This window comes from Methanobrevibacter sp. (genome assembly GCF_045220775.1).
GTDB lineage: Archaea > Methanobacteriota > Methanobacteria > Methanobacteriales > Methanobacteriaceae > Methanocatella.
Genome location: NZ_JBGUWC010000169.1, coordinates 1 through 48,361, shown reverse-complemented (window position 1 = coordinate 48,361; position 48,361 = coordinate 1). Strand labels below are relative to the sequence as shown.

The following is a 48,361-nucleotide window of genomic DNA, read 5'->3' as shown; positions in this document are numbered from 1 at the left end:
AATGGGTGTGCTTCCATGTTGTTTGATCCAATACAGAAGATGTAGTCAGCTTCTTTAATACTGTCGAATCCGTTGGTCATAGCACCTGATCCGAAAGTGGTAGCTAAACCTGCTACAGTAGGACCGTGACAAATACGTGCACAGTGGTCTACGTTTTGGGTACCACAAGCTACTCTTGCTAATTTTTGAGTAATATAAATGTTTTCGTTAGGTGAACGAGCACATGCGTAGAATCCAACTTTGTTTGGATCTTCGTCAGATACTTCTTTGAGCTTGTTAGCAACTAAATCTAATGCTTCATCCCAGGAAGCTTCTCTAAATTCACCATTTTCTTTTATTAAAGGAGTAGTTAATCTGTCTTCCCTATTAATAAATTGGTATCCAAAGTTTCCTTTTGGACATACTTTACCCTCGTTTACAGGGTGTCTTTTTAAAGGTTCTACACCAACAATTTTTCCGTCTTTTACAACGAAGTTGAGACCACAACCAGTACCACAGTACGGACAGATTGTTGGTACATATTTAATTTCAACCATTTTATAATCTCCAAAATATATTTTATAAGATAATATAAAAAAAAGAAGCTTAAAGAAGCTTCTTTAAGTTTTTTGTTTACTAGTCTATCCTTTGAGGAAAGTGTACCAGTATATACATGCTACGAAGAGTCCACCACCGATGATGTTACCGATAGTTACTGGGATTAAGTTATTAATAATGATAGTTGCCCAGTTTACACCTTCAGCACCTAAGAACATACCTAATGGTATGAAGAACATGTTTGCGACACTGTGCTCAAATCCAATACATACAAACGCCATGATTGGGAACCAAATACCAAGGATTTTACCGATGACGTCATCAGATGCATTAGCTAACCATACAGCTAAACATACCAACCAGTTACAACCGATACCTCTAATCATTGCAGATAAGAAGTCAAGTTTAACTTTTCCTTCGGATACCGCAATAGCTTTTGCAGCGATAGCGTTGGTAGGGTCAGCAGGAACAATTCCGCTCATGAAAGCGAGAACGTATGCAACGAATAATGCACCTACAAAGTTGAAAATCCAACTGATTACCCAGTTTTTAGCAAGACCGCCAATAGAAGCGGATCCGTCTAATACACCGAGAGTCATGAACATGACATTTCCAGTAAACAATTCAGATCCAGCAATTACAACAATGATCAAACCGACAGGGAACACTGCACCGAATACGAATTTTTCTAATCCCACAGGTGCACCTGCATCTGCCATTCCTGCACTTGCCACTACAGCTAATAAACCTCCAAATGCAATATATGCTCCTGCTAAGAAGGAGAGTAATATTACATTGTCGATTTTTGCAGAGTCTTTTGCTCCAGCAGTTCCAGAAATTGCTTTCGCAGTTTCTACTGGACTTTTAAATGAACTCATTTTATCAACCTCTTTTATTCCCTTTTTTAATTAATTTTTATAATACTAATGAATTCCACATATAAGATATTTCAAAGTATTATGATAATATATTAGTATTTATTATATAAAAAGGATTTGTCATTAGAGCGTAAAAGAAATATTTAAATATTAAAAGCAAATAAATTTAAACATAATGATAAATCATGATGAATAATAGTAATATCGTGAAATATCTCTTTTTTTAACCATACCTCCTTCATTTAGATTGTATATTTTAAATTAACTATTAAAATCGAACAATCATATGAATAACTTGCTTAAAAATCTTTAATTAAAGATTATTCAATTTTAAACCCATGAATAAAAGTTATAAAAGTAAGTTAAATTAACATCAAAAAATTAAAAATAATAAGAAATGCAATTCAAATAACATGAAATTGGCAAAAAAATCGAATAGTTAAAATATGCAATATATAATAATTAATTATTGGACATAATCTAATGAGGCGCAAATATGAAAATAGAAGAAATTGATGCAATTCAATATAAAAACGATGAGGCTAAAGAAACAATTGAAAAAGTTGTAAAAGATGAAACAATTACATTAACAATCAATGGGGAGATTTCCCGTAGTTTATCAGCGATTGAAGACTCATTGAAAGAATTTGCAGTAGGATACCTGTTTAATGAAAACATGGTAAAATCATTAGATGAAATTAAGAAAATAGAAATCAACGGCCCGCAAATCAATGCGGAAATTGATGACACATTACTCAGAACAAATGAAACCGTCCTTTGTTCTGATTCGGCGGGTGGATGGAGAAGCAAAATAAAAGAAGTGAATCCCGTTGAATCTGATTTTCAGGTTAACGTTAAAGAATTAATTGATCGCATCGAAGAGCTAAAGAACAATGCTGAAATTTGGCAGGCTACAGGCGGAACACACGTGGCTGGAATCGTCCATGACGGCCAATTTGTAGTGAAAGAAGACGTAAGCCGTCATGTTGCGGTTGACAAGGTAATCGGATATGGGATATTGAACGGCTTTGACCTGAATCATTCTTACGTGATTTATAGTGGAAGAATGCCCGCAGATATGGTCATAAAGATGACAAGAGCCGGCGTTCCAATTTTGGCATCAAATGCGGCTCCGGCCAATTCAGGATATAACATTGCAAAAAAAGGAAATATTACATTGGTTGGATTTTTAAGAGGCCAACGCTGTAATATCTATAATAATCAAAATAGAATAATTTTTGATTGAAATTATTCTAAAACTGTATGCCTTGCTTTTAAATCGCTTTCGGTTTGATGCATTTTTTCCATCAACTCGGAAACAATAGCATCCAGGAATACCAAAGTGGTTAATTCAAATGCAGTGCCCAATGGTGTCAAAGAAGTGTAATTACCATAAATTTGACGTTTCATATAATTTTCATCGTCCACTTCTTTTTTTGTTCTTCCTTTAACAAGAACATAACAATCGGCCAGTTGGCCTAATGTAGATTCAGGATATGATGTTAAAGCTAAAACTTTTGAACCTCTCTTTTTTGCTATTTTAGCTGCAGACACGATAGTGTTAGTTTCGCCAGAACCTGAAATGGCAATTATGCAATCATCAGCATAAATTGCCGGTGATATGGTTTCGCCTACAACATAAGCGCTTAACCCTAAATGCATCAATCTCATAGCAAATGCCTTCGCAGCAAGTCCGGATCTCCCCGCCCCAGTTACAAAGATATTTTTGGACTCAATAATAATATCTTCAAATTTATCAATTGATTCTTCGTCTAAAAAGTCTTGAGCACTTTCAATATTATCTAATATAGCCTTAATAGAAGTTTTCATTATTTCCATTTTATCTAAATCCCAAAATCAATATTATTATTTATGATTACAATTTTATATATAATTGATGGAATTTCAAAGCAAAGGATTGATTAGTCTAGACATAGATGGTACAATTTATGACTATAAATTATACGAAAGCTTGGAGTCACTTTCAAAAACAAAATCTCAAAGGCAATCCGCAAAAGAACTGAACATATCCCATACAGTATTCAATAGAAGACTGCTTAAAGCGGAAGCCAAATTAGGGTTTAAGATTACAAGAAAAGTGGGTAACGGAACCGTTCTTACCCAAGAGGGATTGGAGCTGCTTGATGAATTCAGAAAATATGCAATTCAAATTGAAAAGACATCCAATATCAATATTGTTGGAGGCCACATCAGCACAGGGCTTTTGGAAAGTATCTACCTGCCATTCAGCACAAACATTTACAGCAGCAGCGACGAAGATGCATTTGAGCTTGCAAAAAGAGGCGCTGTTGATATATTGACATTAGACGATCCGTTGATAGCTTTTGAAAGAGATTTGAACTTTATTCCAATAGCTTACGATTATTTGGTACTGATTTCAAGTCCCCAATCTAAAGAAATTGAAAGCATCTCTGATTTGGAAGGCCTTGACTTTGTTAATGTAAATGGTTCAGCTCAAAGGCTTGCATGGAACAGCCTGCAACATTATGACATTGAATACAATATCAAGAAAACAGTAAGCTCACAATTCGATGCATTTAAGCTGGTGAGAAATTCCGAAAACCTGCATACCTTTTTAAATGCCAGCTATTTTAAAGGAAATGAACTTTTAAAATTTGATACCCGGCATGTCATCAGTTTGGTTAAAGTCAATGAAGATAAGGCCGAAGTTGATGAATTGATTAATTATCTAACCAATACCGCTCAAAAAGACATTGAAAAAGAAGGCTTCGCGCCTATGGATTAATACTTTTCAAATGCTCTCACCAAATTAAGATTATTATATAATGATATACATTCCTATGAAAAAGTGTTAATGTGATTTTTCATAAAGTTGAACTTTCAAAACATTAAATAATGATAAAATACAATATAAAATTGAAGAATTAAAAGGCGATATTATGGCAAAAAACAGAGATTTACTAGCAATTGGCCACTCTGCTCATGATTACATTATTAGAGTGCCTGAATTTCCAAAAGCAAATTTTTCAGCCCCTATAACTAACATGAAAACATTTAATGGTGGAGCAGCTGCAAATGTTGCTTGCGTTGGGGCGAAACTAGGATTAAAAACCTCCCTCGTTTCTGCTGTTGGAGGAGATTTCAAAAAAACAGAATACTATGAACACATGCAAAATTTAGGCATCGACACAGATTCATTAATCATCGTACCCGGTGAAGCAACCCCTACTGCATTCGTCTTAACAAATGACAATGAAGATCAAATCAGTTATTTCTATTGGGGCGCTGCTCGCGAATTTGCAGAAAGCAAAGTGCCTACAGCCACAATTAAAAATGCTGAAGCAATACACTTGGCGACCGGAGATCCTAATTTCAATTGGAAATGTTCAGAAGAAGCAAAAAATGAAGAATTACTCGTTTCATTTGACCCTGGCCAAGACCTTGGAATGTATGATACCAAAAAATTAAAAGAAGTCATTGAAAACACCACCATACTCTTTGGAAATCATCATGAAATTGAAAGGATTTTAAATGCTTTGGAAGTGGATTTGGATGGACTTAGGCAAATGGGTCCTAAAATAATCGTCAAAACTTGTGGGGCAGAAGGCAGTGAAATATATTCAAATGAAGAGAAAATAAAAATTGATGCGGTAACCAGAGAAGCCATCGACCCAACAGGCGCTGGAGATTCCTACAGAGCAGGATTCTTATCAAGATTCTTGAATGGAGAATCATTAGAACAATCTGCCAAGTTTGCATCAACAGTATCATCCTTTATTGTCGAACACCAAGGATGTCAAACCAATATGCCTACTTTTGACGAAGCATTTGAAAGAATGAATGAATTCTATTAATTTCATTCACTTTTTTACTTTTTTTTAAATTTAACTTTATTTTTATCAAAACAGCTTTATTTTATTAATATCGACTTAAAATTACTGATTTTTCAAAAATATTTTAAATTTATCAAGGATATTTGAATTAAAATAAATGCTACTAATTTAAATACTATTAACTAAAGATAAGAGATTATCAAATTAAAATGAGAAACTTGTAAAGTAAATTTGACTGTTTTAAATCTTATTTGAGGGGATAATATGACACAAATCAGTGACGCAAAAAAAGGCATTTTGACAGATGAAATGAAGCATGTTGCAGAAATAGAGAATGTTTCCGAAGATTTCATCTTAAAATCAGTAGCTCAAGGTACAATCGTAATACCAAGCAACGTACACAGGGACATTGAAGCATCAGGTATCGGTGCAGGACTTAGAACAAAGGTAAACGCAACAGTTGGAACTTCAACCGATATTGTAAACTTCGACGAAGAAGTCCTAAAAGCGCAGATTGCAATCGACAATGGTGCAGACTGTTTGATGGAGTTGAGTATCGGCGGGGACTTGGATGTAATTAGAAGAAGAGTATTGGACATGTCCCCATTACCTGTAGGGTCAGTGCCAGTTTATCAGGCTGCAATTGAAGCTATCAGAAGAGACGGTTCTGTAATCTACATGGATGAAGATGATTTATTTAACACAATCGAAAAGCAAGCCAAGGATGGTATTGACTTTATGGCAATTCACAGCAGCATTAACATTGAAACTTTAACCAGACTCAAAAGGCAGGGCCGTGTAACAGGTTTGGTCTCTAGAGGAGGTTCATTCATGTCCGGATGGATTGTTGAAAACGAAAAGGAAAATCCATTATACGAAAACTTCGATTACGTTTTAGAAATTGCAAAAGAACATGACGTAGTTCTTTCACTTGCAAACGGCATGAGAGCAGGATCCATTGCCGATTCAACCGACAGGGCCCAAATACAAGAATTGATCATTTTAGGAGAATTAATCGATAGGTCACGTGAAGCCGGAGTGCAATGTATGATTGAAGGGCCTGGACACATTCCAATCAATGAAATCCCAACTAACGTAATGATTCAAAAGAAAATGTGTTCCAACGCTCCTTTCTACATGCTAGGACCAATCGTATGTGACGTGGCACCTGGCTATGACCACATCGTATCTGCAATTGGTGCGGCATCTTCCGCAAAAGCTGGAGCGGACTTCATCTGTTATGTAACTCCTGCAGAACACCTTGCTCTTCCAAACCCTGATGATGTAAGGGAAGGTGTTATTGCAACTAAAATCGGAGCTTATGCAGGAGACTTGGCAACCGGTCAAATCGACGGGTCTCAAGACTTGGCTATGGCGGAAGCCCGTAAAAGACTTGACTGGGAAGCCCAATATGCCTGTGCAATGTTTCCGGAAGCTGCACGTGCAAAAAGGGACCAAAGGCCTCCTGAAGAAGAGGATACCTGCACAATGTGCGGTAACTTCTGTGCAGTAAAAATCGTTAACGAATGGTTGGACCAATCCGATTCTGACTTAATTAAATAGATATTTTTTATCTATTTTTTCTTTTTTTATATGAAGTTTAAAAAACAGTATTCAAAAAAATTATTAATCTTTTTATATTAATAGCAACAAAGATTAACTTAGTATATAACTTATTTTATGATAATTTTTTTATTAAATGGTGAATTCAGATGACACATTGGATAGAAAACATAGCTAATGAATTAAGTAAAATGGATGTAGAAGAACATGTCATCGCAAGCGGAACCTCCATTTCAGGTTCAATACACATTGGAAACTCTTGCGACATATTTGTAGCCAATGGGATTGGAAAGAAATTAAGAGAAAAAGGAAAGAAAGCTAAAACAATCTGGATTGCAGATGACCATGACCCGCTCAGAAAAGTTCCATATCCTTTACCTGAATCTTATGACAAATACTTAGGAATGCCATACTCCATGATTCCATGTCCTGACGGTTGCTGTGCTAACTTTGTAGAGCACTTTGAAAAGCCTTTACTTTCAGTAATGGACGATTATGGAATCGAAATGGAAACAAAATCCGGTTTTGAAATGTACAAAAACGGAGACTATAATGATTACATCAGAACTTCTCTTGAAAAAGTTGAAGAAATAAAAGAAATCTTTAACCAATACAGAAGAGAACCTTTAGCTGATGACTGGTTACCTTACAACCCAATTTGTGATGAATGTGGTCGTGTAAACACAACTTATGCTTACGATTATGATGGAGACATCATCAAATACAGATGTGAATGCGGTCATGAAGGTGAAATGGACATCAAATCCGGAAACGGTAAGCTCACCTGGAGAGTGGAATGGGCAGCAAGATGGAAAATATTCGGAACCACATGCGAACCATTCGGAAAAGACCATGCGGCCAGTGGAGGATCATATGATGTAAGTAGCGTAATTTCTGAAAAAATCTTTGATTACCCTGCACCATACCCAGTGCCATACGAATGGATTACCCTTGACGGTGAAGCAATGAGTAAATCCCACGGAGTATTCTTCGCTCCTGAAGAATGGTTGAAAATCGGGCCTGCTGAAAGTCTTCATTACTACTTATTCAGATCAAAACCAATGAAAGCAAAAGACTTCTCACCAAGAATGCCTTTCTTGGATTTCATTGACCAATTCGATACTGTTGAAAAGGTATTCTACGATGAAGTGGAAGCTCCATCCGAAAAAGAAGGCAAAAAATTCAAGGAAATCTATGAAATCGTCCAAATGCACGAAGGCAGTCCTTTACCGTTCAGACCTCCTTTCAGATTCCTGGTCAACGCTTATCAAATTGCAGGAGATGACCTTGAAAAACTCTTTGCAATCCTCAAGAAAAACTCACAATTAACTAAAAGCTTTAAAGATAAGGAATTTGGTGATTTAACAGAATTAGAATTAGCCCAATTCAGGGAAAGGGTTGACAATGTGATTTACTGGTTAGATACTTACGCACCTAACTTCGTAAAATTCACAGTGCAAGAGAAAAACATTCCTAACTTGCCTTTAACTGATGAACAAACCAAATTCTTGAGTGATTTAGCTGACTTAATGGAAAATAACGAGTTTGAAGATGCAACCGCATTGCACGATGCAATGTATGAAATCTTAGAAACTCAAGGATTAAAACCACAAAAAGGATTCCAAGCTATCTACAAAATGATTCTCGGTCAAAAACAAGGCCCAAGAGCAGCATCATTCTTGTTAAGCTTAGATAAAGACTTTGTTGTAAAAAGATTAAGACAAGAAGCTTAATCTTTTAAATTTTCTTTTTTTAAAAATCAGATCAAACTTTTAAACTCTTTTTTTAATAAGATTCCATCTGAATCGACGAAATGATAATCCAATTTTTCAAATATTTCAATTAGAATATCCTCTTTGCTATCAAAACTAACAACGACACACTTGAATTCATAGTCAATGGCTATTTTTTCAAGCTGCCTGATCAATTTATAAGCTATTTTTTCACGGTCATCATAAGAATTTAAAAACAAGGTTGTAATTTCGGCACAATTTTCATCATAGACCTTAAAACTTGTACATCCAACGGTTTTACCAAAATTCATTAAAAGTAGAACAACCTGCGGTTCATCTATAAAACAACCGAATGAATCACAAAACTTAATAAATCTTTCATCTCTCTCATCTGTTACTACGATTTCCATTATTTGACCTCAGTTGTATTTCCTACCTTTGCAAGTTCACTGTCCCAAATTTCAGAGTTATTGCACACAAACTTTAAAAATAAATCCCTGCATCTCATATCATTCAATACGACCACTTCAACATCATTGCACTTAAGCAAATTTTCAGCACCCATCAATGTAGTGTTTTCACCAATTACAACACGGGGAATGTTATACAATATTACTGCTCCAGAACACATTGGACACGGTGATAATGTGGTATAGAGCGTGCATTTGATATAATCTTCATAATCAAGACGTCCCGCATTTTCAATTGCATCCATTTCAGCATGCAAAACTGCTGAATCGTTTTGAATCAATTTATTATGCCCTCTAGATATAACCTCTGAATCTTTAACAAGGACGGCACCAATTGGGATTCCACCTTCTTTAAAAGCTTTTTCAGCTTCCTTAAGGGCCTCCCCCATAAAATAAGTATCTTGTGTCATATTAAAAAAAAAGAATTAAAGATGAAATTAATCATCTATTTAAATCTATTGAACAATCCTTTATTGGATTCTTTTTCTAATGCATCTTCAAGTTTTCTGATTTGGTTATTCAAATCAGAAATGGTCTTCTTAGAGTCATTAGACAATTTATCATAACTACTTTCTTTAATTTTAAGTTGAGTGCTAAGACTGGAAATTTCGGATTTGTATCCTTCAATTTCTTTTTTGTTTTTGCTGTCAACCTCATCCTTGTAGTTACCGAGGTCAATAAGTTCTGATCTTAACTTATCAACTTCTTCAGAAAGACCTATGTTTTCTTTTCTAGTATTTGCTAGTTTGTCTTTTAAATCATTTACCTCAGCAGTTAATTGTTTATTTTCATCTTTTACATCATCAACATTCAAGGAAGCTAATTTTTCTTTATATTGATTGATTTTAGATTCAAGTTCTTCTTTAATAGAATCTAACTCGTTCTCTAATTTATCAGCTCTAACCTTATTAACTGCACCTTCGGCACCTAATTTTCCAATTTGATTACTTAAATCTGCATTGATGTCTAATTGATCGAAGTATTTTCTAGTACTTTTCTCAAGTGCATCAGTCAATTCTCTTTTAAGTCTGTTCAACTCAGCATTCTCTTTTTTGAGTTTTGGAATTACTTTATTTGTCAAGTAATTTAATTCGCTGGACTGATTAGATAATTTCTTTTCTCTTTCGCTTAACTTAGCTTTTAAATTATCCACAGTTTTTGAATCAACATCAGCTGATTTCTCTTCGACAGGTTCAGATTCGACCTCATCAGCGACATCATCAACAGGCTCTTCAGCAACCTCTTCGACAACATCTTCTGCAATAGGCTCCTCAACAGGTTCGGAATCTACCTCTTCTTCAACAGATTCAGTTTCAACAGTTTCTTCTGTAGGTTCCTCAACAACCTCTTCAGCAGCTTCCTCAACCGCTGGTTCCTCAACAACAGGTTCCTCAACAACCTCTTCAACAGTATTTTCAACTGCTTGTTCTTCAACAACCTCTTCTACAGGTTCAGATTCAACTACTTCTTCGTTTTTAGAACGATTCTTAATTTTATCTAAGTCTAATTTAACTTTTTGCCCATACATGGCATTTATTGGTTTATCATTGGACATTAATATCACCAAAATAGCAATAATAATTTAAAAAGTTCAACTACAATATACAACATAAAATTTGAATTTAACAATATTTAAGTATTATCAAATTGTGTTCCATTATTACATATCTGAAAATTACAAACATTATTAAATTATGAAAATCAATAGATTATATGTGAAATTAATTTTGTAACTTGTGGCGATACCATGGATTATTTTGATAGATTAGAAGCTGAAACCCATCACCTATACGATATAGCTAATGAGGCAAGGTCTAAAGGGTTAGATGTTGAAACAACAACTGAAGTGCCTCTTGCAAAGGACTTGGCTGAAAGAGTAGAAGGGCTTGTTGGTCCTGAAGGTGTGGCACAAAGAATTAAGGAATTAGAACAAGACATCTCAAGAGAAGAAGTTGCTTTTGAAATTGCTGCCGAGATTGCATCAGGCGAGTTTGAACTTACCGGCGAAAAGGCAGATTATGACCGGGAACAAAGATGCGACCAGGCTTTGAGAACCGCACTGGCTATCCTAACAGAAGGGGTAGTGGCAGCACCTCTTGAAGGGATTTCTGCTGTAAAAATCAAGAAAAACTTTGATGGAACAGAATATATCGGAGTTTATTTTGCAGGACCAATCAGAAGTGCTGGAGGTACAGCTGCAGCTTTAGCCGTGCTTTTAGGAGATAAAATCAGACAGGCAATTGGTATAGACGCATTCAAACCGATTGACGAGGAAATTGAAAGATACGTGGAAGAAGTCGAATTATACGAATCAGAAGTTACAAATCTGCAATACTCACCAACACCAGAAGAAGTGAGATTTGCTGCAAAAAACATTCCAGTAGAAGTATCAGGGGAACAGACCGACCAAGTGGAAGTATCACACAGAGACTTGGAACGTGTTGAAACCAATAACATTCGTGGTGGAGCTCTGCTTGCGATGGTTGAAGGAGTTATTCAAAAATCCAAAAAGATTCATAAAATCTCCAAAACCTTAGGACTTGACTGGGAATGGCTTAGCGAATTTTCAAAACCTAAAAAAGATGATTCCTCAAGCGATGACGGAGGGGACTCTGATATAATTAGTGAACCTAAATATATTCAGGATATTATTGGCGGAAGGCCGATTTTAGGCTATCCTTCTGAAAAAGGAGGATTCAGGCTAAGATATGGAAGATCAAGGAATACAGGTCTTGCCACTATGGGAGTTCACCCGGCTACAATGGCCTTGCTTGAATTTTTGGCTGTTGGAACACAGCTTAAAATCGAATATCCAGGTAAAGGTAACTGTGTGGTGCCTGTCGATTCGATTGAAGGGCCTACAGTCAAGCTTAAAAATGGTGATGTTGTAGTTATCGACTCAATCAAGCAAGCGCGTGAGCTTAAAAAGGATGTTGTAGAAATTTTGTTCCTAGGTGATATGCTTGTTGCATTTGGAGAATTCTTAAGGAACAACCAGCCATTATATCCATCTGGATGGTGTGAAGAATGGTGGATTCAGCTGTTGATGAGAAGCGAAAACTTTGATAAAGACAATAACGATTTAGACTTGCATAAACTTGAATATGAATACCTCTCCTCAATTGAAGCATTTACATTATCTAAAAACTATAACATTCCGCTTCATCCAAAATACACTTACTGCTACAATGACGTTACAATTCAAGATATGAATGAGTTGATTGACCTAATCGAGAAATGCAAATCAACATACAAACAGGATGAGGGAATAACACTAGATTTGTCCTATCAAAAAAGAACATTGGAAGTGATTGGCGTTCCTCATATCGTTAGAGACAATAAAATCATTATTGATAAAGATCATGCTTATGCCCTTTTAGTGACATTATCCAAAAAACTGCCCCAAAAAGAGACTACATTGGAAGCAATCAATGAAGTTTCTCCAGTGGAAATTAAAAATAAGGCACCTGCATATATCGGCACTCGTGTAGGCAGACCTGAAAAATCAAAAGAAAGATTGATGAAACCTGCCCCTCATGGATTGATACCTATCGGTAACAATGGAGGCTCTAGAAGGTTAGTTGCAACAGCGGCTAAAAAAGGCAGCATAAAAGTGGAGATTTCCAGAAGAAAATGTACAAATCCGGAATGCGGAATCAGTTCATTCGGCTCACTTTGTCCAAAATGCGGCAGTCCGACTGAAATGGGAAAACCTTCTTTGAAGACCGTTCCTCTTTCAAGCATGCTTAAAAAGGCATCAGATAATGTAAAAGTCAGGCGTGTTGATGACGTGAAAGGCGTAATAGGTATGATTTCAGAGTCTAAATTGCCAGAACCTATGGAAAAAGGAATACTCAGAGCGAAACATGAAGTGTTTACATTCAAAGATGGAACTATCAGACATGACTCTACAGATTTGCCATTGACCCATTTTGTTCCAAGGGAAATTGGAGTTACTGTTAAAAAACTAAAAGAGATGGGTTATGAAAACGACTGTTACGGAAATCCAATTGAAAATGAAGACCAAATTATAGAGCTTAAGGTTCAGGATATTGTAATTTCAGACAATTGTGGAGATTACCTGCTTAGAACCGCACAATTTATTGATGATGAACTTACAAGATATTATGAAATGGAACCATTCTATAATGTATCCGAAAAAAGTGATTTGATTGGACACCTGGTTGCAGGACTTGCGCCACACACATCCGCCGGAGTGCTTGGAAGAATTGTTGGATTTACAAAAGCATTGGGCTGTTATGCGCACCCTTATTTCCACTCCGCTAAACGTAGAAACTGTGACAGTGATGAAGATGCGATAATGCTGCTTTTAGATGCGTTAATTAACTTTTCAAAATCATACTTACCAAATACTAGAGGAGGAAGTATGGATGCTCCTTTAGTTTTATCTTCAAGAATTGACCCAGAAGAGATAGATGATGAATCTCACAACCTGGATATCTTTGAAAGGTTCCCTGTGGAATTTTATGAAGAAACATATACTCCTCATAAACCTGCTGATGTTTTAGAATACATTGACAATGTTTCTATGCATCTAGGAACACCTGAACAGTATGAAGGACTAATGTTCTCACACCACACATCAAATATACATGCAGGTCCTACCGTTTGTCTTTACAAAAGATTGCCTTCAATGAGGGAAAAGGTAGAAGCTCAAATCAGCCTTGCCGAATCAATCAGGGCAGTCGACCAAAGAGGGGTTGTGGAAAAAGTATTGTCCTCTCACTTCTTGCCAGATATTATGGGCAATTCAAGGGCATTTTCCAAGCAAAAGGTAAGATGCACTAAGTGCGGCGCCAAATACAGAAGGATGCCGCTTACTGGAAAATGCAGATGCGGCGGCAACCTAATCCTTTCGGTTTCAAAAGGATCCGTTACAAAATATCTGGAAATATCACAAGAGTTGGTTAATAGATATCCTGTTTCCCATTACCTAAAACAACGTTTAGAAATACAGGAATACGGTATTAATTCTCTGTTTGAAAGTGATAAATCAAAACAAAGTTCTTTAGATGTTTTCTTCTGAAGAATTCTTATTACTTTTCAAATGCTCTTGGACTTTTAATTTTTATTAGTAAATCAATAATACATATCATAGTATCCAAACATTGTTCGGTTCAAGACGAACATTTTAAATACTATAAAGAACTACCTATTAAATAGATGTTCGTATCAATACGAACAATTATTATACATGTGGAAACATATAGTATAAGCAGCTGAGAGCGTGCTCTCGATTTTTAATAAACTAGGAAAATGGTGTGAATTAAATGGAAAGATTATCAGAAGTAGGAAATAATTTAGAAAAATCCGTTAAAATTAATGTAGAAAAGAATAACGGAATTAAAGAAAGATTCAGTTATGAAAAGCTAGTAAAATCATTAGTAATGGTAGAAACTCCATTTTTTGAATCCGATAAGATTGTGGCAACAGTAGTATCTCAACTATATGATGGAATCAAAACCAAAGAAATCAAAAAGATTGTTTACGAATGTTTAGAAGACATCGACCCTGAAATCGCTAACAAATACTTAGCAAGTACCCAATTAAAAGTACGTACTTCAAGAGATACTATTGAAGCATTCGACTTATCCAAAATTGCAAATACCTTAATTGAAGAAACTGGAGCAAGCCAAGAAACTGCTTTTGAAATTGCAACTGAAACTTGGAAAGAACTCAAAAAATTAAATGTTGAATATTTGACCGCTCCAATGATCAGGGAAATGGTTAACACTAAATTGATTGAATACGGTTTAGAAGATTTAAGAAGCCGTTACACCCGTTTAGGTATTCCTGTATATAACATTACCTCTTTAATTGAAAACGGTAACAGAGATAATGCAAACATGATTCATAACCCTGAAAGTATTCACAAACATGTAGCGGATGAAGCATTAAAACAATACGCTCTTTTAAAAATGCTTCCGGCACACTTGGCTGATGCACACATGTCCGGTGACATTCACATTCACGATTTAGAATTCTTCGCAGGAAGACCGCTAAATTGTCTTCAGCACGACATAAGAACTTTCATCAAATACGGCCTTAAAGTGGACGGTACCGGTGACCACACCTCCATTGCAGGTGCACCAAACCATATGGAAACCTTAATGAACCATACCGGTGAAATCATGCTTGCAGCACAACAAAACATGTCCGGTGGACAATCAATGTCCTTATGGAACGTGTTCGTTGCACCATTTGCAAGAGGAAGAACCTATGAAGAAATTAAACAAGCTGTTCAAATGCTCATCTATAACTTAAACATGGCTTATGCAGCAAGAGGATCCCAAGTTCCATTTACAAGTATGGCATTGGAATTCGGAGTTCCTGATTTCTTAAAAGATGAAACCGCATACGGACCAAAAGGTAAAGTAGTCGGAACCTACGAAGAATATGAAGAAGAAACCAGATTAATCCAAAGAGCATTCACTGAAACATTGCTTGAAGGAGACAATGAAGGAAAACCTCACCTATTCCCAAATACCATCTATACTCTCCGTGAAGAAACAATGACCAGTGAATACGAAGAAGACCTCCGTTTAGTTCACGAATTATCTGCAAAATACGGTTCATCCTACTTTGTAAACATGTTCCCTAAATACAGAGGAAAAATGGCAAACTATATGGGTTGCAGAACCTGTTTACAAGACACCTGGACTGGTGACTGGGATACAGATTGTTTAAGAACCGGTAACCTTGCATATGTTACATTAAACTTACCTAGAATCGGATACCAATCAAAAGACGAATCACAAGTATTCGAATACCTAGACGAATACATGGATTTAGCTGTTGAAACCTTAATGCTTAGAAGAGAACAAGGATTAAAATGTTTAAATGATTTCCACATTTTACCATTCTTAAAACAAGACGTTGGTGGAGAATCATACTACAGAATCGAAAATTCAACATTATCCTTCGGTTTTGTCGGACTTAACGAAATGCTATCCTCATTATTCGGCGAAGGTATTGAAAACCCTGATTCAAATAAGTTTGGTATTAAATGTATTGAATACATCAATGAAAGAGCTAACCAATTAAAAGATGAAACTGGACTTAGATGGTCTGTTATTCAAACTCCTGCTGAATCTACCGCTTACAGATTCGCAACTCTCGATAAAAAACAATATGGAGACCAAGCTATTGTACAAGGAGACGGCAACGCAAACTACTACACCAACTCCTCACACGTACCGGTAGACACAGGATTATCATTGATTGAAAAAATCAAAATTGAAGAACAGTACCATGGTTTAACTCCTGGTGGACACATCTTCCATGCATTCATGGGAGAATCCTACTCAGATCCAGATTCATTAATGAGCTTAACCAACAAAATTGCAAGAAAATCCGATATCGGATTCTGGGCTTACAGCTCAGCATTAAGTTTCTGTCTTAAATGTAAAACTTTAATGAAAGGACTAAACAATGTTTGTCCTACCTGTGGTGAACAAGAAGATGTAGAATGGTATGACAGAATTACCGGATACGTACAACAAGTTGGACGTGCAAAATCTGCATCTGGTGGTTGGAACCCAGGTAAACGTCAAGAATTAATTGACAGAAGAAGATTTGAAGATAACTAAACAGTTATCTTCTTCACACCATTTTTTTTAAACCCTAAAACCACACCCATTAATATTTCAAAAAAATATAATTTTTTTCAAAATTCACCCAAAAACTAAAAGTATATTAATACCATTAAACTAAAATTATAATATTATCATATCACTGATGATAATTGTTATTTTCACATTCTATGTTACTAGTATTTATGGGCTTTTTTAATACTAGGTAGCTGATAACATAGATTTATTATAATAACCCAGACGAGAACTGATTAAGAGGTTATACAATGCAAAGATCAAGAGGATTAAAAAGTAGATCAAGAAAAAAATTGACTAAAGTACAAAGACCGGGCAGAACTAACCCGATTACTAACAGAATGCAAAGATTTGAAGAAGGTGACTTAGTTCACATTACTATTAACCCATCCATCCAAAAAGGACAACCTGCTCCTAGATTCCACGGTAAAACCGGAAAAGTTATCGGTCAAAAAGGTAAAGCATACATCATATCCTTAAAAGATGGAAACAAAGCAAAAGAGTTAATAGTAAGACCTGATCACTTAAAATTACAAAAATGATTTCTATGATTGGAAAAGAAATTATCGAAAGCGAACCAATTCCTGGTGCAAAAGTTAAAAAAGTTCTTGAAGACTTTTCAGACGATAACGAATTAAATTATGAACAGAACATTACCTTAAATCATCTTGCAAGATTTAAAAAATATTCCTGTGAAGATTCAGAAGAAATCGTTGAAAAGCTCCAAGACGAATTTGGCTTAAGGCCAAGAGTCGCAGTTCATATTGTTGATTTAGTTCCTAAAGATTTGGCTGATATGAGGTTAATCTTCGCTAAAGAGCCAATGAAAGCCGACACAGAAGACATGGAAAAAATCCTTGAATTCTTAGAACAATATGATGTTGAAGAATAGTTTCATAACTATTCACTTTTTTTATTATTATTTGAAAAATTATTATCAAACCCTGCTTTTTTTAGATATCTTTATTATACTTAAAAACTAAATTTATAAATAAGTTTATATTATATAGCTAATTTTAGTTATAAAAAACAATAGTGAGTGATAAAGATGGTTGATAATAGAAGAAGAAACGAAAAAAAACCAACAGTAAAAAAAGAACAATATGCTGTTGTGCTTGATTATCTAAGTCGAGGCTATGTTAAATCCGATATGTCAAAATTCGGAGGAAAACCTATTGCTCAAGCTATTGGTACAGAACAATTCACTTTACTTGAATTAGCTCCAAAAAATGGTGTTGATCTAGAAATACAGGACACCGTATATATTGGAAAAGGAAAAAGAGAAAAAATATCTAGAGTACTTGGAAGATTAGATTTTGAAAATTTAACAGCAACAAGCAGAATCGAGCTAGACTATGCGATTCGTGACATAGTTGAAGCAAATGAAGAAAAATACGTTAACTTTTTCAACACTACTGAATCTGTAAGTACAAGACTTCATTCACTTGAGTTAATTCCAGGAATCGGCAAAAAATATATGTGGGACATCATTAATGCTAGAGATGAAAAACCATTTGAAAGCTTCCAAGATATTACAGAAAGACTTCCTACATTGACTGATCCTGCAGGTATGATTGTAAACAGAGTTAAACAGGAATTAGATACAAATACTACTAGAAGAGGTAAGAACAAATATTATATATTTACTCAAGCCCCAAGAAGACCTAAAAATAGATAAAGTGATAAATTGACTAGTGAAACATCCCTATCCTTATCTAAAATTACTAAAAACATTTTAAATCAATATGGGATAAAGTTAAATAAAAATCTTGGTCAGAATTATTTAATCGATAAAAATAAAAGAGACCAGATAATTAACTTTGGAAACATTGATAAAGATGATGTAATTTTAGAAATCGGGACTGGAATCGGTACACTAACAATTGAACTTGCCAAAAAAGCTAAAAAAGTAATAGCTATCGAACAAGACAAAAAGATTTGTGAGATTTTAGCTAAAAGACTTAAAGACGAAAAAATAGATAATGTAGAGTTAATAAATGATGATGCGCTAAACGTTGAATTTCCAAAATTCAACAAAATCATCTCAAACCTACCTTATCAAATCTCATCACCGATTACGTTTAAATTCCTAGATTATGATTTTGATTTGGCCATTCTAATGTATCAAAAAGAATTTGCTGAACGCATGAATGGCGAAGTTGGAACAAAAAACTATTCAAGACTTTCTGCAATGCTCTATTTTAAGTGCAATGTTGAAAAATTGACTGATGTAAGTTCGGAAAGTTTTATTCCAAAACCGGAAATTGACTCAACTGTTGTTGGCCTTACACCAAAAGAAAACAAGATCCCACCTGAAGATTTTAAAATCTATTCTAATTTTACAAAAGCATTGTTCCAGCATAGAAACAAAAAAATCAGGAACGCTTTAATCGATTCAAGACACATCATAACAAATTTAGATAAAAAAGAAATGAAAAAACGTATGAATGAAATTGAATCGGACGAATTAAATGAATATCTTAAAAAAAGAGTTGTTGTTGTTTCTCCTGAAGAAATATTGACCTTATCCAAACAATTAAATTCAATTTTAAATGATTAGATTAACATGCCAGACTTTATAATCAATACTGACGATAATGTATATATCCCCGCTGAAGACAGCTATCTGTTAGCTGATAATCTGCAGATTAAAAAGGGACAAAGTGTTTTGGAAATTGGAACAGGTTCTGGAATTGTAGCAATGTATGCCTCAAGGCTGACTGACAACATTACCGTGACGGACATCAACTTCGATGCCTGTGAGCTTGCACGAAAAAATTTTGAAGCTAACAGCATTGAAAACATTGAGATTTTATTTGGAAACCTATTCGAACCTGTGGAAAATAGAAAGTTTGACGTGATTTTATTTAATACTCCATATCTACCGACCGAAGATGGGGAAGTTCTTGAAGACACTATAAATTATGCATTCGATGGTGGATTAAATGGAAGGAAAGTTATTGATCTTTTTTTAAATGAAGTGGGAAATCATTTAAATGATGGTGGAATTGTGCAGATGATTCAGTCTTCACTCTCAGGCAATGAAGAAACCTTGGAAAAATTAGATAATTTAGGTTTTATAGCAGAAATTGCCGCATCAGAACACTTCTTTTTTGAAGATATAACATTAATAAATGCATATAAGATTTAAGGGTGAAAATATGGAACAATGGAAACAATCAGTACTCATAGGAGTAATACTTGCAATACTTGCAGGAATGTTTGCAGCAATCAGAAAAGAGATTAGCATTTGGATAGTGTTGATAATTATCCTTGCGGTAATCGATATTGTATTTGGACTATACAGAAAGAAAAAAGAAGGAAAATAGGAGAATTAGAATTCTCCATCATAAACGAGCTCTGCTGGGCCTTCCATGAAAGCTCCGAGAGCATCATCTTTTTTATAGACTTGGAATTTTAAGTCTCCACCAGGCAAGTGAAGTAAAATATTCTCATCAAATAAGCCTAGCTTATAGCCGGAAATAGCTGTGGATGTTGCACCGGTACCGCATGCTAATGTTACGCCAGCACCTCTCTCCCAAGTAATCATTTTACCTTCGTTTTTAGAAATAACTTCAACAAAGTGCACGTTGATTTTTTCAGGGAAAACTTCATGTGCTTCAATAGCTGGTCCGTATTTGTTAATGTCAACTTCATCCACATTATCGACAAAGATTATTGCATGAGGATTGCCGACGCTTATGGCTGTTAGATTAAAAGTGGTATCTAAAACTTCCAATTCGCCGTCTAAAAATTCTTCCGCATCACAAGTCATTGGAATTTCAGGAGTTTTAAATGTTGATAAACCCATATCTACTTTAAATAAAACCGGTTCATCATTTTCTAATGTAATTTCAATTGTTTTAATTCCAGCTCTTGTTTCAACAGTCATTTTTTCCTGTTTTAAAATACCTTTCCTGTAAACAAAGTCACCAAAGCACCTGATACCATTGCCGCACATTTCAGCTTCGCTTCCATCTGGGTTAAACATCCTATACCCGATGTCAGCCACGTCAGACGGTTCTACAAACAATACGCCATCCCCACCTACTCCGAAGTTTCTGTGGCATAGCATCCTGCATGCTTCCGGTTTATCCGCTTCTGGAATGACTTCACCAGCTGATTCGTCAATTATTGGAAAGTCATTGCCTATTCCATGCATTTTTGAAAATTTTAATCCTTTTAAATCTACCATAGTATCAACTTATTTTAAATGTGGTGGAATGCATTGTTTTGCATATAAATCTTCAAAGGTTTCCCTTTCACGTACAAGATTGCATTTTCCGTCAGTTACTAACACTTCTGAAGTCAGTGGCCTTGAGTTGTAATTTGAAGACATGGTAAATCCATATGCTCCTGCATTCATGATACCTAAAAGATCACCCTCTTCAACTTCAGGCATAGGTCTGTCACGTGCAAACAAGTCTCCGGATTCGCAAACGTTTCCTGCAATGTCCACTTCCTGAGTATTTTCAGCATCCATCTTATTTGCAACGACAATGTGGTGGTATGAATCATACATAGCAGGCCTTAGGAGTGTGTGGAAACCTGCATCTACACCTATGAATTTTCTGTAACTTTGTTTTACGCTGTTTACGGTTACGAGAAGTACGCTTGCATCCCCAACTATGTATCTGCCCGGTTCCAAATACATTGTAGGGTTGCCCATATCATATTGTTCAATCTTTTCTTTAAACAAGCCGACATTGACTTCTGCGAATTTGTCCAAATCCACAATATTCTCTTCAGGAGTGTATGGAATTCCTACGCCACCACCAAAGTCAACGAATTCAAAGTCAATTCCAGCTTCCTGATGGACTTTTCCTGCAATGTCCATTGTTGATTCAATAGCTAATTTGAATGGTTCAGGGTCCAAGATGCCTGATCCGATGTGAGAGTGCATACCTATTGGATTGAATCCCAATTCTTTTGCCATTTCATAAACTTCAACAGCCTCATTATCCATGATGCCGAATTTACTCATTACTCCACCGGTGATGCAGTGGTCGTGGTGTCCTGCTCCAACCATCGGGTTTACCCTGAATGAAATTTTCAATCCTTCAGGATCGACCATTTTAGCCAACCTTTTCAAAGCTGAAACGGAATCGATGTTTAAGACTGCACCTTCATCGTGCACGAATTTTAACTCTTCATTGGTGATATTGTTACCTGTGAAAAGTATCCTGTCTCCTGAAAATCCTACCATTTTTGAGATGTGAACTTCCCCAGGGGAAACTGCGTCAATGCAGCAGCCTTCAGACTCCAAAATTTTCATAACCGCAAGGTTGGTATTGGCTTTACATGCATAAAACACTTTGAAATCTGGATAATATTTTGAAAAAGCAGAGTAAAATCTGTTATAATTGTCTCTTATTCTCGCCTCATCAATTACATATGTTGGAGTTCCGAATTCTGCTGCAATGTCGCATGCATCGGCCCCTCCAATATCCAAGTGGTTTTTGTCGTTTATTTTAATATTTAAATCCATGATTAAAACTCCTAAAAAAGTTACATTATGTTTTTACATTTGAAATCAATTTTATTTAAAATTTGTGAAGGAAGAAATTTTGCCGATTAAAATTTAAATCAGAAAAATAAAACTAGAATTAGTGATTAAAATGGATATGCCATATGGACTTACAGTAAGAGGAATCATCAAAAATGAAAAAGATGAGATTTTAATTTTAAAAAGACATCCAAAATCAAGAACCGATCCCGAAAAGTGGGAATTGCCAGGGGGCAAAGTAGAAAAGGGTGAAGATTTTGATGTTGCATTGGTAAGAGAAATCAAAGAAGAAACTAATTTGGACGGGACCATTGGAGACTTTTGTGAAGCCGTTCAAAATGATTATGTGCACAAAAGAACCGTGCAAATCATGATGTATCTTAAGGACTTGACCGGAGAAGTTAAAATAAGCGATGAGCATATTGACTGGATGTGGGCCGATACAGAAAAAATGAAAACACTGGAATTATCAACATCACTGAAAAAAGTATTGGAAAAAAAGAAATGGGAGATTTAATCAACATTTCGAATTTCCACACTCATCAGATGACCTTCCTTACATCTTGGACATAAGGAATTTTCTTTTAAAGAGTGGAGTTCGCCGCCGCAATGTTGACAATTGCTCCTATAATCAAACAACAATACTGTCAAATCGGTTGTATGCTGTTTAAGGATGTATCTTATTGTATCTTCATCTGTATTTGATAAATTCTGCATTACGACAAATTTATTGATTTGCTTTTTACATCTATCGCAATAATATCCGTAGTAATAACCCCAGAAGTCATATTTATCATTATCCTTAAAATCATGGATAAATGACTCTTCAATAACAAAATTGTCCTCATTATCAACCGCAAATGCTTTTTCGGATTTAACTTCTAAGCTTCTTGAGCAACTCAAACAATTCTGGAATTTATCATCAAATTTGATGATTTTAAAAGTGTGGTCATAATCCTCAATCAGATGAATTATTTCTTCACTGCTCATTTTTGAAGGATTTTCAGTGATAATGAATTCTTTAACAATACTATCGCAATCATAACAATAATATTCCTGATAATAACCGCTGACTAAAGATTTTGACACTTCAGTGGATGTTAAAAACAATAACATGCCCACATTAATTTCATAATTTTCATCGATCCAGAAAATTTCCAAATCGTGAAAATGCTCATGTCCGCAAAAATCGCATTTATATTTAATGAATTGACCCATAGAAATTACCTATAATATTTCATCTAAAGCTTTGACAAATTCGTCAATCTCTTCTTTTGTAATTATTAATGGAGGTACAAATCTTAAAACCTTATCTGCAGTGCAGTTGATTAAAAATCCTGCTTCTCTGAGTTTGTCCACATACTCAGCACCAGGTTTAGTCAACTCCAAACCAACCATTAATCCAGCACCTCTTACATCAGCAATAATGTCTTTATCTAACTTTTTAAGCTCGGAGATAAAGTATTCACCGACTTCATTAACATTATCCAAGATATTTTCCTCTTCGAATGCATCGAGAACGGCATTTGCTGCTGCACATACCAATGGACCTCCGCCAAAAGTGGTTCCATGGTCTCCCGGAACGAATGCACCGGCCACCTTTTCAGTTGCAAGGATTCCGCCCATAGGGACTCCTCCGCCAATACCTTTAGCCATTGTCATGATATCAGGCTTAACATCAAACAATTCATGAGCAAATAATGTTCCGCATCTTCCAAATCCTGTTTGAACCTCATCAACAATGAATACTATGTTATTTTCATGACAGATTTCTTCAACTTGTTTGAGATAATCCTTATCTGGAACATTTACTCCACCTTCACCTTGAATAGGTTCAAGAATGATGGCAGCTGTATTTTCTGTAATTGCCTCTTTGATTGCATCGATGTTATTGTATTCTACATTAATGAATCCGTTTGGCAAAATAGCTTTAAATGGTTCCTGATAATCTGCATGACCTGTTGCTGCAAGTGTCATTGAAGTTCTTCCATGGAAGGACTCTATAGCGGAAATGACTTCGCTTTTTCCAGTGTATTTGATGGCTAATTTGATGGCTCCTTCGTTTGCTTCAGCACCGCTGTTTGCATAAAATATTCTGTCAAAGCTTGTCAAATCGACCAATCTTTTGGCATAAATCAATGCTGGCTCATTGTAGTATATGCTTGAAATGTGAATCAGTTTTTCAGCCTGGTCCTGAATGGCTTTTACAAGCTTAGGGTGATTGTGGCCTAAGGCGTTTACTGCAATGCCCGCAAACATGTCAAGGTATTCATTTCCATCAATGTCAGTTACTTTTACACCTTCCCCGTGATCTAAAACGAGTGGTTGTCTGGTGAAAGTGTTAATGAAATAATCATCTTCAATTTTAATCAATTCTTGAGTATTCATATTTTAATCTCCATAAACTATTTAATCAATAATATTTATAGTATTAATGTTATTTAAAAATTAGGTGATAAAATGAAAGTCGCAATAATCGAAACTGACAAAGGGAACATTGAACTTGAACTGTTCCCGAATGAAGCGCCTGGAACTGTAGCTAACTTCGAAAAATTAGCAAATGAAGGTTTTTATGACGGATTAACTTTCCACAGAGTAATACCAAACTTCGTGATTCAAGGCGGATGCCCTATCGGAAACGGTACCGGAGGACCAGGTTACACCATTAAATGTGAAACCGAAGGAAACCCACATAAACACGGTACTGGTGCATTATCCATGGCACACGCAGGTAAAGACACTGGTGGAAGCCAATTCTTTATTACACACTGCCCACAACCACACTTAGACGGTGTGCACACCGTATTCGGTCAAGTCATCAAAGGTCAAGATGTTGTTGATGCTATCCAACAAGGCGACAAGATGAACAAAGTGACCGTTCTAGAAAGATAATTTATCTTTCAATTTCTTTTTTTATTTTAAAATTGCTTTTGTTTCGTAAAATTGACATGAAATAAAAGTAAAACTTTAAATAACCTCCTATACATAGTATTTAATAGATTTAACAAACTTATGGAGGTTAAACATGAAACAATATTTATCCCAAAAGCTAAAAATGCAAATACCCCAGGAAAATGTCTTTACTGGATTGGAAATTATGAAGGATTTTGATAAAAGATTTGAGGAATTATCAAATAATTACACTTTGCATGATGTAGAAAAGTTAAAGACATTCATTAAAGAACATGGAAATATTATGGATTTCATTTTTGAAATCACACCGCTAATCAATAAATATTTTCCGAATTATGAAAAAATTATTGAATTCTGTGAAGACCCCGAATTTAGTAATTTGGACTTTGTGATGATATACATTGTTGGCTGTTCATTTGATGAAGATTATAAAATCTTAAAAAGCTTTGAAAATGAACCGTTATACAAATCTAAATTCTCAAGAAACATTAATGGATTACTTTGTGTGGGGTTGTGGTAGAATGGATTCTTTTGATTTTGAAAAATTATACAAAGTAGGAGACAATTTAAAAGATTTTTCAAAAGAAGAAGAGTACCAAAGATCTGCAGTAACACGTTATTATTACTCCATATTTCATTCTGTTAAAAAATACTATGAAAAATCATTTAGAAAAGTATTGCCTTCAAAAAATGGACATAGTATCTTAATTGAATCCTTAGAAAAATCAGCGTTTGAAAATGAAAGGGAATTAGGAGAAAAATTGAGATATTTGAGAAATAATAGGAATCATGCAGACTATATTGCGCGAAAAGTTACTAAAGAAAAAGCAAAAGAATCAAAAAAGATAGCTGATGAAATTTTAGCATTACTAGACCATCTTATTAATCATCCATTAAGATTAACAAAATGAACATCACAGACAAACTCCAATTTACATATTAATAGATCTAATTCCCACGAATGAAGCAAATACAGATGCTATACACAACACCACACAGATAATGCAGGTTATTTGACAGCTGCTTATTAAAAGAGGATAATACTGCTCGACAATCGGCACATTGCCCATCACGAATGCAAACACCAATGTCAATATTCCCAAGCTCATCGCCTGACCGACTGTACGCATTGTCGCTACGGCCGCTGATGCCACGGATGTGTCTTTTGGCGGAACTGAACTCATTATTACATTTGTATTCGGCGGTGAAAACAATCCGAATCCGACACCATAAATTATCATGGCCACTATTAAAAATTCGAGGGAAGTCGCTTCATTCAAAAATGAGAACAAGACCAATGAAACTGTTCCAAGCCCCATACCAATAGCTGCCAGAATCTGTGGAACATACTTGTCGGACAGTCTTCCGGCAATTGGAGCAAGCACAACTTGGCACAATGGTGCTGCAAGCAAAATTATTCCTGCAGTCTGTGAATCGAACCCTTTGATATATTGCAGGTGATAATTCAGTATTGTAGTGACTGCAAAAGTTGCCAGATATGCGCATAATGATGCGAAATTGGCTGACAGGAACTTGCGGTTTTTAAAGAATCTGATGTCAAATACAGGATGGTCCTCTCTTAATTCTATGAATCCGAATATGATTAAGAATATGATACCTAGAACTGTCAATATCACTCCTAATGTCTCATTCAGTATGGTAAACCCATATATGAACAATACCATTCCGATTCCGTAGCAAAGAGACCCTTTTACATCAAGCGGGACGCCTTCAAAAGTAATCCATTCCTCGTCGACTTTGGTCAAAAGCAATACCAATATGACAAGCAAGAACGGAACGCCGAACAGGACTACGGATCTCCATCCCAGTTGGTAATTCAAAACGCCACCAAGAACAGGCGCCAGGGACAGTGCAATATAAACCCCTGTAATGGTTATTCCCAATGCTTTTCCACGCTCTTCGGGATTGAATGCGGATACCACCATCGCCATTGATGTGACATTAAAAAATGCTAGAGCAATACCCAATACTAAACGACAAAGCAGAAACTGCTCGGAAGAGGTAACAAGAACATTAGCAATAGAAATTAAAATAAACAAAATGACACTTATGATTGTTACTTTTTTAAGACCATATTTTCCGGAAATTTGGCCAGCTGGAACCGACAATACCGCAACAACCAACAAAAAGATAATTACAGCCCAGTTTTGAACAATATTGCTCATGTGAAACTCAGCAGCGATTGTCGGAATGACAACCATGACTGAATTGACCGCAAAAACGGCAAAAAATGACAATACTGTGCAAATAAAAAGGATTAAATTTTTTGATTCCATCAAATGAATATTTTAAAATTAAAACATATAATACTTTTCAATAGCAAAAAATTATTTCAACTTAGCCATTAAACCGGATTTTCTTGCATAATGGAACATATACAATTGAACATAACCTGCATTTTCGCCAAACTCTTCCATTCCAAATTCACGCACCTTAGGAACACTAATGTCCTTTCCATCAAAATATAAATAGGAAACGATGCGTTTTATCCAAACATCACTTGGAAAAGCCTCTTTAAAATTAAATCCATAAAGAAGTATGCAATCAGCAACTTTCGGACCGACACCGGGAACTTTTAGAATTGTTTCAAAAGCTTCCTCATAGCTCATCTTTGGAATTTCCGAAAGGTCCATTTCAAGTGTAAAAAGTTCACATGCCTTTCTCATATAAGGCGCCCTATATCCGACACCACATGATTTCAAATTGTTTTTACACTTGCAAATATCATCAATATCAGTTAAGTCAAACTCCTCCTCATCATCCAAAAACACATCTTGAAGAGTTTCAATACTTGGAAATGAGTAAAATCCATTATATTCGCCACCCCATTTCTCTTTCATGTCTGAAACTGATTTTGTCCATCTTTTAATGGAATTATTTGCTGAACAAATTGAAGAAATAACGCATTCAAAAGGGTTTGGGGCTAAAAACAATCTTAAGCCATTGCAGAAATCAGCCATTTCGGCCAGTTCTGAGTGGTTTGACAGATATTTGTAAAATCTATCCAAATCAAAATCCAAATCATAGATGTAACTTAATTTTGAAATAGCTTCTTTTTTGGAAACATCTCCAGTAAAATCAAAATCAAGATACTCCCCGGATTGTTTGACATCAAAAATAACTGGTTTGCCATCAACCATAACCACTTCAAAAAATGAATCGTCAATTTGCCTCCAAGGAGGCTGTGATGTTTGACCTGACAATTGAGTCAATTCCAGGTCAATTGGAGATTTGATAATCATAAACGAACAGCTACATTATTTTCTTTTAAGTATTGTTTAACTTCACCGATGGAATATTGGTTAAAATGGAATATGCTTGCTGCAAGAGCCGCGCTAACATCAGTCTTTTCAAATACCTCTAAAATATCTTTTGGCTCGCCAACACCGCCGCTGGCAATAACAGGAATATCAACTGCATCATTAATAGCTTTATTTAACTCAATATCATACCCTGCTTGAGTTCCGTCTCCATCCATACTTGTTAATAGAATTTCTCCAGCACCTAAATCCTGGCATTTCTGTGCCCACTGGATTGCATCAATGCCTGTGAACTCACGTCCACCATAAATGCTTGAATCAAACCAGCAATAGCCTTTATCAGTTTCAATGACTATTTTATCGGGTGCATCATCAGGATGGTCCACATATCTTCTTTTCGCATCTATTCCAATTACAACTGCCTGTGATCCGACTACTTTTGAAGCTTCTGTTAATAATTCCGGGTTTTTAATAGCCGCCGTGTTGGTTGAACATTTATCGGCGCCTGCCCTAAGCATTTTAATATAATCGTCGACTTTTCTTATTCCTCCGCCTACACAAATTGGCATGAAGACGTTTTCAGTCAATCTGTCAATTACATCTGCCATCGTAGCTCTTCTCTCATGAGAAGCTGTGATGTCCAAAACTACAATTTCATCTGCACCTTCCTCATAGTAGCGTGTTGCGAGGTCTACAGGATTACCTGCATATTTAATCTCCTTAAATTCAACGCCTTTAACGACTCGGCCTTCCGGAACTTGTAAATCACAATCTAGACAAGGAATAATTCTTTTAGTTAACATGATATCAATAAATAAAAAAAGTAGTATTGTTTTTAAAAAACAATAATTTTAAGCAGAATATCTTAAAACAAAACATAATATTGCTATGATTACAGTAGCAATAAGAATATGTTCAGGAGCGAGTTTTGGACCTAAACTTTCTTCATCAAAGTATCTTACTAAACCTGCACCAGTTTGAGGCATAGAAATCTTATCATTTTTTTTCGCCATAATAATCTCCCATAAAATTTAATAAATAAAAATAACGTTTATACTTATTATCTTCATAGTATATAAAGTTTAAATTTTCTCCTTTTTAATTACTTTAATATCGCTTATTCTAGTATCCGGGTACTGTCCGTTCTCATCTTTTTCAACAGCCTTCACCATATCCCATACAGTTAGTAACGCTACGCTTACGCCTGTGATAGCTTCCATTTCAACACCAGTTTTTCCTAAAGTATTGACTGCGCATGTAGCAATGATTTCATCTTCCTTAACTTCGAAATCAAGCTCGATTCCGGTTAATGCTAATGGATGGCAAAGAGGAATTATTGAAGAAGTGTTTTTAACGGCCTGAATTCCAGCAATTTGAGCGGTTGTCAAAACGTTTCCCTTTTTGATTTCTTCATTTTGAATTAGATTGATAGTATTCTTATCTAAGAATATGCTGCCGCTTGCAATGGCTCTTCTTTTTTGATCAGGTTTTCCCCCAACTTCAACCATGTGTACTCCACTATCTGTTAAATGTGTAAATTCATCTGCCATAATATCTACTTCTCACTTACTTCTATTACATCCAATTGTTCACAAATCGCATTAACGCCCAATATTTCGCCTACATTAGGATGGCTTCTTCCGTCATCGCCAGAAATCAATTCCTTGATGTATAATCCGCCTTCGGTCTTAATGCGCATGTTAAATGTCTTATCGTCAATGACATCATATGTCAAATCCAAAACATGCTTGACACGTACCTTATCGGCACGACGCCTTAAAACTCTTAAAGGAGTTTGCTGGTGGATTTCATTTAATTTGGTTAATTCTTCCAACTTATCTTTGTCAAATGATTCATCGCATCTGACAAGTGCATTATAAACCTTATAAGTATCAGGAGAGGATTGTTTTATTTCTGCCTTTCTTCTCCTTTCACAGACATGCAAATTATGATAAGAAGTCTTGCCTTCATTGATTTTATTGATTTCTTCTTCCAACTTAGCCAAATCAAGTTTTCTGATTTTTGGCTCTTTTATTTCCAATACAAACGGCCTTCCTGAACCCAACATCAAAACATCGATGTCTTCACGGCCGGCTCCATGGAATTTTGCCTCCCTTCCCTGGGTCAATTTTAAGAAATGCTCGGAAATCAATTCTTCAACTGATTCAGGGTATTGTTTTCCTGTAAAATTGCACTCTTCACAGCCCCTTCCTTTACATTTGGTGCAAGGCCATTTGGTTTGAGGAATTCCACGTTTCAATTTATTGTATTTTCCTTCGACATATAACGGATTTATTTGAATTCTGACTTTCGGGTCATCTATTAAATCAATGCTGAAAACAATGTCCTGGCTTTCGAATTCGGCTTCCTTATCATACCTTTCCCAAATTTCAAGGCCAATCAATCTATTGACTTCTTTTTTGATGGTTTCAACAGTTAAATCGAATTTTTCAGATAGCTCTTCATCTCTTTCCTGAATATCCTTGCTGATTTTAGAACCTACAAGAAATGTGTCAAATTCGATTCCCAGTTCGTTGATTTTATCATCTATTTTTTTATATAAATCCTCATCTAGCTTATCAAACAGATTATCGCAAACTACACATTCGGCATTATCAAGATTTATTTTGAGCTCTTCACAAACCTTATCTGCTCTTTCAATGTTGTTGCTGCCTTCAATTGTTTTAGATAGCTTGCGTCCCAGACAATTCTTGCATATCTTTCCATCAGTTTCATCTAAAATTTGTTTTGCTAAATCGTACATGTTATCTATTCATGAATTGTCCCATCATACGGTTCATTGCGCCGCCGCCTAAACGGCCGCCACGTCTTCCCATTCCTTTCATTGCCTTTTTGGTGTTGTTATAATATTTTAAAAGTTCTCTGACTTCGCTTTCATCAACACCAGATCCACGAGCTATCCTTTGAATGCGTGACTGTTTTATGATTTTAGGATTCAACATCTCTTCCTCTGTCATGGAAGACATCATAACTTTATAAGAATCAATCTTATCTTCTGTCATCTTGGATGCTTCTTTTGAAATCTTATTTCCCATACCCGGAATCATGTTCAAGACTTGCTGCATCGGACCCATCTTATTCATCATTTCAAACTGGTTTTTCATGTCCATTAAAGTGAATTTTCCGGTCAGCATGTTTTGCATGGTTTTTTCTGCAATGTCTTCATCAATATTCTCTTCAGCCTTTTCAATAAGGCTCTTGATATCTCCCATACCGAGCAATCTGGAAATAAACCTTTGCGGATCAAACACCTCAAAGTCATCGATTCTCTCACCTGTACCGATGAATTTGATTGGAGCACCAGTCTCTGCAACCGCAGACAATGCACCCCCACCTTTTGCTGAACCGTCCAATTTTGTAATGATGATTGAACCTATGTCGGTTGCCTGTGAAAATGCTCTTGCCTGTTCACCGGCTTGCTGACCGATAGTTCCATCAATGACCAAAATAGCTTCGTTTGGTTCGATAATATCATCTAATTCATCCATTTCAGCAATCAAATCGGCTTCTTCCTTATGTCTACCTGCAGTATCGAAAATAATGACCTTTCTATTTTTAAACTCTTGCAAACCTTTCCTGGCTAAATCCAGCGCATCCTTATTTTCAGGATCCCCATATAAAGGAACATCCATCTCTTCAGTTAATTGCCTTAATTGTTCGTAAGCGGCCGGCCTCCATGTGTCTGTACAGACGACAGCCGGATTGAAACCTTTTTTCTGCAGATATCTGCATAATTTTCCGATAGTGGTTGTCTTACCACTACCCTGCAGACCCAAGAATAAGATTTTGTAAGGCCTTTCATTAATGTCCAAAGGAACTGATTCGCTGCCCAATAGGTTTACCATCTCTTCATAAATGATTGTAATTACATGTTCCCTTGGGGTAATTCCCTTTGGAGGTTCCTCTTCAAGAGCCCTGCTTTCTATTTTTTTGGATAAATCTAAAACTAATTTAATATTAACGTCAGATTGGATTAAAGCACGCTGTATATCCTTTACGACTTCTTTTATAGTTTTTTTATCAATAACGGACATTCCCACTAATTTTTTCATTGTATTAGTAAGATTTTCCCCTAAATTTCCAAGCATTGCCATAATATCACTTTAATAATAATTCATATTAGCAAAATTATATAATTGTATTAAATAATATTTATATTTATAGTAAGTTTTAAAATTTTTGTGTGAGACTATGTTAGAAGAAGTAAAAAAATCATTAGAGGCATCACCAATTGTGAAAAAAGGTGACTATAATTACTTTGTTAATCCGATTAGTGATGGTGTTCCTGCAATGGACCCAAAAATGCTTAGAGAATTATCATTAGTTGTCCATAAGCATGCAGATTTAGATGTTGATAAAATTGTGGCTGTTGAAGCTATGGGAATACATCTGGCTACCGCACTATCCCTCGCAACCGACATCCCATTTGTCGTAATCCGTAAAAGGGAATATGGCCTTGAAGGGGAACAGCAAGTCTATCAAAAAACCGGTTACGGCTCATCAAACCTATTCATAAACGATTTGCATGCCGGCGAGAGAATTTTAATCATTGACGATGTTGTAAGTACCGGCGGAACATATGTGGCCTTATTAAACACCTTAAAAGATATGGGCTTGGAAATCAAATCCGCAGTTGCCGTTATTGAAAAGGGCGACGGCAAAAAATTCGTTGAAGAGCAAACCGGTATCGAAATATTATCCATCGTAACCTTGGATGTTATTGACGGAAAAGTAGTTATCCACAAAACAATTGAAGATTAAAATGTCAATGTATGATATGGATTTGGACAAGGTAATCCGTAAAATAAACTCAAAAGATGCTAAAACCGTTGGCCTTCAGTTTCCGGAAGGCTTAAAAATGCAAGCCGTAAAAATTGCCCGCAAAATCGAAGAGGAAACCGAAGCTACTGTAATCATTTCCGGAGATCCCTGTTTTGGAGCATGTGATGTGGGCGACTGGAAAATGAAAGGTTCGGTCGATTTGATAGTTCACTACGGACATACCCCTCTTCCCTTAAAATATGAAGTTCCGACAATCTTTATTGAAGCGTTTTCAAAAATAGACATTAAAAAGGACCTGGAAAAGGCACTAGAAGAGCTGAAGGAATACTCAAGAATCGGACTCGTTACAACAACACAGCACCTGCATCTTCTAAATGAAATCAGAGATTATCTGGAAGACAACGGGAAAGAGGTTGTTCTCGGATCATCCCCATCAACCCGTAAAGGACAGGTTCTAGGATGTAACTTCTCATCCATTAAGGACCTGGAGGTTGACATATTCCTGTTTATAGGCAGCGGAAACTTCCACCCTTTAGGAATAAATCTATTTTCAAACACCCCTGTACTGGCTCTAGACCCATATAACTCAGAAATCAGAAGAATGGATGAATATGCAGACAGAATCTTAAGAATAAGATTTGCAAGAATCACAAAGGCGGGCAGCGCCAAGAAATGGGGAATACTGGTATCCTCCAAAGAAGGCCAATACAGGATGAAGCTTGCAAAAGAAATCAAAAAGACCCTTGAAGATAGTGGAATGGAAGCGTATATCATTTTGGTAGATAATGTTTCACCAGATGTATTGCTCCCATATCTTGATTTGGACGCTTTTGTCGTTAGCGCATGCCCTAGAATAGCTATTGACGATTCGCAAATGTATAAGAAACCTCTTTTAACACCGCAAGAATTGGAAATTGTACTTAAAAAACGTGAATGGGAAAACTACCAATTGGATGAAATTTTATTCCATGAACGTTACAATTAATTTTAAATATTAATATGGATAAAATTATAATATTAAATAAATTTAATAGTAAATCTTTATTTTGGTGATTTTAATATGAGTAATGAAGAAAAACAAATTGTAATGCCTGGAGATAAATTAGGAATTATTGAACAATATCTGCCGGGAGAAGGTACTTATGATGATAATGGCGAAATTAAATCATCAGTACTTGGAAATGTTAAAATTAATCAAAAAAAGAAGATCATTTCTGTTGTGTCAGATGCTAAACCTGCTGTCTTAAAAGTGGGCGACATTGTATATGGTCAGATAACTGATATTAAACCACAAAGAGCTAATGTAAATATAGAATGTATAAAAGATAATGCAAGACCATTAGCATTACCTTATATGGGTGCTATACACATCTCTCAAGCTAAAAAAGATTATTTAGAAAAATTATCTGATGCTTTTAGAATAGGAGACATTATTCAAGCAAAAGTCGTTAAAATTACTGGAGATAATGTTGATTTAGGCACTGTAGATGATGATTGTGGAGTCCTAAAAGCAATGTGTACACGTTGTAGAGATTTCATGCATACTACACAAAAAGATAATGAACTTCAATGCAATACATGTAATAAAAAAGAAAGACGTAAAGTGTCTAAAAACTATGTTAATGATTAATTAAGGTTGATAAAATGGAAAATTTCGAAATAGTAGAAGAAAAAACTTTAGAATTAACTTTTATTGTAAAAGACGAAAGTCATGGAGTTTGCAATGCATTAAGACACATTTTAATGCAAAATCCCGATGTGGAATATGCTGTTTACAATATCGATCACCCTCTTACCGGAAAACCTGAAATGACCATCAAAACAAAAAGAGGAAAAAGACCAAGAAAAGTATTGAAAAAAGCAGCAGAAGAACTCCAAAAAGAAAGTGCTGAATTTAAAAAACTTATTGATGAAGCTTTATAGCTTCCCTTATTCTTTTTTAGTGATTTTATGGCAGATTATAAAATCCCCTCTTTAACAACTGATATTTTTATTTTTGATGATGATTTTAATTTTATTTTAATTAAACGAAAAAACGAACCATATAAAGGTTATTGGGCACTGCCTGGAGGGTTCGTTGAATACGGCGAAAGTGTAGAGACTGCAGCTATACGAGAAGCAAAAGAAGAAACAAGCATTGATGTTGAACTTAAAGATTTAGTCAATGTTTATTCAAACCCCAATAGGGATCCAAGAAGACACACAGTTACCGTAGCATTTACCGCTAAAGGTGATATAGCAAGTAGAAAAGCTGACAGTGATGCAAGTGATATTGACATTTTTTCACCGAATGAATTAGATGAACTCAATATTGCTTTCGACCATAAGGAAATAATAAAAGACTGCTTAATTAAAGCCAAAAATAGCAAATAATGCTATATATTTAAATAAGTTAAAAAAAAAATTTATGTAATATATATTAAATTTTTATAGAGGAGAGTTAAATGGAATTTTGTCCTAAATGTGGAGCGATGATGCTTCCAAATAAAGGGGTTTTGAAATGTAACAGTTGCGGTTACTCTGATGAGTCATCAGACAATAAAGAGTACAAAGTTTCAGGAAAAATTTCTGAACATGAAGAGACTGTTAAAATGTTAGGCGAAGATATTGATGTGCGCCCAACTACAACCGAAGTTTGCCCCGAATGTGGAAATGATAAGGCTTATTATGAAATAAAACAAACTCGTAGTGCTGATGAGGCACCTACACGTTTCTTTACTTGTACTGCATGCAAACATTCTTGGAGAGAATATAGCTGAGGGTTTTTTATGAAGGATTCTAAAGAAAAAGAGCATAGAATTTCTAATTTAAAAGACATGATAAATAATGTCAAAAACGACGCTATAAATTCAGATGAAGTAGAAGAAGATAGTGAATTGATTGATTATCTTAACGAAGACAGAACAGATATTGATGAATTAGAAATCGATGATGAATTTATTTATCACCCTGGTGATGAAGAAGAAAATGCTATCAATTTAGAAGACCATCCTATTGATGAAGAGTTTATAATTAAAACTCCAAAAGAAGAAGACCTCGAAGATAAAACTGAATATTCCGAAGCTGATGAAGCAGAAGATATCATAGCGGACATGACTGAAAACTTCGATATGTTCGTAAATGCAAAAATTGGTAAAACCCCTATTTTAGCAATAATAAGCTCAGCATTAGGAGTATTATTAGTTTTGATATCCATATTCATTTTCAAATCCCGTAGTGATAGGGTAATAGATAATGTTGCCTCTGGAGAAACCAACTTTATTTTTGTTATTGTCCTTGCAATAGGAATATTGCTATTGATTTATGGTTTGTACAGAATTCTTGACCTGAAAAACCCAATCAAGGGAATTACAGACAATATCAACTCTATTGATTTAGATGATGACAAAAGCAAAAAGAATATGGAAACTCCAAATGAGAATATTATTCCAAAAAGTAATATTCCATTAGATAAGGATTCTTATAAAATTGGAGAATTCGACATTGGAGATTTAAAAAATAAACTTAAAAAACCGGCTACTTCTAAAAAAACTATACCAATCACCGAAAATATTGATGACATACCTCCAGCAAAAGAAAAAGAAGAAAGTAAAAAAGGACTAATTGCTGAAGAGATTGAAGATATGGAATATGAACAAGTAAAGCTTGATTATGAAACCATTGATGATATTTTCGCTGAAGTAGAGGATATCGATGAAATGCCTATTATTTCTATTGATTCTGAAAATAAAAAAGAAGAATAGGAATAATATTTTTTTATTTTTTGGGCCTGTAGTCTAGTCAGGAATGACGCAGGACTTCGGATCCTGAGATCGGGGGTTCAAATCCCTCCAGGTCCGCTTAATCTTTGAGTCTCACAACTGCTTCTTTGAAAAAATCAGGGATTAAAGATCTGTACATTGGGCTTTTAAACAGCATGTTAATATCACTGTCTATAATGTAAGTGTAACATGAATCATCTTCTGCTCTCATTCCACGGCCATATGCTTGCATTAAAGTCATGACGGTCTTATAAGCATACCATTTTTTATCTCTTTTCATTCTCATGTTAACCTGCTTATCGCCAAGATAAGGGAACGGTATTTTATATATTACCTGGAATCTGCATTTATCGTATGGCAAATCAACACCCTCACTCATTGAAGGGGAAACCAAAACCAATGGATTTTCATCCTTTTCAAAGAAATTCAATATTTGTTCCCTGTTTTTAGGGGTATGGGAAATAAGCCTTGAATTGTATAGGTTATTTGTAATATACTGTTGGCATTTATAGCTGTGAGTGTGAATTAATCCTTTATCTCCTTCATGTTTCTTTAATATCTCTTGCAAAATTGGAATTGTCTTTGGAGCAGTGTTTTTAATTCTGTTTGCAGACATTTTCCCGGCCAAATTAAGAATGATTGGTCTTTTTTCTTTTGTAAAAGGACTATCGACCTTTATATGATAAACTTCATTAGGGTTCAGGCCCAGCCATTGGGAAAACATCTTATGGGACAGGATAGTCGCACTCATAAATATGACAACGTCACCATATTTCAACAAATTGCTTTTTGCATAATTATGAACTCTGAGCGGTTTAAATGTAACGCCAGTTTCTTCAGTGTCAATAACCCAATTTCTAGGTTCTTTGTCTAGGTTATTTTTAAGAGATTTTAGTCTTGAAATTGTTGATCTAATTCTATCCGCCTTATTTTTACTGACATCCTTTAAATCAATGTCTTCATAAGCATCTCTAATGGCATCGATTTCCATTTTCCAATCTTCAAGTTCCCCGTCCTTTAAGGTTTCGGGTGAAATTCTTTTATTAATGTCATTTTCAAGAGTCCTATTGTACAGAGTAACTTCCATAGTGGCCATTAGCTTATTTTCAATATTATGGGCCTCATCCAATATCAATAAGGAACGGGTACCAAAATGCTTTACATAATTAAGTTCTACTATCGCATAATCATAATTCATTAAAGTGATTGGGGAATTTATCGCATTTGCTTTCTGATTCCAGTAATGGCAATGACTATCAGATTGATAAAAAACAATCCCTCCAAATGAGTCTTCAAATGCCAATTCCGCATCCAAAGTCGGATTTTTAGCAACACCGTAAGGACAGAAGAACTTACTGGAAGTGGGTGTTGTTTTACAAGCTCCAATATCACAGCTGGACTCTAAATTATCATGTAAACAAGCAAAATTGCTTCTTCCTTTAACCAATGGAAATTCAAATTCATCAGAGTATTGTGACTGCAGTTGTTTTGTCATTGTCAGGATATAAGCGGATTCATACATTTTGGCAAGAGTTGTGGCTATTGCTGATTTGCCTGTTCCAGTGCCCGCTTCAAGAATAATATATTTAAATCCCTTTTTGATTGCATCATTTATATCTTGAATAATGTCCAATTGACCTAATCTCGGTTCGGCAAACGGGAAATTTTCGATTATGTCATCATCAATATGGGGATACAATTCTTTAAGGTATGCTGCAGTTCCTTCATCCTGCTTATGGTCATCGACCGAATAAACTTCAGGAATAGCATCATCTAAAATAGATGAACTTCGAGGTTTAGAAAAACTAAACAAGTTTGTTGGACCTTTAGATTCCTTTTTTGGGTACTTTCCACAAGTACAATTACTTTTAAGCATTCCACAATTTGGACAAAACAACGAATTTGACATTAAAAATATATTAGGTAAGTATACTATAAATAAATTATAGGAAGAGCATTTGCAAAATAATATTGAAAATGAAAAATTGTAAAGTAAAGTGATTATATGGCTGAAAAAGGAAAATTATTTGGAATTGGTGTTGGACCTGGAGATACTGAATTGCTTACTCTTAAAGCTGCAAAAGTATTGGAAACCGTACCTGTAATATTCTCACCAAAATCCTCAAAAGAAAAAGATAGCATTGCATTATCAATTGTAAAACCTATACTTGAAAAAAGAGACGATTATAAAAGATTAATGATAGTTGCACCTATTTTCCCAATGATTGAAAATAAAGATGAACTTGAAAAGATTTGGGATAGCGCTTCTGAAATGATAGCACAATACCTCGACAGCGGAAGGGACGTCGCATTCATTACACTTGGTGACACTTCCGTATTCAGTACCTATTCTTATGTTCAAAAAAGACTGATTGACGATTATGAAATCGAAACAATTCCTGGAATTACCTCATTTACTGCATGCGCAGCAACTAGGAACAAAGCTTTGGTCGAACAAAATCAAATTTTAACAATCGTTCCTAAAATTGACGATAGATTAGAACAAGTTTTAGAATACAGTGACTCTATTGTGCTTATGAAAGCATCAAGGAATACTGCTGAACTTGAAGATACAATAGAACAAAAAGAAAGAAATAAGGAAATTTATTCTGTACAGAACTGTACCCAGGAAAATGAAAAAGTAATTGAAGGCTTTTCAACTGAAAAACCTTATTTAACAACCACAATTATACAATTTAATGATGATTAGTAGGATTTGATGTTTAGAGGTTCTACCTCAAACACACACTTTTCATCACCCATTGTGTAGCATTGTGTTTCAATGACGCTAACAGGCAAATTAAAGAATTCTGAAAATAATCCTTCAAAGATTCCAGTATCCAAATAACATGCTGGTTTTCCTGTTTTTGGAAGCAATTCACATTCAAAGCAATCGTAAGTTGTGATTTTAATAATTTGACCGATTTTATAAGTGAGCCTTCCAAGGCCTTTTCTTTGCCAAAATTCAACAATGTTATCCATAAAGACATCCAAATCATCATCATAGAGCTTATTAAAAATAGATTTACCGATGCTATTTCCTGTTGACTGTAAAATCGGATCAATATTTATTCCTTCCTGGATAAGCATTGCCTTTAAAGTATGGAACAATAATGTTGAAAATTCTGCATCAGCATCAACAATATGTTTGATTAGATAATCAGATTGGGTTTCTTCGATTTGTTTTGGTTCTGTTATGTTTACAGAGCCTATATATTTGGAATTAAGATAAAATATTTTTTTTCTGTTATCAGATGGATGAACTCTGTATGAAATAACACCCTTTTCTCTTAAACTTTTTAAATGAACGGAAACTGTTGATTTAGATTTACCTGTATTGCTAACAATCTCATCAAATTCCATATCCCTGTCTCTGAGCATTTCAAGAATTGTAAGTTTTACTGGACTTTTGACAACATTAACACCAACATTGTCATTCAAGTTTGAAAAAATCTGAATTGGTTTTTGTTCGCTCATATAATCCCCCAATATATAAATATGTTTGATATTATTTAGTTAATAAATATATCTATTAATTAAAAATTGTTCAAATTTATAAATTTTATGAAAAAAGTTAAACAATTTACAATAAATAAAAAAGAAAAATACGAACTGTTCGTTTTTAATATATAAAATAGTTCGTATATCTAACTACTTTCACTGCTGAAATTCCAACATGGAATCTTATATTCCAAATAGCTCTTTTGCATTTTCCGTAGTTATCTCCATGACTTCATCTTCTTTCATGTCCAACTCTTCCGCTATTTTTCGGATTATATACTTTAAGTTTAGTGAGGTATTCTGTTCTCCCCTCTTTTCTTCTGGAGTTAAATATGGAGAATCCGTCTCTACAAGCATATGCCTAATATCGATTTCTTTTACCATCTTTCTTATTTTTTTGTTGTTAGCGTGAGTAACCGGGCCGCCTACACCTATATAGAAGCCTAGTTTAATAAATTCCTGCGCCATTTCGGCCGAACCCTGATAACAATGCATTGATCCAACCACATCATGTCTTTTCAATATGTCAAATGTATCCTGCATTGCCTTTCTGGAATGCACTATTACCGGCAAATCGTGCTTTTGTGCGAGATTCAGCATCTTTTCAAAGAGCTCCTTTTGCTTATCCTTATTGTCTTTTCTGCGGTAATAGTCAATACCTATTTCGCCTACTGCTACTACTTTATCACTGCTGAGCTGCATATCCAATAAAGAAATGTCTTCATCTGTTATTTCATCTGCAAAAGAATGGAAATAACCCAAAGCGGCATATGCATTTTCATATCTGCCGGATAATTCCAATATTTCCTTGTTGCTTAAAGGATCAGTGCCGTTCAATATAACAAATATGTCATTTTTTGCAGCTTCCTTTATTATCTCCTCTGCATTTTCCATTTCACTATTGTAGATATGGCAATGCGTATCTATTATCATATAATCCTCTAAAATTTGATTAAGTTTTTATTGTTACAATTGGATATATATAAATTAAATTAAGTTAAACTTTTTGGTGAGCGCATATGGATGAGAAATTTTCAAGAACAGAAATGTTAATTGGAAATGATGGAATAGAAAAATTAAAGGATGCTAAGGTTGCCATTTTTGGTATTGGTGGCGTAGGCTCTTTCGTTTGCGAAGGACTTGCCAGAAGCGGAATAGGAAATTTCATTTTGGTGGACTTTGACAAGGTAGATGAAAGCAATATCAACAGGCAACTGATTGCAACAGTAAAGACAATCGGCAAATATAAAGTCGATTTGATGAAGGAAAGAATCCTGGAAATCAATCCGGATGCAAACGTTGAAGTCCATAAGGAATTTTATATGGATGATTCAAAGACTAACATCATTACAGAAGACCTCTCATATGCCGTCGATTGCGTGGACACCCTAATGGCCAAGATTGGGATAATATGCAAATGTGATGCCATTGATGTTCCGGTCATCTCTTCAATGGGGGCTGGAAACAAATTGGATCCAACCATGTTTGAAGTAGCTGACATTTATGAGACTTCAGTATGCCCACTTGCCAGAGTAATAAGAAAGGACCTTAGAAAAAGAAATATAGAAAAATTGAAAGTGGTCTATTCCAAAGAACATCCGATAAACACAAATGAGCATGCCATAAATCAGAACAGAAAGTTTAAAGTGAAGGGCAGCATTTCATTTGTGCCATCTGTTGCGGGACTGATAATCGCCGGCGAAGTGATAAAAGATATTATTAGCAAATAATTCTAGGAAATTCAATTATTTTCACTTTTATCTAATGCATTTTCTGTAATTCTGACTGCGCCCGAACAATGAATGCGAACCACTTTGTGTTCATCATTTTCCGCAACCCATTGCAATTTTTCCAAGTAAGGTTTAACGCACTTAGGTTTTCTTTTTCCGACTACCCTAAACATTTCAGGCGCTTCTATGCGAACCTTTTCGTTTGAATCCCCAATCATATCATAAAAGATGTATAATTTTTCACAAAACATCTCGGGAGCGTTCGTTGCAATGTTTTCACAGGCCCAAACAAAAGCTAGCCTGACATTTCCCGTTTCATCGTTTCTTGTTTTCATCAATCTGTCCAAATAGGGAATAACCAAATCTTTGTCTGCCCTTCCGATCCTTCCCAATGCGTTGATTGACCTTTCCCGCAGTTTTGGATTATCATCTTCCAGATACTCTGCAATTCGTTCAATATGCAATTCCACTGGTTGAGGATATTTCAATCCCATTTCACCAAGAATCCATAATGCTTTTGCTTTAACATTAACGGAATACTCATCACCTAGTTTTTCTGCGACATTATCGATATTGCTTTCCCAATCATTACTTTTCTGTATTTCCCTTAATTCTTTTAATGTTTCTTTTTCATCTTGCTTAGGCATTATTAAATCCTCTAACTTTTGAATTGAACTGTATTTCCACAAAAAGTCATCTATAAAATTTGTTTTTGCGAATTATAAAAATCCTTTAAATTCTTTTTATCCTCATCGGATAGATTATGCCAACGAATATTCTGTATGGCTCCTTCCAATGCCATCAATCTGTTTAGACATGCGCTTTCATCAACTTCTTTAATTTTTAACCATGCTTCCTTACTGCCGACGTTAATCAAGTCATCAACTGTGTTTATTCCAACATCATTTAGTTGCTTTTCCACTACTTTACCTATGTTTGGCAGTTTAGACAGTTCACCCATTTCAACACCCAAATAGCTATTTTGGAAAAATTGATTAATTTCTTTTAAGGAATTTATTTGTTTTAAGATTTAAATTTTTCATTAATGATTTGGGAACTATTCGGAACCTGACCGTTCACAGTCAAATAACATTAACGTTCAGTAATATCTATTGAAAACTCACTTTCCAAACGCCTGCATATATATCCCAGTTCAAAATAAGATTTGATATTCAAAAAGGCATCCGTTAATGTAAATGCTGATCAATAATATTAACGATTGGAAAGAAGCTTTTGATTTGATTGACGTTAGCATCAAGAATATGGCAAGGTTCCTATGGAAAGAACCCGCATTATATTGTGAAAAAATAGTGTCATTTCACCACTATTATTTCAACAATGTGATTGAATGCCTCTTTTGATTCGGGAACCATTGGATATAGCGGATAGACATGAGCCATTTCCTCACCAACATTCAATTCAACATCAATGTCATTATCTTTTAGATTATTGTAGAATTTTACAATATCAGGATAAAATATTTCATGTGTTCCCACAAATATTGCGGTTTGCGGAAGTTTTTCCACATTGCCGAAGAGAGGACTTATCCTATAATCCTTCGTATCCAAATCACCTGCCCAAGCCTTTCCCATTTCAATCAGGCCATCCACTCCAAGCATTGGATCAATGTTAATATAATCATCATAGTCTCCAGACATCGATACATCGACCCAAGGAGATATTAAAATCAAATGTTCAGGTTGAGTAAGTTCTTTAGTCGCCAAATATTCACAGAATGCTGCAGACAATCCTCCGCCGGCTGAATCTCCCATTATTGTTATAGGTTTTTCGAATTTCAATAGCAATTCATAAAGGTTTTCAACAATCTCATAAGTCTCTTCGAAGGTGTGGTTAGGTGCAAGCGGGTATATTGGGGCAAATACTGTTGCATCAGCTTTTTCAGCAAGTTTATCGCAAAAAATTATATGAAAATCTTCTATTTCACTAATGTAAGCCCCTCCATGAAGATATATGATAAGATTTTCAGTGGTTGTGCTTTCATTAAAAATTACCATTTGACATCCAAATAGCTCTTTACTTTTAACTTTAGTGTGATATATTCTTTTAGGGAGTTCATATATTTCATCTTCCTCAAAAGAACGCTTTTCCATAGATTCAAGTGCCACATTTTTATCACTGGCTTGTTCTTTATAGTCTTTATGTTTTAATGCTGATTCTATAATGTTAGACATTTTTGACATTTTGACATCCTTTTTTAATATATAATCTAAATTTTATTTATTTTATTATATAATGTTTAATAAAAAATTAGCTATACAACACTGAAATCAGATTTATTTTTCAGAAATAAAAAAAATAGATTATATGAAAAATATATAATAACTAACCTATTAACAAAATAGGATATTTATTTGAAAAAAAACAAGGTATAGACTAAATTAAAAGAATTATTAGAAATAAATACGAACAATTCGTATAAAACGTATGATATAGTTCGCAACCTTATCGATTTGAACCACAAAACTCTACTAAAAAATTTATTTTAATTAATTATAAACTTTTTGAAAATTGTTTTAACCCATGAATTGGATTAAATAAATCATCATTAACATTAATGGTTAGAATATTAAAAATAAGAGTTAAAAAAAACCTATATCAAGAAGTTTAAAAATCAACATGTGATGTTGATGTTAAAAAAAGAAATGTGTTAACATAAATGTTAACAGAATTTAAATTTCAAAAACTTTTGGAGGCTCTCCGGAAAAGTCGGCGATAGTTGCTTTGCCTTCCTTAATGGTAAATACTTCAAATGTCGGATTGTCACCGGATTCATATAATGCCTTTACAAGATCATTGGCATCAATTACCTTTTGCTTGATTTCCAAATCATCGATGAATTCGACTTTACCGGCAATTCTGAGCCATTGGAATTCCGGAGTGGCTGCAGTCATTTCAAAGTTAGGGTTTGCATCCAATTCCTTATACATTGGCTTTTGGTTGCTGGTACAGAAGTATGGTTTGTTATCTTCTGCAAAGTAGAAGAGTATAGGCCTTACTTTTGCGTTTCCGTCAAGTCCTGTAGTTGCGAGATATTGCTGAGGATTTTCAGTTAAGAATTTTATTACTTCTTCCATTTATAACACCATTATTTATAATACTAAATCGCTTTATTTTATTTAGCATTAATTATAAATTGGTTTTATAGCTAATATAAGCTTTTTGTTACTTTAAAGTTACTAATAATCGATTAGAGTGATTGGTTACTTTTACGTAACTAAAATTTTATTAATAATCGCCAATAGATAAATTCATATCCAAATGGAAAAGTGATACTATGGCTAAATTCGAAAGCAATTACTGTCCGGTAAACGAAACCTTAAAAATCATCAGCGGAAAATGGCATCTTCTAATCATCAGGGATTTGTTCTTCGGCAAAAAAAGATTCAAAGAATTCAAGGAAGATAAACCTAATTTGAGCAATAAGGTTTTAACCGAATGTTTAAAGGATTTGGAATCAAATGGATTGATCTCAAAAACCAATCTGGATGACTCCAAAATAACAGAATATTCCTTGACTGAAGAAGGAAGAAGAATAAATAGAATTCTTTATGAACTGGCCATATTCACTTTAGAAAAAGATGATTCCGCAACAGATGCCGAATCTGAAGAATTTATAAAGATTTTTAAAGACACATTAGATATTGATTAACAATAAAATATTATTCAACTAAGGAGAATTGGATGAATAGAGAAGAACAACTTGATTTTCTAATTAATTATTTGATTGATGAGAGAAATGAAGCAATTGAAATTCCACAAGACTATAAAGCTAAACGAGATCTGCTTCGTTCTTTAATGAATGTAAGAATGCCTTTAAAAATTTCAGACAAATTTCTAAAAGTTCAGGATGATTTCCTAACTGCTGAAACATTGGCTAAAGATTTAACTTCGGTAGAGGATATAAAGGATGTCAACGGCAAAATCCTGCTTTGGCAAGGAGATATTGTAACTTTGAAAGTTGACGGGATTGTTAATGCTGCAAATTCAAAATTATTGGGTTGTTTTATTCCCCTTCACAATTGCATTGACAACATGATCCATTCAGCTGCGGGAGTGCAACTCAGAGACGAATGCAACAGCATGATGCAACTGCAGGGACACGACGAAGAAGTGGGCAAAGCCAAGATTACAAATGCTTATAATCTGCCTTCAAAATATGTAATCCATACGGTTGGTCCTGCAATCCCTTATGGCTCAAAACCATCAAAAAGCGATTGTGAAGCATTAAAGAATTGCTATAGGTCTTGTTTGGAAATTGCAAGTGAAAATAATCTGGAATCACTGGCATTTTGCGGCATTTCAACTGGAGTGTTTAATTTTCCACGAGATTTGGCAGCCAAAATAGCTATTGATACTGTTAAAGAATATTTGGATTCAAATGAAACCAGTTTAAAGCATGTGATTTTTGACGTGTTTTCAGATGACAGCTATACAACATATAAGGATTTATTGTTTTAGGAGAAAAATATGGAACCTTTCGTTAAAAGATTAGATAAGGCATATGACGCCATTGATTATGCAGATTATATTCTTGTTGGTGCAGGTGCCGGATTTTCTGCAGCTGCAGGCATTGAATATTCAGGAAAACGTTTTAAAGATAATTTCAAGGATTTCATTGAGAAATACGGCTTGACTGACATGTATTCTTCCGGATTTTATCCATTCAAAACTTCAGAGGAAAAATGGGCCTACTGGTCCCGTCATGTTTACATGAACAGATACTCCGTTGGCAAAACCGAATTATATGAACAATTATTGGAACTGGTTAGAAATAAGGACTATTTCATCCTAACGACTAATGTAGAACATCAATTTTGGATAAATGGTTTTGAAGACGATAGGATTTTTGCAACCCAGGGAGACTATGGCCTTTTCCAATGCAGCGAACCATGCCATGAAAAACTATATTCAAATAGAGATTTTGTCTTCAAAGCTATTAAAAACATTGCCGATTGTAGAATCCCCTCTGATTTAATACCGAAGTGCCCGGTCTGTGGAAAGGAAATGGCTTTGAATCTAAGAGTCGACAATACATTTGTTGAAGATGAGAAATGGATGGAAATGTATAACAATTATTCCAGATATCTGGAACATGTTGATGAAGACAAAAACACTGTATTTTTAGAGCTGGGCGTTGGCTTTAACACACCTTCGATAATAAGATATCCATTTGAACAGATGACATATGACAATCCAAACACCACATTAATTAGGTTAAATAGAAGCTCATCACAAGCAATACCTGAAAACAAAGATAAGACCATTTGTTTTGATGAAAAAATTTCAGAAATATTTACATATTGGCTTTCGAGGATTTAAATTATCAATTCTTCAGAACACATAATCTTTGAATTAACCTATAAAAATACGAACATTTCGTATAAAACTTATAAAAAAGTTCCGATACTTATCGATTTCAAGCACTGCAACTCTGATACAGAATTTATTTTCTAAATAATTATAAAATCAGGTTGTTAAGAGTAATAAATAATGTTATGTTGTAACCAATTCATATTCAATAGCTGGAATACCATTTAAATTAGTTGTGATTCTATTCATTCCAAAAGTTTGTGTTTTATTATGGACCGGAACTGCTAATTTGACTTTTAAATTTATAGCATCTTCAGTGATTATTGATTGAATAGTAATTTTAGTTAAATTATTAAAATGACTTTTATCCAGATTGAATATTTTAGATGCATTTAGAAATTCAAATGCAACAGGTTTACCATCTTTATCAATATCCAGAATCACATCATTGTCTAATTCAAGTGAAACTTCATATTCATAATCATCCACACAATATATGAATAATGAGTCTCCTTGACTGTCATAATCATATACTACTTTGTTGTTCATTTTCTCACCCTTTGATTTCTATAAGTTTCCATAACAGTTACAAACTTCACATCTTTATTATCATTTATACCTATCACTAATGATATATCTTTTGTAGGTCTCTGATTGTGTTCAAAATATAATCTAAATTTATTGTAATCTTGCTTGATAATCCCCATTAATGGATTGTGTAAGAATGTTTCAAAGATTAGGCCAAAATCTCCAATCCGTTGAATATTCCTAACATCAAAATGTTTAGTATCAGGCATGAACGATTGATCACATGAATTAATTATTTCAATTGCCTCTTCAATAGAATAATCTCTCATTTTTAAAACCTTTATTTTATATTTTAAAAAATTTAATTTAATATTATTTTAAAT

Annotated in this window: 55 protein-coding genes and 1 tRNA gene; 30 read left to right on the top strand and 26 right to left on the bottom strand. The window is 34.8% G+C overall.

What is annotated here, in order from left to right:
* Together ACJROP_RS11255 and ACJROP_RS11250 are read right to left on the bottom strand one after the other, a co-directional pair.
* A partial coding sequence (locus ACJROP_RS11255; protein WP_406535559.1) for a molybdopterin-dependent oxidoreductase occupies positions 1-536 on the bottom strand: 536 nt, incomplete at its 3' end.
* Positions 537-620: 84 nt separating this feature from the next.
* Positions 621-1,415, bottom strand: coding sequence for a formate/nitrite transporter family protein (locus ACJROP_RS11250; protein ID WP_406535558.1), 795 nt, complete (start codon positions 1,413-1,415; stop codon positions 621-623).
* 496 nt (positions 1,416-1,911) lie between these two features.
* Here ACJROP_RS11250 and fdhD point away from each other — a divergent pair, with 496 nt between their 5' ends.
* A complete protein-coding gene (gene fdhD / locus ACJROP_RS11245) occupies positions 1,912-2,661 on the top strand; it encodes a formate dehydrogenase accessory sulfurtransferase FdhD (protein ID WP_406535557.1) in 750 nt (249 codons plus the stop codon).
* 2 nt (positions 2,662-2,663) lie between these two features.
* Here fdhD and hxlB read toward each other — a convergent pair whose 3' ends face one another.
* Entirely contained in the window at positions 2,664-3,254 is a 591-nt protein-coding gene (gene hxlB / locus ACJROP_RS11240) for a 6-phospho-3-hexuloisomerase (protein ID WP_406535556.1), read from the bottom strand.
* 58 nt (positions 3,255-3,312) lie between these two features.
* Here hxlB and ACJROP_RS11235 point away from each other — a divergent pair, with 58 nt between their 5' ends.
* From ACJROP_RS11235 to lysS, 4 genes are all read left to right on the top strand, one after another.
* Complete coding sequence (locus ACJROP_RS11235) at positions 3,313-4,182, top strand: LysR family transcriptional regulator (RefSeq protein ID WP_406535555.1); 870 nt, start codon at positions 3,313-3,315, stop codon at positions 4,180-4,182.
* A gap of 154 nt (positions 4,183-4,336) precedes the next feature.
* Positions 4,337-5,251 (top strand): carbohydrate kinase family protein, encoded by a 915-nt coding sequence (locus ACJROP_RS11230; RefSeq protein ID WP_406535554.1) that lies wholly within the window; start codon positions 4,337-4,339, stop codon positions 5,249-5,251.
* 243 nt (positions 5,252-5,494) lie between these two features.
* Positions 5,495-6,793 carry a phosphomethylpyrimidine synthase gene (gene thiC, locus ACJROP_RS11225; protein WP_406535553.1) on the top strand — a complete coding sequence of 433 codons (1,299 nt, stop codon included), beginning with the start codon at positions 5,495-5,497 and terminating at the stop codon, positions 6,791-6,793.
* 149 nt (positions 6,794-6,942) lie between these two features.
* Entirely contained in the window at positions 6,943-8,526 is a 1,584-nt protein-coding gene (gene lysS / locus ACJROP_RS11220) for a lysine--tRNA ligase (RefSeq protein WP_406535552.1), read from the top strand.
* A gap of 26 nt (positions 8,527-8,552) precedes the next feature.
* Here the strand turns inward: lysS and ACJROP_RS11215 are convergent, their stop codons facing one another.
* Genes ACJROP_RS11215 through ACJROP_RS11205 form a run of 3 tightly spaced genes read right to left on the bottom strand, consistent with a single transcriptional unit; the run spans position 8,553 to position 10,551 of the window.
* Positions 8,553-8,936, bottom strand: coding sequence for a GNAT family N-acetyltransferase (locus ACJROP_RS11215; protein ID WP_406535551.1), 384 nt, complete (start codon positions 8,934-8,936; stop codon positions 8,553-8,555).
* Positions 8,936-9,406, bottom strand: a complete 471-nt coding sequence (locus ACJROP_RS11210) for a nucleoside deaminase (protein ID WP_406535550.1) — start codon at positions 9,404-9,406, stop codon at positions 8,936-8,938. Before ACJROP_RS11210 ends, ACJROP_RS11215 begins: the two co-directional genes overlap by 1 nt.
* Positions 9,407-9,441: 35 nt before the next feature.
* A complete protein-coding gene (locus ACJROP_RS11205; protein ID WP_406535549.1) occupies positions 9,442-10,551 on the bottom strand; it encodes a hypothetical protein in 1,110 nt (369 codons plus the stop codon).
* A 192-nt stretch (positions 10,552-10,743) separates the two neighbouring features.
* On the opposite strand from ACJROP_RS11205, the gene polC reads away from it, so the two are divergent.
* From polC to ACJROP_RS11165, 8 genes are all read left to right on the top strand, one after another.
* Positions 10,744-14,043 (top strand): DNA polymerase II large subunit, encoded by a 3,300-nt coding sequence (gene polC / locus ACJROP_RS11200; protein ID WP_406535548.1) that lies wholly within the window; start codon positions 10,744-10,746, stop codon positions 14,041-14,043.
* Positions 14,044-14,287: 244 nt separating this feature from the next.
* Complete coding sequence (gene nrdD, locus ACJROP_RS11195) at positions 14,288-16,606, top strand: anaerobic ribonucleoside-triphosphate reductase (RefSeq protein WP_406535547.1); 2,319 nt, start codon at positions 14,288-14,290, stop codon at positions 16,604-16,606.
* A gap of 269 nt (positions 16,607-16,875) precedes the next feature.
* Complete coding sequence (locus ACJROP_RS11190) at positions 16,876-17,166, top strand: 50S ribosomal protein L21e (RefSeq protein ID WP_406535546.1); 291 nt, start codon at positions 16,876-16,878, stop codon at positions 17,164-17,166.
* Between the two features lie 5 nt (positions 17,167-17,171).
* Positions 17,172-17,516: an RNA polymerase Rpb4 family protein gene (locus ACJROP_RS11185; RefSeq protein WP_406535545.1), complete on the top strand. Its 345-nt coding sequence runs from the start codon at positions 17,172-17,174 to the stop codon at positions 17,514-17,516.
* Between the two features lie 156 nt (positions 17,517-17,672).
* Positions 17,673-18,302: a DUF655 domain-containing protein gene (locus ACJROP_RS11180; RefSeq protein WP_406535544.1), complete on the top strand. Its 630-nt coding sequence runs from the start codon at positions 17,673-17,675 to the stop codon at positions 18,300-18,302.
* Positions 18,303-18,311: 9 nt separating this feature from the next.
* Positions 18,312-19,184: a 16S rRNA (adenine(1518)-N(6)/adenine(1519)-N(6))-dimethyltransferase RsmA gene (rsmA, locus tag ACJROP_RS11175; protein WP_406535543.1), complete on the top strand. Its 873-nt coding sequence runs from the start codon at positions 18,312-18,314 to the stop codon at positions 19,182-19,184.
* A 6-nt stretch (positions 19,185-19,190) separates the two neighbouring features.
* Positions 19,191-19,775: a HemK2/MTQ2 family protein methyltransferase gene (locus tag ACJROP_RS11170; protein WP_406535542.1), complete on the top strand. Its 585-nt coding sequence runs from the start codon at positions 19,191-19,193 to the stop codon at positions 19,773-19,775.
* A 10-nt stretch (positions 19,776-19,785) separates the two neighbouring features.
* A complete protein-coding gene (locus ACJROP_RS11165; RefSeq protein WP_406535541.1) occupies positions 19,786-19,953 on the top strand; it encodes a hypothetical protein in 168 nt (55 codons plus the stop codon).
* A 5-nt stretch (positions 19,954-19,958) separates the two neighbouring features.
* Here ACJROP_RS11165 and dapF read toward each other — a convergent pair whose 3' ends face one another.
* Together dapF and lysA are read right to left on the bottom strand one after the other, a co-directional pair.
* Positions 19,959-20,819, bottom strand: coding sequence for a diaminopimelate epimerase (gene dapF, locus ACJROP_RS11160; RefSeq protein ID WP_406535540.1), 861 nt, complete (start codon positions 20,817-20,819; stop codon positions 19,959-19,961).
* A 9-nt stretch (positions 20,820-20,828) separates the two neighbouring features.
* Positions 20,829-22,112 carry a diaminopimelate decarboxylase gene (gene lysA / locus ACJROP_RS11155; protein WP_406535539.1) on the bottom strand — a complete coding sequence of 428 codons (1,284 nt, stop codon included), beginning with the start codon at positions 22,110-22,112 and terminating at the stop codon, positions 20,829-20,831.
* Between the two features lie 130 nt (positions 22,113-22,242).
* Between lysA and ACJROP_RS11150 the strand changes: the two genes are divergently transcribed.
* Positions 22,243-22,647 (top strand): NUDIX domain-containing protein, encoded by a 405-nt coding sequence (locus ACJROP_RS11150; protein ID WP_406535538.1) that lies wholly within the window; start codon positions 22,243-22,245, stop codon positions 22,645-22,647.
* Here ACJROP_RS11150 and ACJROP_RS11145 read toward each other — a convergent pair.
* Together ACJROP_RS11145 and ACJROP_RS11140 are read right to left on the bottom strand one after the other, a co-directional pair.
* Positions 22,644-23,348 carry a hypothetical protein gene (locus ACJROP_RS11145; protein WP_406535537.1) on the bottom strand — a complete coding sequence of 235 codons (705 nt, stop codon included), beginning with the start codon at positions 23,346-23,348 and terminating at the stop codon, positions 22,644-22,646. The two genes, ACJROP_RS11150 and ACJROP_RS11145, sit on opposite strands and share 4 nt — an antisense overlap.
* A 9-nt stretch (positions 23,349-23,357) precedes the next feature.
* Positions 23,358-24,518 (bottom strand): acetylornithine transaminase, encoded by a 1,161-nt coding sequence (locus tag ACJROP_RS11140; RefSeq protein ID WP_406535536.1) that lies wholly within the window; start codon positions 24,516-24,518, stop codon positions 23,358-23,360.
* Positions 24,519-24,590: 72 nt separating this feature from the next.
* On the opposite strand from ACJROP_RS11140, the gene ACJROP_RS11135 reads away from it, so the two are divergent.
* The 3 genes from ACJROP_RS11135 to ACJROP_RS11125 all read left to right on the top strand — a co-directional run bounded on the left by ACJROP_RS11135 (position 24,591) and on the right by ACJROP_RS11125 (position 25,954).
* Positions 24,591-25,022, top strand: coding sequence for a peptidylprolyl isomerase (locus ACJROP_RS11135; RefSeq protein ID WP_406535535.1), 432 nt, complete (start codon positions 24,591-24,593; stop codon positions 25,020-25,022).
* 133 nt (positions 25,023-25,155) lie between these two features.
* Entirely contained in the window at positions 25,156-25,563 is a 408-nt protein-coding gene (locus tag ACJROP_RS11130) for a hypothetical protein (protein WP_406535534.1), read from the top strand.
* 1 nt (position 25,564) lies between these two features.
* Positions 25,565-25,954 carry a HEPN domain-containing protein gene (locus ACJROP_RS11125; RefSeq protein WP_406535533.1) on the top strand — a complete coding sequence of 130 codons (390 nt, stop codon included), beginning with the start codon at positions 25,565-25,567 and terminating at the stop codon, positions 25,952-25,954.
* A 21-nt stretch (positions 25,955-25,975) separates the two neighbouring features.
* On the opposite strand, the gene ACJROP_RS11120 is transcribed toward ACJROP_RS11125, so the two are convergent.
* From ACJROP_RS11120 to ACJROP_RS11090, 7 genes are all read right to left on the bottom strand, one after another.
* Complete coding sequence (locus tag ACJROP_RS11120) at positions 25,976-27,340, bottom strand: MFS transporter (RefSeq protein ID WP_406535532.1); 1,365 nt, start codon at positions 27,338-27,340, stop codon at positions 25,976-25,978.
* Between the two features lie 51 nt (positions 27,341-27,391).
* Positions 27,392-28,306 (bottom strand): DNA glycosylase, encoded by a 915-nt coding sequence (locus ACJROP_RS11115; RefSeq protein WP_406535531.1) that lies wholly within the window; start codon positions 28,304-28,306, stop codon positions 27,392-27,394.
* Positions 28,303-29,127 carry an imidazole glycerol phosphate synthase subunit HisF gene (gene hisF / locus ACJROP_RS11110; protein ID WP_406535530.1) on the bottom strand — a complete coding sequence of 275 codons (825 nt, stop codon included), beginning with the start codon at positions 29,125-29,127 and terminating at the stop codon, positions 28,303-28,305. The genes ACJROP_RS11115 and hisF overlap by 4 nt, the downstream gene beginning before the upstream one ends.
* A 48-nt stretch (positions 29,128-29,175) precedes the next feature.
* Positions 29,176-29,337: a preprotein translocase subunit Sec61beta gene (locus ACJROP_RS11105; RefSeq protein WP_406535529.1), complete on the bottom strand. Its 162-nt coding sequence runs from the start codon at positions 29,335-29,337 to the stop codon at positions 29,176-29,178.
* A 69-nt stretch (positions 29,338-29,406) separates the two neighbouring features.
* On the bottom strand, positions 29,407-29,874 hold the full coding sequence (gene moaC, locus ACJROP_RS11100; protein WP_406535528.1) for a cyclic pyranopterin monophosphate synthase MoaC: 468 nt from the start codon (positions 29,872-29,874) through the stop codon (positions 29,407-29,409).
* A 5-nt stretch (positions 29,875-29,879) separates the two neighbouring features.
* Positions 29,880-31,097 (bottom strand): tRNA pseudouridine(54/55) synthase Pus10, encoded by a 1,218-nt coding sequence (locus ACJROP_RS11095; protein WP_406535560.1) that lies wholly within the window; start codon positions 31,095-31,097, stop codon positions 29,880-29,882.
* On the bottom strand, positions 31,090-32,439 hold the full coding sequence (locus ACJROP_RS11090; RefSeq protein ID WP_406535527.1) for a signal recognition particle protein Srp54: 1,350 nt from the start codon (positions 32,437-32,439) through the stop codon (positions 31,090-31,092). The genes ACJROP_RS11095 and ACJROP_RS11090 overlap by 8 nt, the downstream gene beginning before the upstream one ends.
* Before the next feature lie 97 nt (positions 32,440-32,536).
* On the opposite strand from ACJROP_RS11090, the gene hpt reads away from it, so the two are divergent.
* From hpt to ACJROP_RS11050, 8 genes are all read left to right on the top strand, one after another.
* On the top strand, positions 32,537-33,106 hold the full coding sequence (gene hpt / locus ACJROP_RS11085; protein WP_406535526.1) for a hypoxanthine/guanine phosphoribosyltransferase: 570 nt from the start codon (positions 32,537-32,539) through the stop codon (positions 33,104-33,106).
* 1 nt (position 33,107) lies between these two features.
* Positions 33,108-34,112 (top strand): diphthamide biosynthesis enzyme Dph2, encoded by a 1,005-nt coding sequence (gene dph2, locus ACJROP_RS11080; protein WP_406535525.1) that lies wholly within the window; start codon positions 33,108-33,110, stop codon positions 34,110-34,112.
* A gap of 75 nt (positions 34,113-34,187) precedes the next feature.
* Positions 34,188-34,757 carry an exosome complex RNA-binding protein Csl4 gene (locus ACJROP_RS11075; RefSeq protein ID WP_406535524.1) on the top strand — a complete coding sequence of 190 codons (570 nt, stop codon included), beginning with the start codon at positions 34,188-34,190 and terminating at the stop codon, positions 34,755-34,757.
* A gap of 14 nt (positions 34,758-34,771) precedes the next feature.
* Positions 34,772-35,050, top strand: coding sequence for a DNA-directed RNA polymerase subunit L (locus ACJROP_RS11070; protein WP_406535523.1), 279 nt, complete (start codon positions 34,772-34,774; stop codon positions 35,048-35,050).
* Between the two features lie 27 nt (positions 35,051-35,077).
* On the top strand, positions 35,078-35,500 hold the full coding sequence (locus tag ACJROP_RS11065) for an NUDIX domain-containing protein (RefSeq protein ID WP_406535522.1): 423 nt from the start codon (positions 35,078-35,080) through the stop codon (positions 35,498-35,500).
* 71 nt (positions 35,501-35,571) lie between these two features.
* Positions 35,572-35,886 (top strand): transcription factor S, encoded by a 315-nt coding sequence (locus ACJROP_RS11060; RefSeq protein ID WP_406535521.1) that lies wholly within the window; start codon positions 35,572-35,574, stop codon positions 35,884-35,886.
* A gap of 9 nt (positions 35,887-35,895) precedes the next feature.
* The gene (locus ACJROP_RS11055) at positions 35,896-36,870 is read left to right on the top strand and encodes a topoisomerase IV (protein WP_406535520.1); all 975 of its coding nucleotides are present in this window, start codon (positions 35,896-35,898) and stop codon (positions 36,868-36,870) included.
* A gap of 22 nt (positions 36,871-36,892) precedes the next feature.
* A tRNA-Arg gene (locus ACJROP_RS11050) sits at positions 36,893-36,966 on the top strand.
* Position 36,967: 1 nt separating this feature from the next.
* Here the strand turns inward: ACJROP_RS11050 and ACJROP_RS11045 are convergent.
* Positions 36,968-38,797 (bottom strand): helicase C-terminal domain-containing protein, encoded by a 1,830-nt coding sequence (locus ACJROP_RS11045; RefSeq protein WP_406535519.1) that lies wholly within the window; start codon positions 38,795-38,797, stop codon positions 36,968-36,970.
* 96 nt (positions 38,798-38,893) lie between these two features.
* Between ACJROP_RS11045 and cobI the strand changes: the two genes are divergently transcribed.
* A complete protein-coding gene (gene cobI, locus ACJROP_RS11040; protein WP_406535518.1) occupies positions 38,894-39,598 on the top strand; it encodes a precorrin-2 C(20)-methyltransferase in 705 nt (234 codons plus the stop codon).
* On the opposite strand, the gene ACJROP_RS11035 is transcribed toward cobI, so the two are convergent.
* Positions 39,595-40,365, bottom strand: a complete 771-nt coding sequence (locus tag ACJROP_RS11035; protein WP_406535517.1) for a V4R domain-containing protein — start codon at positions 40,363-40,365, stop codon at positions 39,595-39,597. The two genes, cobI and ACJROP_RS11035, sit on opposite strands and share 4 nt — an antisense overlap.
* Before the next feature lie 207 nt (positions 40,366-40,572).
* Entirely contained in the window at positions 40,573-41,322 is a 750-nt protein-coding gene (locus tag ACJROP_RS11030; protein WP_406535516.1) for a TatD family hydrolase, read from the bottom strand.
* 86 nt (positions 41,323-41,408) lie between these two features.
* Here ACJROP_RS11030 and ACJROP_RS11025 point away from each other — a divergent pair, with 86 nt between their 5' ends.
* Positions 41,409-42,119: a ThiF family adenylyltransferase gene (locus ACJROP_RS11025; RefSeq protein WP_406535515.1), complete on the top strand. Its 711-nt coding sequence runs from the start codon at positions 41,409-41,411 to the stop codon at positions 42,117-42,119.
* 11 nt (positions 42,120-42,130) lie between these two features.
* On the opposite strand, the gene ACJROP_RS11020 is transcribed toward ACJROP_RS11025, so the two are convergent.
* The 4 genes from ACJROP_RS11020 to ACJROP_RS11005 all read right to left on the bottom strand — a co-directional run bounded on the left by ACJROP_RS11020 (position 42,131) and on the right by ACJROP_RS11005 (position 45,214).
* Positions 42,131-42,766: a sister chromatid cohesion protein PDS5 gene (locus ACJROP_RS11020; RefSeq protein WP_406535514.1), complete on the bottom strand. Its 636-nt coding sequence runs from the start codon at positions 42,764-42,766 to the stop codon at positions 42,131-42,133.
* Positions 42,767-42,816: 50 nt separating this feature from the next.
* Complete coding sequence (locus ACJROP_RS11015) at positions 42,817-43,080, bottom strand: TfoX/Sxy family protein (protein WP_406535513.1); 264 nt, start codon at positions 43,078-43,080, stop codon at positions 42,817-42,819.
* Positions 43,081-43,432: 352 nt separating this feature from the next.
* Positions 43,433-44,320, bottom strand: coding sequence for an alpha/beta hydrolase (locus ACJROP_RS11010; RefSeq protein ID WP_406535512.1), 888 nt, complete (start codon positions 44,318-44,320; stop codon positions 43,433-43,435).
* Positions 44,321-44,809: 489 nt separating this feature from the next.
* Positions 44,810-45,214 (bottom strand): pyridoxamine 5'-phosphate oxidase family protein, encoded by a 405-nt coding sequence (locus ACJROP_RS11005; protein WP_405292704.1) that lies wholly within the window; start codon positions 45,212-45,214, stop codon positions 44,810-44,812.
* 200 nt (positions 45,215-45,414) lie between these two features.
* Here ACJROP_RS11005 and ACJROP_RS11000 point away from each other — a divergent pair, with 200 nt between their 5' ends.
* From ACJROP_RS11000 to ACJROP_RS10990, 3 genes are read left to right on the top strand one after another with little or no spacing between them, the layout of a single operon-like run.
* On the top strand, positions 45,415-45,789 hold the full coding sequence (locus tag ACJROP_RS11000) for a winged helix-turn-helix transcriptional regulator (RefSeq protein ID WP_406535511.1): 375 nt from the start codon (positions 45,415-45,417) through the stop codon (positions 45,787-45,789).
* Between the two features lie 32 nt (positions 45,790-45,821).
* On the top strand, positions 45,822-46,598 hold the full coding sequence (locus ACJROP_RS10995; protein ID WP_406535510.1) for a protein-ADP-ribose hydrolase: 777 nt from the start codon (positions 45,822-45,824) through the stop codon (positions 46,596-46,598).
* Positions 46,599-46,607: 9 nt separating this feature from the next.
* A complete protein-coding gene (locus ACJROP_RS10990) occupies positions 46,608-47,459 on the top strand; it encodes a Sir2 silent information regulator family NAD-dependent deacetylase (protein WP_406535509.1) in 852 nt (283 codons plus the stop codon).
* Positions 47,460-47,633: 174 nt separating this feature from the next.
* Here ACJROP_RS10990 and ACJROP_RS10985 read toward each other — a convergent pair whose 3' ends face one another.
* On the bottom strand, positions 47,634-47,999 hold the full coding sequence (locus ACJROP_RS10985) for a DUF2283 domain-containing protein (protein WP_406535508.1): 366 nt from the start codon (positions 47,997-47,999) through the stop codon (positions 47,634-47,636).
* Complete coding sequence (locus ACJROP_RS10980; protein WP_292743019.1) at positions 47,996-48,307, bottom strand: hypothetical protein; 312 nt, start codon at positions 48,305-48,307, stop codon at positions 47,996-47,998. The genes ACJROP_RS10985 and ACJROP_RS10980 overlap by 4 nt, the downstream gene beginning before the upstream one ends.
* Positions 48,308-48,361: the final 54 nt, after the last annotated feature.

Coding starts and splice junctions, on each gene's coding strand:
- ACJROP_RS11250 (WP_406535558.1), bottom strand. CDS start 1,415: ATGAGTTCATTTAAAAGTCCAGTAGAAACTGCGAAAGCAATTTCTGGA.
- fdhD (WP_406535557.1), top strand. CDS start 1,912: ATGAAAATAGAAGAAATTGATGCAATTCAATATAAAAACGATGAGGCT.
- hxlB (WP_406535556.1), bottom strand. CDS start 3,254: ATGGAAATAATGAAAACTTCTATTAAGGCTATATTAGATAATATTGAA.
- ACJROP_RS11235 (WP_406535555.1), top strand. CDS start 3,313: ATGGAATTTCAAAGCAAAGGATTGATTAGTCTAGACATAGATGGTACA.
- ACJROP_RS11230 (WP_406535554.1), top strand. CDS start 4,337: ATGGCAAAAAACAGAGATTTACTAGCAATTGGCCACTCTGCTCATGAT.
- thiC (WP_406535553.1), top strand. CDS start 5,495: ATGACACAAATCAGTGACGCAAAAAAAGGCATTTTGACAGATGAAATG.
- lysS (WP_406535552.1), top strand. CDS start 6,943: ATGACACATTGGATAGAAAACATAGCTAATGAATTAAGTAAAATGGAT.
- ACJROP_RS11215 (WP_406535551.1), bottom strand. CDS start 8,936: ATGGAAATCGTAGTAACAGATGAGAGAGATGAAAGATTTATTAAGTTT.
- ACJROP_RS11210 (WP_406535550.1), bottom strand. CDS start 9,406: ATGACACAAGATACTTATTTTATGGGGGAGGCCCTTAAGGAAGCTGAA.
- ACJROP_RS11205 (WP_406535549.1), bottom strand. CDS start 10,551: ATGTCCAATGATAAACCAATAAATGCCATGTATGGGCAAAAAGTTAAA.
- polC (WP_406535548.1), top strand. CDS start 10,744: ATGGATTATTTTGATAGATTAGAAGCTGAAACCCATCACCTATACGAT.
- nrdD (WP_406535547.1), top strand. CDS start 14,288: ATGGAAAGATTATCAGAAGTAGGAAATAATTTAGAAAAATCCGTTAAA.
- ACJROP_RS11190 (WP_406535546.1), top strand. CDS start 16,876: ATGCAAAGATCAAGAGGATTAAAAAGTAGATCAAGAAAAAAATTGACT.
- ACJROP_RS11185 (WP_406535545.1), top strand. CDS start 17,172: ATGATTGGAAAAGAAATTATCGAAAGCGAACCAATTCCTGGTGCAAAA.
- ACJROP_RS11180 (WP_406535544.1), top strand. CDS start 17,673: ATGGTTGATAATAGAAGAAGAAACGAAAAAAAACCAACAGTAAAAAAA.
- ACJROP_RS11170 (WP_406535542.1), top strand. CDS start 19,191: ATGCCAGACTTTATAATCAATACTGACGATAATGTATATATCCCCGCT.
- ACJROP_RS11165 (WP_406535541.1), top strand. CDS start 19,786: ATGGAACAATGGAAACAATCAGTACTCATAGGAGTAATACTTGCAATA.
- dapF (WP_406535540.1), bottom strand. CDS start 20,819: ATGGTAGATTTAAAAGGATTAAAATTTTCAAAAATGCATGGAATAGGC.
- lysA (WP_406535539.1), bottom strand. CDS start 22,112: ATGGATTTAAATATTAAAATAAACGACAAAAACCACTTGGATATTGGA.
- ACJROP_RS11150 (WP_406535538.1), top strand. CDS start 22,243: ATGGATATGCCATATGGACTTACAGTAAGAGGAATCATCAAAAATGAA.
- ACJROP_RS11145 (WP_406535537.1), bottom strand. CDS start 23,348: ATGGGTCAATTCATTAAATATAAATGCGATTTTTGCGGACATGAGCAT.
- ACJROP_RS11140 (WP_406535536.1), bottom strand. CDS start 24,518: ATGAATACTCAAGAATTGATTAAAATTGAAGATGATTATTTCATTAAC.
- ACJROP_RS11135 (WP_406535535.1), top strand. CDS start 24,591: ATGAAAGTCGCAATAATCGAAACTGACAAAGGGAACATTGAACTTGAA.
- ACJROP_RS11130 (WP_406535534.1), top strand. CDS start 25,156: ATGAAACAATATTTATCCCAAAAGCTAAAAATGCAAATACCCCAGGAA.
- ACJROP_RS11125 (WP_406535533.1), top strand. CDS start 25,565: ATGGATTCTTTTGATTTTGAAAAATTATACAAAGTAGGAGACAATTTA.
- ACJROP_RS11120 (WP_406535532.1), bottom strand. CDS start 27,340: ATGGAATCAAAAAATTTAATCCTTTTTATTTGCACAGTATTGTCATTT.
- ACJROP_RS11115 (WP_406535531.1), bottom strand. CDS start 28,306: ATGATTATCAAATCTCCAATTGACCTGGAATTGACTCAATTGTCAGGT.
- hisF (WP_406535530.1), bottom strand. CDS start 29,127: ATGTTAACTAAAAGAATTATTCCTTGTCTAGATTGTGATTTACAAGTT.
- ACJROP_RS11105 (WP_406535529.1), bottom strand. CDS start 29,337: ATGGCGAAAAAAAATGATAAGATTTCTATGCCTCAAACTGGTGCAGGT.
- moaC (WP_406535528.1), bottom strand. CDS start 29,874: ATGGCAGATGAATTTACACATTTAACAGATAGTGGAGTACACATGGTT.
- ACJROP_RS11090 (WP_406535527.1), bottom strand. CDS start 32,439: ATGGCAATGCTTGGAAATTTAGGGGAAAATCTTACTAATACAATGAAA.
- hpt (WP_406535526.1), top strand. CDS start 32,537: ATGTTAGAAGAAGTAAAAAAATCATTAGAGGCATCACCAATTGTGAAA.
- dph2 (WP_406535525.1), top strand. CDS start 33,108: ATGTCAATGTATGATATGGATTTGGACAAGGTAATCCGTAAAATAAAC.
- ACJROP_RS11075 (WP_406535524.1), top strand. CDS start 34,188: ATGAGTAATGAAGAAAAACAAATTGTAATGCCTGGAGATAAATTAGGA.
- ACJROP_RS11070 (WP_406535523.1), top strand. CDS start 34,772: ATGGAAAATTTCGAAATAGTAGAAGAAAAAACTTTAGAATTAACTTTT.
- ACJROP_RS11065 (WP_406535522.1), top strand. CDS start 35,078: ATGGCAGATTATAAAATCCCCTCTTTAACAACTGATATTTTTATTTTT.
- ACJROP_RS11060 (WP_406535521.1), top strand. CDS start 35,572: ATGGAATTTTGTCCTAAATGTGGAGCGATGATGCTTCCAAATAAAGGG.
- ACJROP_RS11055 (WP_406535520.1), top strand. CDS start 35,896: ATGAAGGATTCTAAAGAAAAAGAGCATAGAATTTCTAATTTAAAAGAC.
- ACJROP_RS11045 (WP_406535519.1), bottom strand. CDS start 38,797: ATGTCAAATTCGTTGTTTTGTCCAAATTGTGGAATGCTTAAAAGTAAT.
- cobI (WP_406535518.1), top strand. CDS start 38,894: ATGGCTGAAAAAGGAAAATTATTTGGAATTGGTGTTGGACCTGGAGAT.
- ACJROP_RS11035 (WP_406535517.1), bottom strand. CDS start 40,365: ATGAGCGAACAAAAACCAATTCAGATTTTTTCAAACTTGAATGACAAT.
- ACJROP_RS11030 (WP_406535516.1), bottom strand. CDS start 41,322: ATGATAATAGATACGCATTGCCATATCTACAATAGTGAAATGGAAAAT.
- ACJROP_RS11025 (WP_406535515.1), top strand. CDS start 41,409: ATGGATGAGAAATTTTCAAGAACAGAAATGTTAATTGGAAATGATGGA.
- ACJROP_RS11020 (WP_406535514.1), bottom strand. CDS start 42,766: ATGCCTAAGCAAGATGAAAAAGAAACATTAAAAGAATTAAGGGAAATA.
- ACJROP_RS11015 (WP_406535513.1), bottom strand. CDS start 43,080: ATGGGTGAACTGTCTAAACTGCCAAACATAGGTAAAGTAGTGGAAAAG.
- ACJROP_RS11010 (WP_406535512.1), bottom strand. CDS start 44,320: ATGTCAAAAATGTCTAACATTATAGAATCAGCATTAAAACATAAAGAC.
- ACJROP_RS11005 (WP_405292704.1), bottom strand. CDS start 45,214: ATGGAAGAAGTAATAAAATTCTTAACTGAAAATCCTCAGCAATATCTC.
- ACJROP_RS11000 (WP_406535511.1), top strand. CDS start 45,415: ATGGCTAAATTCGAAAGCAATTACTGTCCGGTAAACGAAACCTTAAAA.
- ACJROP_RS10995 (WP_406535510.1), top strand. CDS start 45,822: ATGAATAGAGAAGAACAACTTGATTTTCTAATTAATTATTTGATTGAT.
- ACJROP_RS10990 (WP_406535509.1), top strand. CDS start 46,608: ATGGAACCTTTCGTTAAAAGATTAGATAAGGCATATGACGCCATTGAT.
- ACJROP_RS10985 (WP_406535508.1), bottom strand. CDS start 47,999: ATGAACAACAAAGTAGTATATGATTATGACAGTCAAGGAGACTCATTA.
- ACJROP_RS10980 (WP_292743019.1), bottom strand. CDS start 48,307: ATGAGAGATTATTCTATTGAAGAGGCAATTGAAATAATTAATTCATGT.